Genomic DNA, 57,671 nt, shown 5'->3' with positions numbered 1-57,671 from the left:
AACAACTCTTGTTCTCCCTGCTCTTCAGCAAAAGCATAGGCATCCTTGATCTCATTATACACTTCACAGTCAGCCACATCAAACCCCTGTTGTCGGGTAAGAATAACATTTGTTCGATGGGGTAATGGTTTAAACTTAGGAGGTAATGAATCAAAATTTTTGCGCCCCATGATTACCACATGTCCCTTTGTAGTCTCCATAAAATACTTCATGTCGTTTGGCAAATGCCATGGCAAATCATTATTAATTCCAATGACCCGGTTTTTAGTCATAGCCGCTATCAATGATATCTTCATTTCAGTCAAATTTAAACCCTCTTAATAAATCATCCACTGGCATGCGTTTTTTTCCTTCCATTTGAAGATCAATCAAATCTAGCCATCCATCATTTGTTTTCACCGACACGTAAGTTTTATTATCCGTTTCAAACTCACCCACCGCTTTATTACGCTCTCTATCAGAAGACTGTACTTTATACACTTTGAATTTCTTCCCTCCTAGTGTAGTCCATGCGGCTGGATAGGGAGACAATCCTCGAACAAAATTCCTGATCTTTTCACTTTCTTTGGCCCAGTTTATTTCACAAGTTTCTTTATGAATTTTTGGCGCTGACTTCAAATCATCTGACTCGATTTGCGGCTTCAACTGAACGTCTCCTGCTTCTATTGTCTTTACTGTTTTAAGCACCAAATCAGCCCCTTTATGCATCAATCTATCGTAAACATCTCCAACAGTATCTTCCGAACCAATGGTTTCTTTTTCTTGAAGGATGATACTACCCGTATCAATTTCGTGCTTGAGGAAGAAGGTGGTAACACCTGTCTCTTTTTCACCATTCATGATGGCCCAGTTGATTGGTGCTGCACCACGGTACTGTGGAAGAAGAGATCCATGCAAGTTGAAAGTTCCGCCTATTGGCATATTCCAAACTACCTCTGGAAGCATTCTGAACGCTACAACTACCTGTAGGTCAGCCTTCAATGCTCGCAATTCAGATAGAAAATCTTCAGACTTAAGATTGGTAGGCTGCAGCACTTGCAGTCCTACATTTTCCGCATACTCTTTGACAGGTGTACCTTGAAGTTTTTTACCTCGACCTTTTGGTTTATCTGGAGCGGTAATTACTCCGACAATGTCGCAGCCATTTTCATGTAAAATCTGAAGACTAGGCACCGCAAACTCAGGAGTACCCATAAAAACTATACGCATATACTCTCGCTTAATTGTTGGTTCGAAATTACGTGGATTAGCGGAGAGATTCTATTTTCAGCTGTACTAAATACTATTGTTTCTTTTGATCCGACTGCTTAGACCAATTTTTGGATTGGTGATGAACTGAACAATCACATTGACCCATGATTTGTGAACAAAAAGATTGTCGTAAAAGCTTGGTGCTGTTTCTTTTAGTTTCGGTAAGCGTGTACCCGGAATATTGGGGAAATCATGGTGCTCATTGTGATACCCTACGTTCAGCGCAAACACATTCAACCAACCATAATAGCTATAAGTCTCCTGCCCTTCTTTAAACACATAATGCTCGGCAATAAAATGAGCCGCCAAAGGGTGTAAACTTCCAGCAAGAAAAATAGAAAGCAACAAGTACACTATGGCTCCAGTCCCAACGAAATAACCATAAATTCCTATAGCACCCAGCTGAAAAATGATATTATAAATGTGCCACTTTTCCAATTTGATCGGGTGAACGAACATTGGACGAAAAGCATAAAACAATATCTGATTGGTAGCCCAAAGAATTTTACCCAAGAAGCCTCTAAACACTTTGGCTTCTATCTGTGTAGGTAAGTCAGTATCGTTGTGTTCATCTCCCTGTTCCCAATGATGCTTCAAGTGATAAGTTTTAAATGAAATAGCATAGGGAACAACAATCGGAATATTCGCAATTAATGCCAACCAATTGTTTAGCACTTTCTTTTTGAATGCCAAATCATGACTCAATTCATGTATGGCTAAAAATATCGTATGGCTCACAGAAGCGCCAAATACATAAGCGATAGGTAGATACCAGTACCAAGCGAGTTCGGCAATAAATGGCGCAGAAACCAACTGAAAAATGACCAATCCAAGAATTTTAAACTTCAATCCTTTGTCGATTCCATAGAGCTCTTTCACCTCAGGATGCTGAGCAAGAATTTCCTTTCTTCTTTTGAAGTGTGGCTCTCTTTCGTCCGACCAGTAAAATCCTTTTTTCTTTTCCAATGTGCTACGGTTTAATGAACTGCAAAGATAAGGTTGTTTTTACTTCTTAAAAATAAAGACCTTCTAATATTCATGATAATGGTCATGGAACGGGGTCATAACCACTAGACCCCCAAGGATGGCACTTCGCTATTCTTTTTATTCCAAGAATTAATCCTTTTCCTACTCCATGTTTTTCTATAGCTTCTTTGGCATACTGAGAACACGTAGGTGAAAATCTACAAGAAGATGGGAAAAGCGGAGATATGCTATATTGGTAGATCCAGATGGGGAAAAGAAAAAGCTTTTTAAAAATAGTTTTCATATCAACCTTCCTGACGATTGTATATATCGTTGAGTTTGATGAGATCTTCTTCCGGTATATCTCGACGATTTAATGCGGAAAATAAATCACTCCGGGAGTTAATTTCATATTTGGCAAGTACATCATCGTTTTTCCATTTCTTTTTCAAATTTCTTGAATAAAGAAATATACCAACCTGCAAGGCCGCAGCTACTAACAACAAAATAATAATTAAAGTCATACCAATTTCTTTTGGTATTATACTGATTTAGTCCACGCCGAGTTCCGGGTGCTTACCTGGAATCCCAACAAACTTCCTTCTCATCATCTCCACTTCTTCTTCCATTTTATTAGTGGGATAAAAAGGCTCCATAAACTCAACCTCTCTTTTTTGGAAATTAAAACTGCAAGGCACTATCGGAACGTTGGCAGCCATAGCAATGCGGTGAAATCCAGTTTTCCAATCTTTCACTTTGGATCGTGTGCCTTCAGGCGTAATAGCCAATCTCATCACTTCTCGCTCGTTAAAAATCTTAACTACCTGATCGATTAAACTATTCGCTCTTCTTCCTCTATCTACTGGTATCCCGCCCATGCTTGTAAGCAACCAGCCCAAGGGAGGAAATTTGTACAATTCCTTTTTGACCAAAAAAGAAGACCGTAAATTTTTAATAGGACGAACCACCACACCAATGAAGAAATCCCAATTGCTCGTATGTGGTGCAATAGCGATCACACATTTTTTTATGTTAGTTGGAATATCACCTACGATTTTCCAACCAAGGATCTTAATAAAAATGAGTGTAAATAATAGTTTCAGCATCAAAGAGAATTATGAGGCTACCACTCCCATTTTACCAAATTTGTCAATTCGCTGACTAATTCTATCTTCCGGAGATATTTTCTCTAATTCATTTAAGCTGGATATAAGCGTTTTTTTAAGCTCTTTAGCAGCAGTTGTAGTGTCTATGTGTGCTCCTCCAACTGGCTCTTTTATAACTCCATCTACCATGCCATTGGCAAGCATGTCTTTAGCTGTAGGCTTAAGAGCCTCAGCCGCTTGTTCCTTATAATCCCAACTTCTCCAAAGAATTGTAGAACAGTTTTCAGGTGAGATCACTGAATACCATGCATTTTCCATCATCAATACCCTATCTCCAATGCCAATTCCAAGTGCTCCACCAGAAGCACCTTCACCAATAATCACGCAGATAACAGGTACTTTAAGCATAAACATCTCTTTGAGATTTCTTGCGATGGCTTCTCCCTGTCCTCTCTCTTCCGCTTCCAGTCCAGGAAACGCACCAGGCGTATCGATAAGGCAAACAATCGGCTTGTTGAATTTTTCAGCCATCTTCATCAGACGTAATGCCTTTCTATAGCCCTCAGGGTTTGCCATACCAAAGTTTCTAATTTGACGCTGTTTGGTATTTCTTCCTTTCTGTTGACCTATGATCATTACGGTCTGCCCATCCAAAGAAGCAAATCCACCGACCATGGCTTTATCATCTTTAACAGTTCTATCACCATGAATTTCAATAAACTCATCAGTTATTTCATAAATGTAATCAAGCGTGTATGGCCTTTCAGGATGACGAGACAACTGAACGCGCTGCCAACGAGTGAGATTCTCGAAGGTGTCTTTTTTCAGTTTTTTAATTTTCTTTTCTAAAGTTTTAACTGCTTCATTTACATCTACATCGTTATTTGATGCGAGCATCTTCATATCAGCCAACTTTTCTTCAAGCTCAGCTATGGGCTTTTCAAATTCTAATAGCATAGATTAATGATGAAATTTGAGACGCAAACCTAAAAATAAATTCCTAATTGAAGGCCAGGAAAAAATACTTTATATCTGCAGATTCTAAAACAAATGTGTGAGAATCACATCAATGATACCAAAGCGAATGCCTTCTTCTTATGTGTTTTCTGAAATTCATAACAAAAGCCAACATCAGATATACTAATACTGGCGACCCAAAGGTGAGGAAAGAGGTATATATAAAGAATAACCTAATACTAGAGGATGGAATTCTTAGCTTCTCTCCTAGTCTTGTACAAACCCCAAAAGCATATTTCTCAAAAAAATCCTGTATTCCTTTCATAACCCTGCAAAATTAACGTAAAACGTCGAATTTATTTGTCTTCTATTAGTTTAGGATATATTTATTTTTTCCGTATTATTGCAATTATTCCGAAAATAAGTACAAAAAGTTATATCAATTTTAATAAAACAATTATTCAAATGAGAAAATCGAATATTGTAATAGCCTTTTTCGTAGGCTTAACAATGTTATCAGGCTGTAGTGCTCTGAACAACATGGTAAAGCTTGCTGCCACCCAGCAAGTAGATGTAGTACCTAGTCCACTTGAATTACATGGCGACTCTGTGAATTTTGAGATGTCTGTGGTATTACCAGCAAAAATGCTCCCACAAAATTATGTATACAATCTAACTACTTACTACAAGTCTGGAGATAGCGAAGTTGAAGTAGGCAAAATGGTATTTGATGCAGCGGACTTCCCTGACAGCAAGACTACTACTTCAAGACAAAGTGCTTCTTATGGTTTTCTTTACGACCCAGCGACTAGCCAAGGAACTTTAGAAGTACAAGGAGTAGCTGTAGACAAAAACGCAAAAACAAAAGAAGCTGCAAGAATTGAAGTAGCTAAAGGAATCATCACTACCTCTCAATTGGTTGAGGATGAGTTCTATAGCGCGTATGCTTTCCACGGTTATAATGACCAAGAAGAGCTAGAGCCAACAAATGTTGATCTATTCTTCGATCAAGGAAGCTCAGTATTGAGAAGCTCTGAGACTAGAAGTGCAAAAGGCAAAGAATTTTCTGCCTTCATCGCAGACAAAAACGTGACTAAAACAGTTACAATTACTGGTACTCACTCTCCTGAAGGTACTGAAACTATCAACTCTGGATTGTCTGAAGCAAGAGCTAAGTCTATCGAAAGATACTACAGACAGCAAATGAGAAGATACGACTATAAGGACATGGCTGATTCTATCAACTTCATCCTTAAGCCTGTAGTTGAAGATTGGACAGCATTCAAAGATGCTTTGAGCGCATACGAAGGCGTTTCAGATGCACAGAAGTCTGAAATCTTGAAAGTTGTAAATGGATCAGGAGTTTTTGAAGACAAAGAAAAAGCTTTACAGAAGTTAGATTCATATAAAGCAATCTTTAAAGATATCTATCCTGGATTGAGAGCTGCAAAGACTGAAGTTCTTACTGTAAAAGAAAAGAAAACAAATGCTGAAATTGCTGTATTGGCAAAGCAAGTAGCTGAAGGTACTGCTAGTGCAGATACTCTTTCAAGTGAAGAATTGATGTTTGCGGCAACTTTGACTCCTTCTTTGACTGAAAGAGAAGCGATTTTCAAAGCATCTACTAAGAAAGATGGTAGCTGGCAATCACACAACAACTTAGGAGCTGTGTACCTAGAAATGGCAATTGCTGCTGAAGGTGACGAAAGAACTTCTAAAGTTGAAATGGCTATTACTCAATTGGAAATTGCTGCTAACAAAAATAACGCTGCTGAAGTACTAGCAAACATGGCTACTGCTTATGCTCTACAAGGAGACAAAGCTCAAGCTTACGACGCTGTAGTGGCAGGATTAGAAAAAGGTCCATCTGCTGATCATGCTGCCGGCATGAATGCAGTTAAAGGTTCTTTGGAAATCAAAAGAGGCGAGTATGATGCTGCTTTCGAATCATTGAAAACAGCTAACGAATCTACTACAGTAGCTTTCAACAGAGGCTTAGCTCTACTGCTAAACAAAGATTTTGAAAATGCTGTAACAGGTTTTGGTAATGCTTCTGAGCAAGATGCTGAATTCGCTAAAGCTTACTATGCATCTGCAATTGCTTCTGCAAGACTTAGAAACGATGCTGACATGCTAGCTAGCTTGAAAATGGCTATCGAAAAAGATCCTGAATTGAAAGAAAAGGCATTGAACGACCTTGAATTTTCAAACTATGCTTCTCAAGTAGCTGAAGCATTGCAATAGAAAATAGAATCATTTGAATGGAAAGTCTCACTTCTTCAATGAAGTGAGACTTTTTTTTTGTTTTATCCCTACCCTATTTATCGCTGTTTGATTGCGTTATTGAGGCCGTTGTAATAATTTAGCGGTCTTGAAATTCTTTAGATAGATTTTCTATACTTGTTCAAGAACGACGCACCCAAGCTATAAAACGTTAAATTTAATTTCCGATGAAAGAATTACAATTCAGAGAAGCCCTTAGAGAGGCCATGAGTGAAGAAATGCGAAGAGACGAATCCGTATATCTCATGGGAGAAGAAGTTGCAGAGTATAACGGTGCGTATAAAGTAAGTCAAGGCATGCTTGATGAGTTTGGAGCTAAAAGAGTAATTGACACTCCTATTGCTGAACTCGGCTTTGCTGGCATTGGTGTTGGGTCTGCAATGAACGGACTTCGCCCTATCGTTGAGTTTATGACCTTCAACTTCTCTTTGGTGGCTATCGATCAGGTTATCAATGGTGCTGCCAAGATGATGTCTATGTCAGGTGGTCAATTCAATGTCCCTATCGTGTTTAGAGGACCAACTGGAAACGCTGGTATGCTTAGCTCTCAGCATTCTCAAAACTTCGAAAACTGGTACGCAAACTGCCCAGGTTTGAAAGTAGTTATACCTTCTAATCCCGCAGATGCTAAGGGACTATTAAAATCTTCGATAAGAGACAACGACCCAGTCATATTCATGGAGTCTGAATTAATGTATGGTGACAAGGGTCAAGTTCCTGAAGGGGAATACTTAACTCCTATTGGCGTAGCTGAAGTGGTTAAACAAGGTACTGATGTTACCATTGTATCATTTGGTAAATTCATGAAAGTGGCTCATGCTTCGGCTGAAGAACTTGCCAAAGAAGGAATAAATGCTGAGGTTATTGACTTGAAAACAGTAAGACCTATCGATTATGATACGATCATTGAGTCTGTAAAGAAAACTAATCGATTAGTAATTGTAGAAGAAGCGTGGCCACTAGCTTCATTGTCTTCAGAGATTAGCCACATTGTACAAAAAAGAGCTTTTGATCACTTGGATGCTCCTGTACACAGAATCACCAATAGAGATGTGCCGCTTCCTTACGCACCTACATTAATTGAAGAAATCCTTCCTAATGTAGAAAGAACTGTGAAGGCTGTAAAAGAAATCATGTACGTGCAGCAATAACTATTGCTGCACTTCTTTGATTAACTTCTTTAGTATGTCTGTAGCGGCGTCAGAAATTTTGGTACCAGGACCAAAAACACCTGAAACTCCGGCTTCATATAAAAAATCGTAATCTTTAGGAGGTATTACACCTCCTGCGATTACCATTATATCTTCTCTTTCAAGTCTTTTTAATTCTGCTATCAACGCTGGCACAAGTGTTTTATGACCAGCAGCTAAACTCGACGCTCCAATGATGTGTACATCATTTTCAGTGGCTTGTTTGGCTACCTCTTCCGGTGTTTGAAACAGTGGTCCAATGTCTACGTCAAATCCCAAATCCGCGAAACTTGTAGCTATCACCTTAGCTCCGCGATCGTGACCATCTTGCCCCATTTTGGCTACCATGATTCTTGGCCTTCGGCCGTCCAGTTCTTCAAATTGACCCACCAGGTCTAAGACCTTTTTTATTTCTTGATTGTCTTTCACTTCTTTTGCAAATACACCTGAAACGGCAGAAGTTTTCGGAACATGCCTTCCGAATGCTTTTTCCATGGCGAACGAAATTTCTCCTAAAGTAGCTCGCGCCCTGGCCGCTTTCACAGACAAGTCTAACAAGTTTCCTTCCCCAGTTTCTGCGCTTTTGGTAAGATCTTCCAATGCCCGATCTACAGCAGATTGATCTCTTTCCGCCTTGAGTTTATTTAATCTTTGGATCTGAGACTTCCTTACAGCTTCATTATCCACCTCAAGTAACTCAATATCCGTTTCTTCTTCAGTAAGATATTTATTTACGCCAACAATGATTTCCTGCTTGGTATCAATTCTTGCTTGTTTTCTAGCAGCTGCCTCCTCTATCTTCAATTTAGGCATTCCGGTCTCAATGGCTTTGGCCATCCCTCCCATCTCTTCAATTTCATTGATCGTATCCCAAGCCTTTCTAGCCAGTTGATCTGTCAAATATTCCACATAATAGGAACCCGCCCAAGGATCTACAACCTTAGTAATATCCGTTTCTTCTTGAAGATAAATTTGAGTGTTACGGGCAATTCTTGCTGAAAAGTCTGTGGGCAGCGCAATGGCCTCATCCAAGGCATTAGTATGCAGTGATTGTGTATGACCAAAGGCTGCTGCCATCGCCTCAATACAAGTTCTTGCAATATTATTATATGGGTCCTGGGCTGTCAAACTCCACCCTGAGGTCTGACTATGCGTCCGAAGTGCCATCGACTTTGGATTTTTAGGATTGAAGGTCTTCACCATTTTTGCCCATAAGATTCGAGCTGCACGCATTTTAGCAATTTCCATGAAATGATTCATGCCTATAGCCCAAAAGAAGGATAACCTTGGTGCCAATACGTCTACATCAATACCAGCTTCCACTCCAGTCCTCAAGTATTCCAAACCATCCGCTAGTGTAAAAGCCAACTCCAAATCAGCTGTAGCCCCTGCCTCTTGCATATGGTATCCACTAATACTGATAGAATTGAATTTAGGCATATACTCAGAAGTATATTTGAATATATCTGAGATGATTCGCATAGAGGGTTTTGGTGGATATACAAAGGTATTTCTCACCATAAACTCCTTTAGGATATCATTTTGAATGGTCCCACTCAATTTTGATTTGTCTACGCCTTGCTCCTCAGCTGCCACAATGTAAAAAGCCATAATAGGGAGTACAGCTCCATTCATGGTCATAGATACCGACATTTGATCCAAAGGAATTTGATCAAACAAAATTTCCATATCTAAAATGGAATCAACTGCAACACCAGCCTTCCCCACATCTCCAGTCACACGTTCGTGATCAGAATCATATCCTCGATGTGTAGCCAAATCAAATGCTATGGACAGTCCTTTTTGTCCTGAGGCTAAATTTCTCCTGTAGAAGGCATTAGATTCTTCTGCGGTAGAGAAACCAGCATATTGTCTAATTGTCCATGGTCTGGAAGCATACATGGCCGAATAAGGCCCTCTTAAGAACGGTGGTAAACCGGCTGAAAAACCTAAATGCTTGGCCTCTGTATTGTCATCGGGAGTATAGATTTCCTTTACAGAAATATCCTCAGGAGTCATGAACGGCTCAGTACTTTTTGATTTTGTTTTTGTATCCCAATCTAATTGGTCAAAACTAAGCGCTGAAAAATCTGGTTTGATCATGACGATGATAAGTTTTTAGTGATGCCCATTTGATTCAATACGTCTAGTACTGTTTGTAATCGATTGGACTTAGCATTTACCCAATTTGAAATTATTGATGAAGTAGCCTCAATACTTTTGCCTGCGGCCCATACATGTTTTAACTTATCAATGCCATTTAATTTCTGTATTTCATCCTGTCTGTAATCCTCATCCGTTCCACAACAGACGACGATGCTGTAGTCGCTAACGTCCTCAAGATTTTCCATTTTGGTTACTCTAAACCCTGCCCAATTAAAGAAATTGGTCACAAATGTATAACGAGCATTTATCATTCTGGCATTAACACCCGCTGCCACTAAACAAACCGTAGGTCTGTTCTCTTCTCCTCTTTCAGACACAAAGTCTTCAACTATTTTCCTCACAGTTTCAAAGTCAGCAGCCAGTGATACTGATGCTACTGACTGTTCACCTCGTAAGACCTTCTCATCAGCATTACCGAAATCATTTACACCTACCACTTTACGTCTTCCAGAAGCGATCCTGTTTTTTTGAAATTCTAAATCTTTGTCAATTTCAGATTGAAATACCTCTTCTTTGATTGCAGAACTAAAACCGCCTTTACATTCTATATTTTGAAATTTTCTCCATGACTCTTTAGCTATTTTTTTTGATAGGTCTTCCATGTAATAAGATCCTGCTGCCGGGTCCATGGTCTTAGACATATAAGATTCGTCTTTCAGCAAATTGGAAATGTTTCTGGCAATTCTATCAGATGATGTCAAAGAGTGTCTAGGATCAATACTTAAATAATCAACCCCGCCCAAAACTGCCGACATCGCCTCAGATGTACACCTCAAAAAGTTCGTATTAGAATCTAAAACGGATTTTGTAAATGGAGACGTAGAAGCATGTATTGGAATATTTATATCCTCTTCACCGTATTGCTTTAGCATCTGCGCCAGCAACATTTTCATTACCCTCACCTTGGTGAGCTCTAAAAAGTAACTTGATCCAATGTTTGTACTTACAAAAAGCCTACTCACTATCTTATCCAGGGAATGTCCTTGATCCATCAAATAATTGATGTAGAATACACTCTGAGAAAGCATAAAAGACAACTCGGCAGTAACTCCTCCTCCACTTCTTTGAATAAGACCACAGTCAATATTGATGACTCTATGTCCACGGGTACTTGCAGTGAGTAAACCCTCAATTAGTGCCACATGTTTTTGGCTTATTGTCGTTTCCACCTCTTTCAAGGATTGAAACAGCAGCACTTCACCCTCTCCTTCGGCAGGGTGATGATCTTGCCACCAAACCATAAACTTCCGATAATCTTCCAAACTAGAAGTCTGTAAAGCGAGAGTACAATACTCAGGAGACACTTTATTCAGCAGCTTCTCCAAATCATTAATTTGAGAACTTTCAAAAGTCAACCCGTCAGCGCCATTCATTAATGCATCCAGTACCTTGTCATTCGTTGCATCGATTCCGATCGGTTGAAGGTATTTCCAATCCAGGCTATTCTTTAAAGGAATGTGTAGTTTGTCCTCCGCGTCTTCTTTGTTGTAGTAAGCGGAAAGAGACAATGCTCTTTCGCATTTCCAATTAGAAATACGCTGTGCAGTATCAGCACCAAGATCTTGAATGAGTTTGTCGGTCCACTCCTTTTTTGAAGCTTTATCAAACTCGTCAAAATTGTATTCTTTTATCATAATTTTTGGGTAGAAATCGCAATTTAAGGCGTTAAGGACGAAGAAGGAAAATTTGAGAATTAATTATTGAAAATCCTGCTAACAAGCTCCTGAGGCCAATAAAACCACATTTTTAAAAAATTGCATTTTTCGAAGAAAATTCAAAAAAAAGAAGGGACTATAGATAATAGAACAATTTTCCAAAAAGTCAATACACAATTGATTTTTTTGTTAATTATTTTTTCTTCAAATTTGATGTCCGCTTTAGAGAGAGATGTTGAAAATAATCAGTTTTTAACCACCAACAATTTTAAACGAATGCATCTAAAAATATGGGATAAGTGCTTGGAGTTCATTGGGTCAAAAATACCCGAACAAAGCTTTAAAACTTGGTTTGAACCCATTATTCCCATAAAATTCACCCATCCTGTACTTACTATTCAGGTTCCTTCACAATTCTTTTACGAATGGCTTGAAGACAATTACGTACAAGTACTTAAAGCAGCAATTCAAGCAGAAATTGGCGAGGAAGGGAAATTAGAATATTCAGTAATTGTAGATAAGGGAAATTCGTCAAATCAGCCGTACACCGTCAATTTGGCCCAAAAAAACGGAATTTCTAAATTTGGACAAATCAAGGGGGACCAAAATCAGCGTTTCGCGAGTCCTTTTGCCCTTCAAGCAGTAGATGGCTGTTACCAAAAATCCAACCTAAATCCAGAAAACACATTCGAAACCTATATTGAAGGCGATTGTAACCGCTTAGCAAGATCAGCTGGTTTTGCTGTAGCTACGAAACCTGGTGTCACCTCATTTAATCCGTTGATGATTTATGGCGGCGTTGGACTTGGTAAAACCCATTTGGTTCAAGCCATCGGAAATAAAATTAAGGAGGAGTCTCCAGAAAACTTTGTTCTGTATGTAGCTTCTGAAAAATTTGCCAATCAATTCATTGAGGCTTTAAAGAACAACAACCTTCAGGATTTCACTAATTACTATCTTAACGTGGATACGTTGATTATTGATGATGTGCAGTTCTTCAAGGATAAAGTAAAGACACAGGAAATCTTCTTCCATATCTTTAACCACTTGCACCAAAACGGTAAGCAAATCGTCATGTCTAGTGACAGACCTCCTACCGAATTGCAAGGCTTACAAGAAAGATTGGTTTCAAGATTCAAATGGGGATTAACTGCAGACTTGCAAAATCCTGATTTTGAAACGAGACTAGCGATCATCCAGAAGAAACTTCAAGATGATGGATTGATCATTGATGATAAAGTACTCGAATATTTGGCGTATAGTGTAGACACAAACATCAGAGAGTTAGAAGGTGTACTGATCTCATTAGTAGCACACTCTTCGCTCAACAAAACTGATATTGATCTGGAGCTAGCCAAGCAGACACTCAAGTCTATTGTTAAAAATATTGAGTCAGAAGTTGGGATTGATTATATCCAGAAGACAGTTTCTGAATACTTCAACGTATCGTCTGACGACCTTAAAGCTAAGACTCGAAAAAAGGAAATAGTAATTGCCAGACAATTGGCCATGTACTTCTCAAAGGACTACACCAATCATTCACTTAAGAGTATTGGAAGTCACTTTGGAGGACGAGATCATAGTACTGTAATTCACGCGCTACAGTCTGTCAACGATATGCTCGACACTGATGCACGATTCAGGTCATCGTTCTCAGAGTTGAAAAAGAAATTTAAAATGAAAGCCATATAGGCTTTCATTTTTTTATTCTCCTCACTCCTACTTTCTAGAATAGAAACGGATAGTAAACTTTTCTACCTGAAGTGGTAATTCCTGAAACGATCACCTTACCCCTGATTTTGTTCAAAATATTTTCTAACTCCTGAGGAGATTCTATGTTGCTGTGATTGATCTCAGTAATGATAAACCCTTCTGGAATATCCAGCTTTCTAAAGAATCCATTACCTACTTCCACCACCCTAATTCCAGACTTAACTCCTAGCAAGTCCCTTTCAGCTTTTGATATTGCTTCGAATGATGCCTGCATGGATTGAGACTTATAAATGTCTCTCTGGAGCACTTCTGCCGTTCCTTCACGATTCGTAAATTCTAAAGTTTTCTCGATATTCCTATTTCCTCGTTTTAATGTCAGCTGAATCAAATCACCCGGATACTTGTAACCAATCATTTCTTCCAGTTGTGCTTTGTCATACAGTGGCTCACCGTTGACCGCCACAATCACATCTCCTTTTTCCAAATCCGCTTTATCTGCTGCCCATCCTTTTTGCACATGTGTAATAATGACACCATTCATAGTATTGATGTTCAATTCCTCGGCCAGTTCATTGTCGATATCCGCGAATTCAGCACCAAAAAATGCTTTCTGTACTTCGCCATACTGTACAATATCATTAAACACTTTCTTCACGATATCTACAGGCACTGCGAATCCATAACCGGCATAAGAACCAGTCATGGATAAAATAGCTGTATTGATTCCAATCAACTCGCCATTTCTATTCACCAAAGCTCCTCCGCTATTTCCGGGATTAATAGCGGCATCAGTCTGAATAAACGATTCTATAGGGAATTTGTCCTTAAGTATGTGGATGTTTCGTCCCTTAGCAGAAACAATGCCTGCCGTCACTGTTGAGGTCAAATTGAAGGGGTTGCCTACGGCCAATACCCATTCCCCTACCTTAACCTCACTAGAATTTCCTACTGCTATGGCAGGAAAGTCCTTTACATCAATCTTAATTACAGCCAGGTCTGTGGATGGATCTGTACCTACAATATGACCTTTGTAACTTCTTTTCTTATGAACCACTTCGATCTCATCTGCATCTTCGATCACATGGTTGTTGGTCACGATATATCCATCTTCTGAAAAAATCACTCCAGAACCTGTACTGATTCGTTGTGAAGTCCTGGGCTCAAAAAACCAGTCCATCCAGTGGCCCGTCCGGTAATTGATTACACTCAAATTTTTAATAAACACTACACTGTTTGTTGAATGCTCCGATGCATCTACAAAATCTTCAACTGGTAGCAGGTTTGAATGAGCTGCAGAGTTATTTGATATGAAATTGGACCTTTCCTGCGAACTTGATAAGCTTTGCACTTTGTTTGATTCCTGCCTCAACCCAGAGAATTCTGAATACTCCAGAGTAAACCAAACACCCATTCCTGCTGACAAAAATGCCACTAAACCTGTTTTGAAATATTTCGACATGTTCATTAAAACGTTTTTCCAATTGAAAAATACGAAGTAATGAGTGAGAAGTTGAAAAGGAGTGTGTTAAAGATTGTTAAGCCTATTTGCTCTTTAACCAATCGAATGCTTCTTCAACATCCTGAAAGAACTTATTGTGTGAAGCCTCCGGTATCTTGATAGTGTTTTGAATATCATCCACTGAAAATTTAGCAAATACATCCAATGGTGAAACAGTTGCAGAATATTCAATACCCACTTTGATCATCTCTTTGGTGAAATCTCCAGCTATGTATTTCTGTGATTCTTCGTCGAGCACCTCGATCTCACGTGCGTCGTAAAGCACCTTTCTTGCGCCTTCAAATGTGACCGCATCAATGATGCGTTGTGCCACCGCCTTAATTTCATCAAACGTACAAAACCCTATCCAACGACTCGTTAGGATTTTATTGATTGGACTCCAAAACACCTGTACGTAAGGTTTATTGAGATAAACCTTAGAATCCTTAGGTATTTCAATGGATGCGTTCATTTTCTTTTGGGGTCAACTACTAGTTCCTAACAAAGTTAAAATCATTTTGAAAAAAAAATATCATATTCAATTGACATTTTTCCAACTAAAAATGCTTCCAACCCTGCGCTTGTAGCGACACCGTGTTGTTGTTCTTGGTTACCATTTTCAAGCCATTGGCTTTTTTGTCTACATAACCTATAGTAGCAATATCAGGATGGTTCTTGATTTTTTCAAAATCATTTTGTCCAATGGTAAATAACAATTCGTAATCCTCCCCTCCATTCAACGCACAGGTCATCGGATCCATGTTGAATTCCACGGCTGTGTCATAAGCCATCTTAGCAATTGGAAGTTTGTCTTCGTAAATGGTTACCCCTACTTCAGAGTTCTTGGCAATGTGAAACAATTCAGAAGCCAGTCCATCTGATATATCAATCATAGAGGTGGGAACCAAGCCTAGATCACCTAACTCATGAATCACATCCATTCTAGCAGAAGGTTTCAACTGCCGCTTGACGATATAATCGTATTTTTCAAGATCTGGCTGCATCTCTGGGTTTTCCTTGAATACCGCCTTTTCTCTTTCTAATATTTGAAGACCCAGGAATGCTCCCCCTAAATCACCTGTTACACAGATGATGTCATTTTCTTCGGCGTTTTTACGGTACACCACCTTATCCTTCGACACCTCACCTATCACAGAAACAGATATCACCAAACCTGTGGGAGACGAAGTAGTATCTCCGCCTACTAAATCAACCTTATAATCCTCACAGGCAAATTGAATGCCCTTGTACAATTCCTCAACTGCTTCTACAGAGAACCGATTGCTCAATCCCAAACTCACAGTAATCTGTTTTGGAATTCCATTCATAGCTGCAATGTCAGAAACATTCACTGCCACGGCTTTATATCCCAAATGCTGCAAGGGCATGTAGGACAAATCGAAATGTACCCCTTCCAGCAGCATATCCGTAGAGATGAGTTGCAACAAGCCTCCTGAGCCAAAAACAGCTGCATCATCTCCAATGCCTTTTAGGGTAGAACTGTTTTTATTATTAAACTTCGAACTGATTTGATCAATCAATCCAAACTCACCTATTTCGCCTATTTCTGTTCTTTTTTCCGACATTATCCTTTTATTTCCTGACACAGTTCAACTAGTACACCATTGCTCGACTTGGGGTGAAGGAAACAAACCAATTTATTATCAGCTCCCTTCTTAGGTTCCTTATTTATCAATTGAAAACCCTCTTCTTCCAATCGCTTCATCTCGGCATAAATATCCTCCACTTCAAAAGCCAAATGATGGATGCCTTCACCTTTCTTCTCAATAAACTTAGCGATGGCACTATCCTCTTCGGTAGCTTCCAGCAATTCAACTTTGGATTCACCCACCTGAAAAAATGATGTGGAGACATTTTCTGAATCTACTGTCTCTACTTTATAGCTCGGCTGACCAAAAATTTGTTCGAAAAGTTGATCCGAATCCTTCAGGTTCTTCACTGCGATACCAATGTGTTCTAGTTTCATTTTTGGAGATTAATTATTCAAAACGATTCTAAATAAATCGTTAGATTTGCAAAAAAAGTGAAACTTTTCTGTACAACGAAGGGTTTTCTACTTTTAAAAGTTAGACATTCAAATAGGTATTCAAAATACCCTTAGATATAAGAAAATATGTTGACCGTATCCGAAAAAGCGCAAAACAGAATAATAGAATTAAAGAAGGCAGAAGGCCACACCGATCAGCACAACCTTAGGGTTTCTGTAAAAGGTGGCGGTTGCTCTGGATTGATGTATGATCTGTCCTTCGATGATCAGATCACTGACAAAGACGATGTATTTGAAGGCGCCAATGGCGTGAAAGTGATTGTAGACAAGAAAAGCCTTTTCTATCTGCTAGACACTACGCTAGACTTCTCCGATGGCCTGAATGGCAAAGGTTTCCAATTCGTAAATCCCAATGCCACCAGAACTTGTGGCTGCGGCGAGAGTTTCGCTGTTTAGCCTTTAGTTCAACCAAAATATTTGAAAGCCGAGGGTTTAATTCTCGGCTTCTTTGTTTCAGTTCATTTGCTGTTCTAAGTGTTCCGAAGGGTCACTTAGAATATTTCATCAAATCAAGTCTCCAGACTTGATTCTTGATTTGCTCTTTCAAGTCTCGCTTCGCTAAGACTTAAAAGAGCTGGGTGTGAATAAATACGATCGAGTAGAACCGAACTCACCTCATTTCTGCTGTTTTCACGAGATCGTTGCAACCATAATCTAATCTATACTGTTTTTGTTCGCCACTACTCACAACCGTCATATTTAAGGTACCTTGTTTTTTCACAATTCGATCTCCAACATTCAATTCAAAAAATATGCCTGAACGCTCTATTAAGAATAAATCACTCCTAACAATTCCCTCCCCTTCATTATACTCAACAATTCTATGCAAATGACTACTTGAATCAACGTAAACATCTGACAATACAGCATCAAATTTTCTATCGATAATTTCTTCTGAAAATTCACACTTTTTCTCTCTGTGCGAATTCAAGCCACAACTTTCGAAAACAAAAATCAAAACAATCAATTTAAAATGTCAGCCTTTCATGCATGAGTGGTTTAAAACACAAATAACTTTATAGCTCCTTCATTTCTTAATCTCAGGAAAACTATCATTCCCAATCAAACCTGTAGATTCAAAACGATTGTCATCCGAGCGATTTTCTAAGTTCAATACGCCTCTAGGACATACCGCAGAGCAAACCCCGCAGCCTACACAGGAAGAACGGACAATATTTTCTCCCCGTTGCGCGTACCAGCGTACGTCGATGCCCATTTCACAATAAGTAGAGCAATTGCCACATGAAATGCACTGGCCGCCATTGGTGGTGATTCTGAAACGGGACTTGAACCGCTGCACCAATCCGAGGTAAGCCGCCAATGGACAGCCAAACCTACACCATACCCTATTTCCCATCAAAGGGTAAAAACCTGTACCTACCACACCTGCGAATCCGGCGCCAATCCATCCGCCATAAATTGATCGTAATTGATAAGAACTTACTCCAAGCAATTCACTCTCGCCGGTCCAATAGGTGTACAACACGCCGATAGTCATTACAATGGCGAAAACCAGCACCGCATGAATCGATAGACGTTCAAACTTCCAAGCCTTTAGCGATTTGTCAGACAACTGACGAAAAGGGTCCCCAGCGGTTTCGGCAAGACCTCCACAACCGCAAACCCAGGAACAATACCAGCGCTTGCCGAAGAAATACACCATCACAGGTACGCCAATCAGCGTGAGGCCAATACCCCAGCCTAGCATGAATAATCCAATACCACCATGATTAATGAGCGTATTTAACTCATTGTCAAAGAAGAAGTCATAATCTAATGGCCAGATGTTTTTGAAATCGAAATACGGTTGATTCAAACGAATCAATATTTCTGGTATCAGGAAGGCAAAGGCCAACTGAAAAAACATCACCGAAGTGGTCCGCCAAAGCTGGTATTTGCTGTGACGGTATTTGATCATCATACGTACACCCATTACTATAATGGCCAGCGTATAAATAAAGCCATAAAGAAAAAACCGTCCTGCATCCGATCCTTTGAGCCATTGACTCACCGGGTCGACCATCAGAATCCAAGAGGTCATGTATTCAGGATAGAAATACAACACGATATAAAAAAGAATCAAAAAGGTCCCAATTAGAATTCCAATCCAGCCAATGTTTTTCGCCTTACTATGAAATGTGCCATCATTTTTGATACCGGGAGGGCCAAGAATTTTCTTGTTGGGTAGAATGTAAAGTAAGGCACCCAAAATCATCAATGAGTAAATCAGCACAAATGAGAACTCCTTATTTTGCGATACCCACCCTTCAGATGAAGCTTTCGTGAAAGCATATTTTAAATCTTTGATTTCATATTCATTAAAGCCTTTTTGATTGATAACTCCATACTTAGCAATGTTGTCCTGAACTATCTTGAGTGAATTGCGCATTTCCTCTTCGCTGCTAAAATTCCGTCCATCTAGCCATCCACCATTGGACTGAAATGCCTCCCATTGATAGCCAGTCACGGCATCCTTTGTTCTAAAAGCTTGCTGAGCCTTATCCATGGTAAAAGCACCATCGGAATTGGCATCAACGATATCATCAATTCTCTGATCACTGATACCGAATCGCTCTAGCTGGAAAGAGTTAGCTTTATTGAACGCTTTATCTAAAGCTGAATTGAAGCTAAACGACTGGCTAAACGTCTGACCCAACTCATTTTTAGCAAACGACTTGAACAACTCAGATTTAGCATCATCGCTTATCTGCTCATCAATGATTTCTCCTGTCAGCTTGTAGTTTTCACTAACAAAAGAGCCCACAAACAAGGCAAAACCGACCAAAAAGGCAAGGAGCCCAATATTTTGAATCATTTTATAATTCATGTAAATAATCTTTTTAGTAAAGACAGTTTGGTATTTTGGACGGTCATAAAATCAAATTCTTGATTGAACTTTTCTCGAATACTGTATTCATAAGTTTTATAAAACTCAGGGTCAAAATTGGCTTGCTCCAGATGTCCCATCACAAAGTTGATTTTTCGCTTTTGGCCAATCCAGTCATCCCAGACCTCATGCCGCATTCTTATTCCTAATACATTAACACCTAAAACCGCCATAGTTTTTTCATCAAAAACTACTCTCAGTAGTTTCTTCTTGTCTTCAGACTGCCAAACAAACTGTTCTTGTCCGACTTCCAATTCAGGTTTTACCTGACCATAGGTTTGATATTCAATATTGAAAAACTTGGCAGAATTGAACCATATTCCTGGTTTGTAGGTCGTCTTCACTCCTGTGATAGTACGTGCCACCGTCTCTCCCATCATCCGACCCGTATACCAAACTTGCTCCACCGGACGACGTCCCTTTTGCGGATTTTGATGCTCAGCACAATCGCCAATAGCGTACACCTCAGGAATATTAGTTTCCAGATATTCATTGACGACAATCCCCCGGCCTATTTCTAGTTTGGTATCTTTCAGCCAGCTAACATTTGGAGAAACTCCTACCGTGAGACCCACGAATTGACATTCGATTTCTTCTCCATTTTTGGTGATCACAGAAACAACATTATTATTGTCATCAGTTTGAATCTGATCGAGCTCAGTTGCCAGTCGCAAATCAATATGATGTTCAATAATTTCTTGATTGATCATTTCAGCCTCTTCTTCAGGCAATACAATATCCCAGAAATTCTTCTCCCTGACCAAAAAAGTCACTCCCACTCCTTTGGAATGAAACATTTCGGCTAATTCAATCCCAATTAGCCCTCCGCCCACAATTATCGCATGTTTGGTAGATTTCGTTCGTTGCGTTATATACTCCAAATCTTGTTTGCTATACAATCCACTCACACCATTTGCGTCCTGACCAGGCCAACCAAACTTATTGGATGTTGAGCCGGTCGCAATTATCAACCGATCATATGTCAGTTGTTCTCCACTATCCAGTTCTATAGATTTTGAATCAAAATCAACACCTGTGACCCAAGCTTTAAGAAGATCAATTTTATTTTTCTTCCAAAACCAGTTCTCATATGGCTGTGTATGTTCAAACTCCATATGACCCATGTACACATACATGAGGGCAGTTCTAGAATAGAAATAGTCAGTTTCCCCTGAAATCACTGTTATTCGGCAATCAGCACGCTTTCTAATATGCCGCGCCGCGGTTATACCAGCGACGCCATTCCCAATTATAACAATGTGTGTGTTTTCTTGCATATAGCCTTGATAATGATCAGCACTACTTAATTCTCATCTAAAATACAACTATCAGAAAGAAAGTTCCCTCCATATAGGTAATTCCCCTAAGAGATAGTAGATACCCGTAATTTTCATATTTTTTCTAAGAATAGTTTTGTGTGTTGGTACAGCTTATTATCTTTGTATCACAATTTCGAAAGAAAGAAAAATATTTCGAATTGCTACATCTTTCTGGCACGATTATCGTATATTAAGGGTAGCATTCAATTACAACATTTAAGGTTGTTGAGGTAAGTTTAGGTTAGGTTGGTTTAGGGGTTGCACGTCAAAAGGCAGCCCCTTCCTTTTTTATAACCCTTTACTTTTCTAAATCAGAGCGGTCAAATCCGCAATCTCGCCTTCGTACTTTTTACAACTCACTCCAAATTTCTCAAGAAAGTCTATTCCCTCATCTGAGGTCAATCCTTTGTATTCCGCATAAGATTTTAGATAAACCACCTCTGAAATACCCATAGAAAAAATAATTCTTGCACAGGAAAGACAAGGAGAGAGTGTTACGTACAATTTAGAACCTTCCACTGAGGCATTATTCTTTACAGCATAAAGAATAGCATTTTGCTCAGCATGAATAGCCAGTGTACAACTTCCTTTAGAATCTCTATCACAACCTGTTTCAGGAAATTCTTCGTCGCAGTTGTGCGTATGAGCTGGAGGCCCATTGTATCCTATGGATATAATCCTTGTTTCTTTTACCAGCACAGCTCCTACATGCCTTTTGATACAATGTGAACGTTTGGCCAGGTTTACAGCCAATTCCATGTAGATATCATCAAAATCAGGTCTCTTCATAGTTCTAAATCTTAGGCAAGCAATTTACCGAATACCTTAATTCTCCTACACAGTTTTTCCAATAATTAAGTTCATCATTCAATTACTTATAATTGTATAACACTAAACCCAAGAATAAATGAAAATTAGCGCTCTAATTTTAACTCCTATCTTATTTCTCAGCTATTGCACTTCCCCTCAACCAGAAAAAAGAAATCAGGGTACGTTGAGCAAAAATGCAATGGTCGTCTCCGCCCACATCCTTGCTTCAGAGGCCGGTAAGGAAGTCATGAAAACTGGTGGTAATGCTTTTGATGCAGCTGTAGCGACACATTTCGTACTGGCAGTAGTTTATCCTCAGGCCGGTAATATCGGCGGTGGTGGCTTTGCAGTCTTTCGGCTAAGCAATGGGGAAAATGGCTCTCTTGATTTTAGAGAAAAAGCACCTATGGCCTCCAGTGAAAACATGTACTTGGATGAAAACGGCGAGGTCATCAAGGATAGCAGCCTGGTCGGTCATCTTGCAGTGGGTGTACCTGGATCTGTAGATGGCTTGTACAAATTACATCAAAAATACGGCAAACTTTCTTGGTCCACTCTGATACAGCCTGCTATTGATTTGGCAAAAAATGGTCATGCTATTAATCAAACATTGGCAGAAGAACTCAACCATTTTAAGACAATTTTTCTTGACATCAATCAAAGAAATATTCCGTATACTAAAAGTGAAATTTGGAAAAAGGGAGATACTCTAACCATCAATGATTTGGCAAAAACTCTCACCGCAATTCAAGATAAAGGAAGGGATGGATTTTACGCTGGATGGGTAGCGGAAAAGCTTATTGAGGAAAGCAAAAAAGGCAACGGCTTGATTGGGATAGATGATCTAAATAATTACGAATCCAAGTGGCGCAAACCACTCATCGGCAATTATAAAAACAGACAGATTATCACCATGGCTCCGCCCTCAGCTGGTGGCGTAACCCTCCTCCAAATGCTTCAAGGATCAGCGCAATTTGACCTAGAAAAATCCGGTCACAATACAGCATCAACCATACACAAAATGATCGAGATTGAAAGACGAGGATATGCCGATCGTGCCACCTATTTGGGCGACCCAGATTTCGTAGATATCCCATTGACCAAATTGCTAAGTTCGTCTTACAACAAACGAAAATTTTCAGACATCAATCCATCCAAAGCCACACCATCCAATCTGATAAAGGAAGGTCAGGTGGACGTAATCGAAAGCATGGAAACGACGCATTTTTCTATCCTTGACAAGGAAGGAAATGCGGTGGCCATTACTACTACTTTAAACAGTTATTTTGGCTCCAAAGTGCTCGTAGAGGGAGCAGGTTTTTTTCTTAATAATGAGATGGATGATTTCAGTATGAAACCAGGTGTTCCCAATCAATTTGGATTGATCAGTACCGAAGTAAATTCGATCGCACCGGAGAAGAGAATGTTGAGTTCCATGACACCAACCATTGTCGAAAAAAATGGCAGAGCCGAAATGATTTTAGGCACACCTGGAGGCTCCACAATTATCACTTCAGTATATCAAACAATACTCAATGTTGTTGACCACCATATGACCATGCAGGAAGCGGTAGATGCGTCAAAATTTCACAGTCAGTGGTTACCAGATAAAGTCTATTTTGAAGAAGGAAAATTTAATCAACTTGTACTGGATTCATTAAAACAATTTGGACATCACATTGAATTCAGACGTGCACTTGGCAAACTCGAATGCATATTGATCTATGATGATGGCACCATTGAAGGAGCACCTGATATTACCAGAAATGAAAGTGCGGCAGCAGGCTATTAAGATCTAATTCATTCAATGATTTAGATCAAGCTGTAATAAACCAACTATTCCCATTCAGTAAAACTATCAATACTTTATAATGAAACCTATCATTTAAATAAAAGCATTTAAACACCTGATTAATAAAATATTAAATATCATTCATAGATTTTGTCTATTAGCTTTCAAGTACACATTTTACTCTTTCATTTATTCTATTTTTAGCGAACAAATCGGGAATTATATTTAATTTGGCCCTTAGAATTTATGCTTAATACAATATGGCCACAGATAAAATCGAACTCCCTTTAGATCTCTCCTACCTTTATGAGATCAGTGATCATGACCGAGAATTCATTTATGAAATGATTATGACAATTGTAAAGAATACACCAGAAATGTTAAGTGATATAGAACGTGAAGGGAAAGCAGAAAATTGGGAGCAAGTGGGTCGACTTATGCATAAACTCAAACCTTCCCTATTACTACTAAATATAGATAATCTATCTGCTCATATCAGAGAGCTTGAAGGCAACGCGAAGGCACCAAGAAATATGGAGTTGATACCAAAACAAATCGCAGAGCTACGTGAACTCTGCGATATCATTTTGAAAGAATTAAATGACCTGATCAAGTCAGATCAATTCTAGAATCTTACTCCCATTCAATGGTTGCAGGTGGCTTCGAACTGATGTCATAAACCACTCGATTTACACCCTTTACTTTATTGATTATTTGATTGGAAATATCTGCCAAAAAATCGTAAGGCAAATGACACCAATCGGCCGTCATGCCATCCACACTTGAGACGGCTCTTAGCGCCACCACTCGCTCGTAGGTTCTCTCGTCTCCCATCACTCCTACAGACTGAATTGGAAGCAGCATCGCACCCGCTTGCCACACATCATCATAGTGACCTTTGTCCTTCAATCCATTGATGAAAATATGATCTACTTCTTGTAAGATTTGAACCTTCTCCGCAGTGATATCCCCAAGTATTCTGATCCCTAAACCAGGTCCTGGAAATGGGTGACGACCTAATATTTTTTCATCAATATCCAGCGATCTCCCTACTCTTCTTACTTCATCTTTGAAGAGTGTATTGAGTGGCTCTACCACCTTCAAATTCATTTTGGCCGGAAGGCCTCCAACATTGTGGTGAGACTTGATAGTGACCGACGGTCCATTGACGGAAACTGATTCAATGACATCCGGATAAATGGTGCCTTGACCCAACCATTTTACGTTCTTTATTTTCTTGGCCTCGGCATCAAATACTTCGATAAACACGCGGCCAATTGCCTTACGTTTTTCTTCTGGATCGGTCAAACCTTCTAGTGCTTTATAGAACTCTTTCGAAGCATTTACTCCCTTTACATTTAACCCCATACCTTCGTAAGATTTTAGCACATCGCTAAACTCATTTTTTCGAAGAAGTCCATTATCTACAAAAATGCAATGTAGGTTTTTTCCAATCGCATGATGGATAAGCATCGCCGCTACCGACGAGTCCACCCCACCGGATAAACCAAGTACGACCTGATCATCTCCTAGCTGATCTTTTAGCTCTGATACCGTAGCATCTACAAAAATATCTGGTGTCCAATCCTGGCTACACTTACAGATATGTACTACAAAATTTCTAAGTATAATTTTTCCTTGCGTAGAGTGTGTCACTTCAGGATGAAACTGAATACACCAAACCGGATGGGTAGTACTGTGAAAAGCTGCCACTTCCACTTGAGGCGTACTTGCTATAATTTCAAAATGGTCTGGAATACTTTTGATGGTATCACTATGCGACATCCATACTTGTGAATCAATGTTCACTTCTTTTAGCAGCTCGTTAGTGGTATCTACTTTGGATAGATTCGCTCTGCCATATTCGCGAATTTTAGAAGGAGTGATTTCTCCCCCTGATTTATGTGCAATCAATTGAGCACCATAACAAACACCTAAAATCGGTACTTCACCAATTAGAGCACCTAAATTGAGATCTGGATGATCTTCTTGTCTTACCGAACAAGGACTTCCAGAAAGGATCAAACCTTTGACTGAATCATCTAATTCTGGTATCTTACTAAAAGGGTGAATTTCACAATAAACATTCAGCTCTCTGACGCGACGTGCGATCAATTGTGTGTATTGAGAACCGAAATCGAGGATGATAATCTTTTCTGCCATGCGCAAAATTAACACAGCCTTTCTGACCTGCAAGTGGTCTGAGGAATTAAGTTTAGATTTATTTCAGACTTTGTGAAGAGTCGAACAAAACAGCCTCTAAAAGCGCTGTAGAGCGTATTTAAGATAGAGATTTACAGCAGGTATGGTTTTGTCAAATGTTCGACCGTACCCAGGAATCGTGTACACATCTAAAGGCTCCTGTTTATCATACTTATCCATAATACGCAATCGCAAATGAAACCCAGCATAAAGTCCCTTCCAGAGCTTTGTCTCAGAACTCATCACTACTTCAAACCACTGAGCGGAAAGGTTGTCCCGAACGAAAGGCTGCAGTAAATTATCATATAAACCAGAGGCGCTCGTAATATTCAGTGTGCCTTTATCCTTGAAGCCAGCTCTCGCATATCTAGCGGAAAAGTATAAATTGTTCTTAGCTTTAAAGTCAATTTTATACCCAAGTCCGATTCTATAATAGTTTCCTTCAGACGTGTATTCTGTATTTTGGTAGGCACCATGGGGCGTTAAGGTCGAAAAGCCATACTCTCCTATCACGACAATTCGATCCTTGAACTCCAATTGACCTCCAAATTCAAACTTTGATTCTGTTTTTAAGAATTGAGCTGCCAATTTTCCATAATCCACCGAAACAGCTATAGAAGAGAGAAAAGGTTTAGATAGAACTTCGTCGACTTTTTCATCTACCACCTGTAGTGAGTCTTGTCCCTTACTTTGAAATGAGACAATTGCCAATACGAACAATAAACATCTAAAATTCGACATAAATAGTTGTTTGTGAAGCTTCGCAGCCATTACATGACAAATACGGGTTATTGAAATCCGTGCCTAATATTTCAATATCAGAGGCACTAATGATTACCTTATTTTTTTCATCAGCTGCCGTAGCTCGGCTATATCTAATCATTAGATTATAAACACTATCCGCTATGGCAATATCTAAGTCCACGTCATCAGCTTGCATATCCAATGGCAGTTTCCATACTGTACTGCTGTCTTCATAAGCGATACGTTGTCCATTTTTATTATTGGTGATGGATGACACCTTTACAGAACCTGAATTAATAGTTGATGCCGTACTCAGCCAGCTAGCGTATGCAACATTTACTGCTGAATCTTCTTTTTCGATAACAGAAAGGTTCAGATTAAGTAATACTATATTCTCTGCAACTGTTGCACTATCCTCCTTTAAATCACCTCCATTGGCAATTGAATCTGTTAATGTAATCAGACTATCCACTAATAAATCCGCACTATCTCCGAGCGTCATAATGATAGAATCATAAATTCCTAATTCCTCATCTAAAGAATCGGTGATGAAGTTAACAACATCCAAACTGTCTTTATTGAGAAAGAATATACCTACCGTTGGATCGCTTACCGTTGGATCCACTTTTTCTTCACATGCCCAAATCGCAGCAAATACCCCAATATAAAGGATGAGCAACCTCATGATCTTAGGATTTCCAAACGAGCTCTTTCTCTCCATCACGCAAATCTAAACGATAACAGATATTTTAAATGCATTAAATTTCACTTCTTATACTTAAAAATGAACTCGTGTTCACTTCTTGTACACCTAACTTTTTTCTAACCAGCCAGCTCAAATCATAAATTTGCTAAAAACAATTCAAAAATCTATGACACCTCTAAAACCACTTAAACTTACCATCTTCTTGACCCTCGCTCTTTTTGCCTGTAATCCAGCAAAAAAGGCACCTGATTTTCAGGCTCCTCTGTTTGACCGGCTTGGTAACAACCACTTTAAGATTACTACAGCTAATGAATGGAGTCAAAAATTTTTCGACCAAGGATTGACATTAACCTATGGCCTCAACCATGCCGAAGCCATGCGTTCTTTTAAAGAAGCCGCTCGACTGGATGAAGAATGCGCCATGTGTTATTGGGGAATGGCCTACGTTCTGGGCCCCAATATCAACGCTGCCATGGATTCATCTTTGGTAGTAGAAGCCAATGGATACATCGATCAGGCCAAACAATATCTAGACAAGTTGACCCCGCTTGAAAAACAATTGATTGAATCGATAGACCTCAGATACCCTAAAGACAAAACACAAACACTTGCAGTTTGTTATAAGTCATTTGCCGATGCGATGAGAATTACTTATAACAATTTCAAAGAAAATGATGATGTGGCCACTTTATGTGCAGAAGCACTTATGGACTTACATCCCTGGGATTATTGGAATACGGAGACTGGTGAACCTCAGGCGTGGACTGGCGAAATACTAGATATGCTGGAAGCAACTCTAGCATCCAATCCAAAACATCCAGGAGCCAACCATTATTATATCCATGCCACCGAAGCCTCCAGGAATCCAGGGCGAGCGATTGAAGCAGCTAATACTTTAACTGATTTGGTTCCTGCTGCTGGTCATCTGGTCCACATGCCAGCTCATATTTACATCAGAACAGGCAACTACCATGAAGGCAGTGTAGCTGGAGAATTATCAGTGATCGCTGACAGCCTTTATATCACTAATTGCAAAGCTCAAGGCATATATCCTCTAGCATACTACCCTCACAACTATCATTTCTTAGCTGCTACAGCTACACTAGAAGGCAGAGGTCGTCTCGCCATAGAATCCGCCTTTAAAGTAGCACAAAATGCGGATGCACAACTCATGTATCAGCCAGAATGGGCTACGCTCCAACATTATTTCATCATTCCTTATTACATATTGGTCAAGTTTGGTCAATGGGATAAAATACTGGAATTGTCAAAACCAGATTTATTATATCCAAAAGCCATTTGGCATTATGCGCGAGGGATGGCCTTCCTTGGAACCAATCAAATTGAACAAGCTCAAAACGAATTGAAGTCACTCCAAAGAATTAATGGCAAAGAAGAACTCCAGCAAATTTCTATATGGGAATTAAATACGGTAGATCATTTGGTCCGAATTGCTGCCTTGATTCTGGAAGCCGAATTAAATAATAAGCAGGGCAACTTCGAAGATGCGATTTCTAAGCTCAGTCAAGCCGTAGCCATTGAGGATCAGCTAAACTATAACGAGCCACCAGATTGGTTTTTTTCAGTGAGACATATCCTCGGTGCCATTTATTTAGAGAATGGTGCACATGAATTGGCTGAAAAAACCTATTTGGAAGATTTGTCTATCTACCCAAGGAATGGATGGGCGCTCAAAGGATTGCTTTTGAGTCAAGTGGCACAAGGCAAAACTGAGGATGCAGATTTAACTTCTGACAAACTAACAGAGGCCTGGAAGCATGCAGATTTCGAATTACCTTCATCAAGAATTCTCCATCACTCTATTCCTGTTTTTGATGGGTTGGAAATCAAAACATTGACCGAACAACTCACCAACGTACCGGAACTACCAGTATGCGGAACTAAGACAAGGTCATAAAATGTTCTGAAATATACATGCTCAAATATTGAAAATCGCTTTGAGCGTGTATATTGCATTATGGTCAAAAATGGATTTTTGGTAGGAATATGTTGGCTCTCCATGTATTTCTCTGGGCAAGCCCAAAACATGGTACTCAATCCTGGTTTTGAAGAAAACTGGGACTGTCCATTCACCATGAATCAACTCAAATTCACCAAATCATGGTTTCCGTTTGGAACCGCAGACCCATCTCCCGACTTCTTTCATAGTTGCAATACAAAAAATATCATGGGTGTCCCCACAAATGTCTTTGGAGAGCAAGAAGCACATAGCGGAGAAGCCTATATTGGGGTTATTTCCTACTTAACATCCAAAAGCGGACGTGGCTGGCGCGTACCCGAAAATCATCGTGAATTTGCTATGGTCCAACTGACCAAACCACTTGTTGCAGGCCATCAGTATTATGCAGAAATGTGGGTTAACCTGGCTGACAATTGCGAATTCGCCATCAACAGTCTTGGTATGTATTTCACCAGAGATATGCCTAATTTCGACTGGCAGATTATGAATTTCAATCACTATAAGCCTCAGGTGTCTAATCCAAAAGATCGAATATTAGAAGACCATGAAAATTGGACTAAAATCTCCGGAACATTTACTGCCAAAGGAGATGAGTTGGCTTTATCTATCGGGACTTTTGCACCGGATTCCGCCTTGAAAACAAAGAAGACAAAACGTAAATTTTCTCACATTCGAGATAAAAGAACACCTAAGCACCTACAGCCCCAAATCTCCTACTATTTAATTGATGATGTATTGGTAAGGCCAGTGGATCCCAATGAGTCGATTTACCCAGATCCAGCTATTACAAAAGTAGAACCAGAAGACGAATATTTTGGTCCGGCTGAAATAGGCAAGAAATTTACTTTACAAAATATCTATTTTGAATTTGACAAGGCCACCCTTTTAAGGACCTCCTATTTGGAACTGAATAAACTACTGGCCTACCTGGAAAAACATAGACGGGTGAAAATTGAGATAGAAGGACACACTGACAATGTTGGTTCCAGAGAGTACAATCAAAAACTATCAGAGGCCAGAGCCAAAGCCGTAGTAGAATATTTAGTCGCCAAAGGGCTCAACGAATTCAGATTGGAATACAAAGGCTACGGCAGTAGTCAGCCCATTGTACCCAATGACACCCCTCAAAACCAAGCCCTAAATAGAAGGGTCGAGTTTGTTATTCTAGAAAACTAAAAAGTAACGACCAGTTTGCCCATCTGATCACCAGCATGCATTTCGTCAAAAGCTGAGATAACTTGATCAAAGGCTCTCACTGAGGAAATGATTGGTTTGATGTTGTTCTCAGAAACAAATTTCACCATTTCTCTAAATTCTTTATCCGACCCCATAGTACTGCCATGAATGCTAGCTTGACTCCAAAACAATCTAAACATATCTAAATTTTTTGGTGCTCCGGTAGTTGAACCATAATGTACCAATCTACCTCCAGGTTTGATCAACCTTAAGTAATCATTCATGCTATTGCCTCCGGCACTATCGATAATTACATCAAAACCTCCCGTAGTTTTTAATGCATATTTAGACCAGCTGTCTTCTTTATAATTGAAACCGCCGACTGCACCTTTTTCAACAACTTGAGCTAGCTTGTCTTTACTTCCAGATGTCACATACACTTCTGCTCCAACTGACTGGGCAAATTGAAAAGCAAACTGTGCCACTCCTCCTCCTATACCTGAAATCAGTACTTTTTGTCCCTCGCTTACCTGTCCTTTTGTGAATGTTGCCCGAAAAGCAGTTAATCCTCCCAGTGGTAAGGCTGCAGCCTCAGTGAAATTCAAATGCATAGGTTTTTCACTCAAGCGATCTGTACTAACCACCACATATTCAGCAAAGGTGCCGTTTGTTGGCATACCAAGTATGTGATAGTCAGCAGACTGTGCTGCTTCATTATTTCCCCAGTTGATATTGGGATTGATAATTACTCCTTTATTTAACCAACTACTATCAACACCCTCTCCAATTTCCGCAACAACACCAGCGCCATCAGAGCCCAAAACTGTGTCGTATTGAATGTTTGGATACATGCCAATCCTACACCATTGATCCCGATGATTTAAGGCTGCAGCTTTCACTTGAATGAGTACCTCTCCTTTCTTTGGTGAAGGTTTTTCAATTTCACGGATAGCAATTTTATCCTGACTTTCGTCAACTAGTATTAAGGCTTTCATGTTGTTTTGGGTTGTTTAAAATGGTGCATCACCAGAAGGAGATTCTTCTCCTTCATTGGCTTTTGACGGGAATGTCATTGTATTGGGTGAACTATCAAATTCAGCTGGGATACCAGCCGATGGGAAGCCTCCACCGCTGTAGTCACCTCCCATGATTGACCCATCCAAATCGGCAAACTTGGTAAACCGTCCGATAAACTTAAGTTTAACATTTTCCAAAGAGCCATTTCTGTGCTTGGCAATGATCACTTCACCAGTCCCTGCCGTTGGCAAACCATCTTCATCTTCAGTAATATCATAGTACTCCGGACGATAAAGGAACATTACCATATCGGCATCCTGCTCAATTGACCCCGATTCCCTCAAATCCGAAAGTTGAGGTCGCTTGTCTCCTCCCCTAGTCTCCACGGCTCTACTCAACTGAGACAGTGCAATCACTGGAACGTTCAACTCTTTAGCAATTCCTTTCAGGGCCCTTGAAATCGAAGCGATCTCTTGTTCCCTATTTCCAGCGCCGCCACCTGACTTTGACGAATCACCAGACATCAGCTGCAAGTAATCAATGATAATCATTTTGATATCATGCTGAGCTTTCAATCTTCGACATTTAGCTCTTAATTCGAGAATACTCAAACCTGGAGTGTCATCAATGAATATGGGCGCCTCAGTCAATCTAGCTGTCTTATGAACCAATTGCTCCCACTCATGATCAGCCAAGTTTCCTTTTTTAATCTTGTCACTCTCTAGTTCAGCTTCTGCTGAAATCAATCGATTGACCAACTGAATAGACGACATCTCTAGAGAGAAAATTGCCACAGCTTCTCCAAACTCTACAGCAGCATTTCTCATGGCAGACACTACAAATGCCGTTTTTCCCATTGCGGGACGAGCAGCGATAATTACTAAATCGGATGCTTGCCATCCAGCAGTCACACGATCAAGTTCAGTAAATCCACTTGGAACTCCAGTCAGTCCATCCTTATGCTCTTTTCGAGCTTCGATCTCCATAATAGCCTCATGCATCAATTGCTGCATGCCGGCATAGTTCTTTTTAATGTTGGATTCAGATATTTCAAATAGTGCTTGCTCCGTTCTGTCAAGCAATTCAAACACATCTTCAGTATCCTCGAAGGCATCCTCCTGAATTTTTGCTGAAATACGGATTAAATCTCGTTTTATCGCCTGCTCAGTAATGATACGAGCATGATACTCAATATTGGCAGCAGAGTTCACCCTAGTGGTAAGGTTAGCGATATGATACGCCCCTCCTGCGATCTCTAATGTTCCGTTTTTCCGTAATTGAGCAGTGACAGTCATAATGTCTACTGGCTCTGACTTATTAAATAGCTGAACAATCGCCTCATAAATTTTGGCGTGACGGTCATCATAAAAACTTTGAGGTTTTAGAATGTCAATGACCGTAGTCAATGCATCCTTTTCCAGCATTAATGCACCCAGTACGGTCTCTTCGATATCAACGGCCTGCGGCTGCATTTTACCCAGCGGCACCAAAGCAGTCTTGGATGGGCTCTTCCTACCACCTATTTTATTTTTGACATTTCCTTGATCGGGAGAATCTATATTGGCCATAATTTTAATAAAGAAAAACCTAGAATTACATCTATTTCAAATTCGAAAACAAACATATAAAAATGGGCGGTGTATTCTTTCTAAAATTCGATTGGCTTATAGACAACATTTCCACATTGAAATGAAGGCTTAAGAGTGCTCATATATGTAAACGTATACTTATAAGATTATTGTTGTTCAAATTATAAGAGTAGGTTTAATTTGCACACCTTACTAATTGTCTTATTTTTGAAAAAATTCAATTCCCGCATGAGTCAAGAAAATCAAAAAATCTACATTATCGCCATTGGAGGTGCTGTAATGAGCAGTTTAGCCATTGCCCTTAAGAAGAAAGGAATGACTGTATCTGGCTCTGACGATAAGATTTATGACCCTGCGGCGAGTTTATTGAAATCTCATGGATTACTACCCGATGAAATGGGTTGGGATGCGAATAGAATTGACAATTCTATAGACGCAGTCATAGTAGGGATGCATGCTAAAGCAGACAATCCAGAATTGCTGAAAGCACAAGAATTAGGTATTAAAATCTGGTCATATCCAGAATTTATCCGAGCCCAGTCTGACAACAAACAAAGAATCGTAATCACAGGCAGTCATGGAAAAACAACCATCACTGGAACCATTATTCATGTGTTGAATTATTGGAATCGGAATTTCGATTATGTGATCGGGGCTAAGATCAATGGTATCGATGAGACTATAAAACTATCAGACGCTCCTATAATCATTATAGAAGGTGACGAATACTTCACTTCACCGCTAGACCCTGAACCCAAATTTCTAAAATACGATCATCACATTGCACTTATCAGCGGAACGGCTTGGGATCATATCAATGTTTACCCTACTGAAAAAAGCTATTTGGAGCAATTCGAAAAGCTTGCTGATCGAACTCCTAAGGCAGGTACCTTGGTTTATTGCACAGATGACAAACAAGCAAAAAAAATAGGAAATGAGGATCGAAATGATGTACGGAAAGAGCCCTATGAAACGCCTAAATACAAGGTTAAGAATGGTGCTTTTGTAATCAACGGAGACACGTCAGTCAAACTCTTTGGCAAGCACAATATGCAAAATATTGAAGGGGCTAAAACAATTCTCAAGAGAATCGGAATTACTGATGAGCAGTTCTATGAAGCAGTAGCATCTTTTGAAGGAGCATTCAAAAGGAATAATCTCCTAGCTGAGAATAATAACACCTCAGTGTACACCGATTTTGCTCATGCACCTTCGAAGCTGGCAGCTACTGCTGCAGCGCTTAAGGAATTACATCCTAAAAGGAAATTAGTGGCATGTTATGAGTTACATACCTTTAGTAGTTTAAACAAAGATTTTTTAGCCAACTACAAGGGAACCTACAAGGCTCCAGATGAGGCCATCGTCTTCTATGATAAAAACGTAGTTCAGGAAAAAAATTATGAATCGATAGCAGAAGACGAAATCAAAGCTGCCTTTGGCAGAAAGGACCTCGTATTATTTACAGATACTGAAAAACTGCAGTCCTACCTTCAAACCAAATCCTGGGAAGATCAAGACTTGCTGTTCATGAGTTCTGGAACATTTGGGGGGATGGATTTAGCTGCTTTCGCCAATAAAATTGTTTAATAATCGAGTAACTGATTAATCACTTGAAACAACATTAATGCAATTAAATTTAAAAAATCCGCTAGCAGTTTTCGATCTGGAAACTACTGGGACCAATATATCAACTGATCGCATTGTTGAGATCTCAGTGGTTAAAATCATGCCTGATGGAGAGGAAATAGTAAAAACGATGAAAATCAATCCTACTATTCCTATTCCTATAGAAACGAGTATGATCCATGGCATCTACGACAAAGACGTCAAGGATGCCCCTACTTTTAAGTCTATTGCCAAAAGTCTTGCAGAATTCCTAAATGGATGTGACTTGGGTGGATTCAACTGTCTGAAGTTTGATATTCCTTTATTGGTTGAAGAATTTGCAAGAGTAGATGTGGAATTTGATATCTCCAACAGGAAATTCGTGGATGCGCAGAAAATTTTCCACATGATGGAAAAAAGAACCTTGACGGCTGCCTATAAATTCTACTGTGACAAATCTCTCGATGGCGCCCATAGTGCAGAGGCCGATACATTGGCTACGGCCGAAGTAATTAAAGCACAGGTTGAAAAATACGATGGGCAAGAAGTAGTAAACCCAATGGGTAAAGTTGTTGGCACTATGGCCAACGATATGAAAAATCTGCATGAGGTTTCGGCCGCAAATATGGTGGACCTAGCCGGTAGGTTTGTAACTAATGATGATGGCGTGGAAGTATTCAACTTTGGCAAGCACAGACACAAACCTGTAGAAGATGTACTGAAAGCTGAACCAGGCTATTACGACTGGATGATGAAAGGAGACTTTCCGCAGGACACGAAGAGAAAATTAACTCAAATCAAGCTTAGAGGATTTAATGCGCGATAGATTAATTAACGCTCTTTTCTTTAAGCTCTAACATTTTATCCAGGTTCTGAATATACTTGTTTGGTCCTCCAGCTGCATAGCCCGTTTTTCCGTAAGCCTGAATCTGAAATCTTTTTCCATCAGGTCTGTCCAAATCAAACATCCAGATAGTAGGAAACCCAGTAACTCTAAAAGCTTGTTGCAACTCTGCATTCTGTTTTTTTTGCGCTTCTGGCAAACTCGTTCTTCTTGGGTAGTCCAACTCCAACAAAACCACGTTTTCTGCAGCCCATTCTTTAAATTCTGGCTTATTGAAAACTTCCGCCTTCAACCTTTTACACCAACCACACCAGTCACTACCTGTGAAATTGGCTAAAATTGGCTTGTTTGTTTTCTCTGACAATTGATATGCCTCTTCGACATTCACTATCCATCCATCGTTTTCCGACGAACGAAACCCATTCTTCACATCCTGAGCCATCGATTGATCCGCAATCAACAAACTCACCACCAAAACACAAGTACTTAAAACAGAGGCCTTATTCATCATTCTTAGACTTTATTTAAAAAATTACAATTCAAAGGTACATTTTTTTGAAGTGCACTCATACTCTAATACTACATATAACCACTTTAGGTTTATTTTATTACTTAATATTATGTAAAGAGTGATATTCTCTTCAAACTATAAATGCCTAGTTTCTAATATTTATTATATTTAGATAAAGAAGATGAAATATGCACAATTGCAATAAATGCGAGAAAAGAGCCACATTACACTGCAGGTCATGTGGTAGGTATTGGTGTGTTAAATGCCAGGAAGAACATGGAAAACCAGGTTTATTCGCTGGTAAATGTGCGGTGTGCGATGGAATTGTGGTTAGATTAGAACACCAAATCAATTAGCCTCCTACTATTTCTTTAAGATCATGAATTAGGCTTTCCCAAAGCTCCTCCAACTCTTGTTCATCATCCATTTCAGAATAATCAGTTACTCTAATAAAAACTGACTGCGTCATCTCATTCATGTCAATTTTGAACTCCACATAGTTGGGATCTTCATCCTCCGAGATAAATTCAAACTTCACTTGTGAATTGGTCCGATGAGACACCATCTTGGCTTGGCTTTCTTCTCCATCCCAAATAACAGTAAATATTTTATCTTCATTGATGTTGACATCATCGGCAAACCATTGGGCTAGCCCACTTGCCGTAGACAAGTAAGGATACAGCATTTTTTTTGATGCCCTGATCTCATATTCCCCTACATATTTGTACTTGCTCATATCCTTTAAAATCGATTTGCTATTTACTCAATGTATGAATTTTCTACGAATGTATCAAAAGTTTTTATAAAGACTTGTGAATAAACAAACAATGGCTAGATTTGCACCTCGAAAAATCACACGGCGAGGTAGCTCAGTTGGTTAGAGCGCAGGATTCATAACCCTGAGGTCACGGGTTCAACTCCCGTCTTCGCTACTAGATTCAAAAGGCAGTTCCTATTTTTTAGGCAACTGCCTTTTTCTTTTATTGAATTTTGGGGAGCTGTACAAACATTGACCATTAGCCCATTTTACAACTCCTTTAATCTAACCAATTAATTCAATAATACTATTAATTTTGCGCACTTATATCAAATAGTACCAACGAACAAATGGCATCATACGACTACCAATCGATCGAAAAAAAATGGCAACAATACTGGCAAGAACAGCAGTCCTTTAAGGCTGATGTGAATCAGAATAAACCAAAATTTTATGCCTTAGATATGTTTCCTTATCCATCGGGTGCTGGATTGCATGTAGGCCACCCTCTAGGATACATCGCATCGGATATTGTATGTAGGTTCAAAAGAACGAAAGGGTTTAATGTATTGCATCCTATGGGCTTTGATGCTTTTGGATTGCCTGCAGAGCAGTACGCCATCCAAACTGGCCAACATCCCGCTGTCACTACAGAGCAAAACATCGCCAGGTATAAGGAACAATTGAAAAATATTGGATTCTCATTCGACTGGAGCAAAGAGGTTCAAACCTGCGATCCCAATTATTACAAATGGACACAGTGGATTTTTATCCAATTATTCAATAGCTGGTACGATCATGACACCAACAAAGCTAGAGATATTAAGGAGTTAGTGGCTGAGTTCGAAAAAGAAGGAAACACAAAAATTAATGCGGCTTGTGATGAAGATGCCACTGAATTTTCTGCAGTGGATTGGAATGCTTTCAACGAAGCCAAACAACAAGAAATTCTACTACAATACAGACTCACTTATTTATCAGAGACCACAGTAAACTGGTGCCCTGAAATGGGAACTGTACTATCTAATGACGAAGTGAAAGATGGTTTCTCCGAAAGAGGTGGCTTTCCTGTAGTAAGAAAAAACATGAAGCAATGGAGCATGAGAATCACTGCTTATGCTGAGCGCCTATTGGAAGGTCTGGATACCATCAACTGGCCGGAACCACTCAAAGAAATGCAGCGTAACTGGATCGGAAAATCCAAGGGCGCAGAGATGGATTATGCTATCGAAGGCCACGATGATAAAATCACCGTATTCACCACACGAATAGACACTGTATGTGGTGTTACTTTCCTGGTACTTGCACCAGAACTAGAGCTGATCAATAAAATAACAACAGAAGCTCAGCGCAAAGAAGTAGAAGCCTACGTAGAAGTAGCCAAAAATAAATCGGAGCGTGATCGAATGACCAACGTGAAGACGGTTTCAGGTGCTTTCACTGGTGCCTACGCGATCAATCCATTCAACCAAGAACGTATTCCAATCTGGATTGCTGACTATGTGCTGGCTGGCTATGGCACGGGGGCTGTGATGGCCGTACCAGGTGGTGATCAAAGGGACTTTGATTTTGCCAAACACTTTGACTTGCCCATTTTGCCCATCTATGAAGGTATGGATATAAGTACAGAGGCAGATGCTACCAAAGAAGGAAAGATCATCAACGATGGCATATTAAAAGGTTTGACGTTTCAGGAAGCTACCGACAAGGCCATTGTCTTTCTGGAAGAAAATGGGATTGGAAGTGGTAAAATAAATTACCGAATCAGAGACGCTATTTTTGCTCGTCAGAGATACTGGGGCGAACCTGTGCCGATCTACTTCAAGGATGGCATCCCTTATCCAGTAGCGCAAGAGGACTTGCCAATTGTACTACCGGAGATAGACAAATATCTACCTACCGCAGATGGTGATCCGCCGTTGGCCAGAGCAGAAGGGTTTACTTACACCCCTAAGGGTTCTAATGAATCTTACCCACTAGAACTAAGTACGATGCCTGGATGGGCCGGATCTAGCTGGTACTGGTATCGATACATGGACGCCAGCAATGATGGAGCTTTTGTTTCGACTGAGGCGCAAAATTACTGGAAAGATGTGGATCTGTACATCGGAGGTACAGAGCATGCTACTGGTCACCTTCTCTATTCCAGATTCTGGAATAAGTTCCTTTGCGATCGTGGGTTTGCCAAGGAGGAAGAGCCATTCAAGAAATTGGTAAATCAGGGAATGATTCAGGGACGATCTAATTTTGTTTATAGAGTAAAAGGAACAAATCAATTTGTTTCATTGAATCTTAAAGACCAACACGAAACTACACCAATGCACGTAGATGTAAGTCTGGTAAACAATGATGTGCTAGATACAGAAGCTTTCAAAGCCTGGAGACCAGACTTGAAGGATGCCGAATTCGTTCTCGAAGATGATAAATACATCTGTGGCTACGAAGTAGAAAAGATGTCTAAGTCGAAGTACAACGTGGTCAATCCAGATGATATCATTGAAAAATACGGCGCAGATACACTCCGAATGTATGAGATGTTCTTGGGGCCATTGGAACAATTCAAACCTTGGAATACACATGGTATAGATGGAGTATTCAAATTCTTGAGAAAGTTCTGGCGACTGTTCCATAGTGGTGAAGAGAATTTTGAAGTTTCTGAAGAAAAGCCAACAAACGAAGAACAGAAAATCATTCATCGTACGATCAAAAAAGTAGAAGAAGACATCAACAACCTGTCTTTGAATACTTCGGTCAGTACATTGATGATTGCTGTGAATGAATTGACGGCTCTGAAATGCAATAAACGTGAGGTATTAGAGAAACTAACCATTGCTTTATCTCCTTTCGCCCCTCATTTGGCGGAAGAACTTTGGGAGCAATTGGGACACGAGGGTGGAGTGAGCTTGGCTCAATTCCCTGCCTTCGATGAGAGTTTCTTGACAGAAAGCACGCATGAATATCCTATTTCAATCAACGGTAAGGTAAGAGCTAAAATCGCTTTTGCTATTGACAAACCTAAGGACGAAATAGAAACCGAAGTATTGGCTCATGAAGCGGTTCAGAAATGGACAGAAGGCAAACCACCTAAAAAGGTTATCATCGTTCCTAAGCGAATTATCAATGTGGTAGTTTAATTACCAACTGCATTTGTTTGAAGAAGGCTTCCAGTTGGTTCATTCCAATTGGAAGCCTTTTTTTTGCCTTCTTGAATGATTATATTGAATGAATAAACGCGCTTAATTATGAAGTACACAGTTGATATCATTATCGACCTACCCAGACCGAAAGTCATCTCGCTATTTGATAATCCCGACAATATGCACAAGTGGCAACCCGACTTAGTGAGCTTCGATCACCTCAGCGGTGATCCAGGCCAACCTGGGGCAAAATCCAAATTGCATTACAAAATGGGCAAAAGGGAAATGGAGATGATAGAAACGGTAACCAAAAATGACTTACCGAATGAAATGTGTGGAACATACGAAACAAAAGGCGTTTTCAATATCATTTCAAATCGATTTGAAGAGGTTAGTGAAAAGCAAACCCGATGGGTTTCAGAAAATGAATTTCAATTTTCAGGCTACATGAAACTTTTGGGCATATTCATGAAAGGAGCCTTTCCTAAACAAACCCTCAAATTCATGAATCAGTTTAAAACTTTTGCGGAAAACGAGACTAGCTAAGCTAGTACTTCTGTTACTTTCTGAAGCATATCGTCTGTAAAATTGAGGTGCGTAACCAGTCTAATATCATTTGGACCAAAAGGGACGGCTAGCAAGCCTTTTTTCTTCCAGTCGTTTAGTAAATCACTCACTGATTTGTCTTTTGCTATAGACACAATGACAATATTGGTACCTGCCGATATGATGTTTTCCACATACATTTTATCCTCAAACATATTAGCCAATTGATTGGCTCTTCTGTGGTCATCTTTTAGGCGTTGAACATTATTTTCCAAGGCATAGATACAAGCGGCCGCCAGATATCCTGCCTGTCGCATACCACCACCAAATACTTTCCTTACTCTTCTGGCTCGGGCAATAGCTTCTTTTGATCCTAGCAAGGCTGATCCCACAGGAGCTCCCAATCCTTTGGAAAAGCAAACAGAGAGAGTATGAAAACATTTGCCATGGTCGACAGGATTTTCTCCAGTTTTCACAAGTGCATTAAAAATCCGCGCACCATCTAAGTGCATTTTTAGCTTATTTTCCACTGCCACTTTGGTAATATCCTTTATCACATCCAGTGGAAAAACACTCCCTCCTCCTTTGTTTACCGTATTCTCTAAAGCGACCATTGATGTCCGTGCATAATGGATATCATCCGGGTTGATGTTTTCTTTTACATCATTCGCAGTAAAACGACCCAAATCGCCATGCAACAACTTCATTGAAACCATCGAGTTATAAGCTGCACCTCCTCCTTCATAATTATAGATATGTGATGTTCGGTCGCACAATACCTCATCCTGGGGCTGAGTATTAATTCTTACCGCAATTTGATTGGTCATAGTTCCTGATGGACAAAAAAGTGCTGCCTCTTTCCCGAAATATTTGGCCACCTTATTCTCTAGCATCAAAATAGAAGGATCCTCACCAAAGACGTCATCTCCGACTTCTGCGGTCATCATGGCTTGCAGCATCTCATCAGTCGGTTTTGTAATCGTATCGCTTCTCAAATCAATTGTCATGGTATGAAATTTTCAGTAATGAAATTAGACAGGCTTCAACAAGGTATTAAATTTAACAATCTAAATCTGCTTTCCTAAAAGAATCAAGCATTCAATCGATACAACTCTTGTTGAATGATTTCCTTTACATCCTCTTGAAAATTCCTGATTGTATTCATTGTGTATTTTTTAGGGTCTATCGGCTCATGTATTACTATTCTACACCTTCTTCTACGAAAGTAAAATTTACTGTCATCTGGGAAAATATGCCAGTTGTCGGCTAGTGTCACAGGCACCAAAGGTGAACCTGTCTCAAGGGCCATTCTAAAAGGGCCTTCTTTAAATGATTCTAATGCCGGCGGCTGATTACTTCTAATTCCCCCTTCAGGAAATATGGTTAATGAGCAACCATTCTTCAAAGCATCCACGCTTTTTTTATAAGTAGCATAACGATCTCTTAGTTTTGCACGGTCAACCGTAATATGAAATCTTCTGAAAATTTGTCCCATCAGCGGGACCTTAGCGATAGACACCTTTCCCACAAATTTAAATGGAATAGGCACAAAAGGCATGGTAGCAATATCCAAGAATGAAAAATGATTAGGACAGAAAATATAAGATGCTTTTTTGTCCAATGCACCTAGCTTAATCACTTCAACTCTCACACCAACTAAAAAGAAAAACACGTAAGCCCAATAATGATTAACAATCAAGGCTAGTCTATCATATTTGAAAAACAAGGCCAACAGAACCGCCGGAGTACCCAGGATAAATGTGATGGTAAACATAAGCGCTGCATAGACCATATAAATCCTGAGCGCAATAATTTGAATCAGATTAGTGGGTAGGTTTTTTGAATTCATTGTGAGTTTTTCAATAGCTGGTAAAACTATTTGATCTTTGAAGAGAACTAAAGGATTATTTATCCTTTGTATCCAAATTTTTTAAGCAAGCTATCTTTCTTTCTCCAGTCACTAGCCACCTTCACAAAGGTCTCTAAGAACACCTTCTTTCCGAAGAACTTTTCCAATTGCAACCGAGCTTCAGTTCCTACCTTTTTGATCGCCTCACCACCTTTCCCAATAATTATCCCTTTTTGCGATTTTCTCTCCACGAAAATTTCTGCACGAAGCCGAATAATCTCTTCATCTTCTTTGAATGATTCTATCTCAACTTCGGTGCTGTAAGGCACTTCTTGCTTGTAATTCTTAAAAATTTGCTCTCGAATAATCTCAGATGCAAAAAACTTTTCTGGTTTGTCAGTCAATGTATCACCTGGAAAATAAGCAGGATGCTCCGGCATGAGTTCGAGGATCTTTGCAAAGAGCACGTCAACATTTTCTTTAGTAAGTGCAGACACCGTCATAATCTCAACTTCTGGATATAATAAACTCCAGTAGTCAATTTTATCTGTCAACCGCGATCCTTTGTTTAGATCCGTCTTGTTAATCACGAAAATCACAGGTCTGCCACTAGCTATAATTCTTTCGAGTGTTTCCTCATCTTCTTGTTTCTCCATGAGTTCCACGACATAGAGCACCAAGTCAGCGTCCTCTAGCGAGGCACTGACAAATTTCATCATTGATTCTTGTAGTGTGTACTGAGGCTTCAGTAAGCCCGGTGTATCAGAATATACGATTTGAAAATTGTCACCAGTCAACACTCCCATGATACGATGACGAGTCGTCTGCGCCTTGGATGTGATTATTGAGAGATTGTCTCCTACAAGGGCATTCATCAATGTAGATTTTCCGACATTCGGCTTGCCTACAATGCTCACAAAGCCCGATTTGAAATTAGTTTCGCTCATAAAAAAAATAAAGTCCAAAGGTACTTGTTTTTTAAACAACGGGCTTCTACTTTTGCATCGCAATTGAGGGAAAAACAAAGGATTTTATGAGCCTTTCGTCTCAAAAAGCATAGTAAAATATATCGCGGGATGGAGCAGTTGGTAGCTCGTCGGGCTCATAACCCGAAGGTCGCAGGTTCGAGTCCTGCTCCCGCTACTACACAAAGGCTAACATGAAAATGTTGGCCTTTTTTTATGTGTAAAATACAGAAATGTAGTCTCCGAAGTTCAAAGATTCGATAATTCCATTGTGGCAATTCCATTGTGGCAATTCCATTGTGGGTCTATTCCCGCCACTACACAATGGCTAACATGAAAAAGTTGGCATAAAAAAAGCCAGATCAACGTTATGAACTGGCCAAAGAATAATGAAGCAAATTTGTTTGCTAGGTTAACCACAAAAAAAGGTTAGGCTGGTTATCTCCTTCATCAATATTACTAATTATTGATAGTTCAAAAGTAACTGGTCATGGGTAGGTTTAAAATAGGTATTGATACCACAATTTCTACTAGGTACTAGTACCTAGTAGAAATTTCAAATGGAATTGGCTATATTCCTTACAGCTTTAAAAAGAGCGAATTATGATCAACAAACAGACCTCAATCTACTCGATTCTAATAGCGCTTTTGTTATTGGGATTTTTAGCATTTCAAATTCCAAATCTGCAATTCGATTATGAACTGGAAAATTTCTTTCCAACCGACGACCCAGATCTGACTTATTATGAAAAGTTTACCGAAACATTCAGTTATGATAATGATTATCTACTCTTAGGGTTTGAAGCAACAAATGGCATATTCGATTCAACCTTTCTTAGTCAAATTGATAGTGGCTTGACTTTAACAGAAAAACTACCCTCTTCAATGCAGGTTTACTCACCAACTTCCTTAAAATATTTGGCAAAAACACCGATGGGTTTCATCCCAATCCCATTATTGCATATTTCCTCTCCTTCCAAACTCAGTCGGGATAGTAGCAAATTGTACTTTCACCCATTGTATAGAGAAATGTTTGTCTCCAAATCTGGAAAAAGCATGAAAGCAATTGTTGTTCATGAAAGATTTGCTACTAAAGAGGAGGCAGACGAATATGTACATCAAATTCAGGAAATCTTCAAATACTACGCACCTAGGGTTCGGATTGCAGGAAAAGCTGTAGCTCAAACTGCTTTTGTGGATGCTGTAAAAAACGATTTTGCCACATATATCCTGATAGCACTTGTTCTAATATTCCTATGGCTTATTGTTTTTATGAGACAGATTGTACTGATCCTCACTTCACTCTTCATATCCGGACTATCTGTAGTTGCTACTATTGGGTTAATGGCATTGGCAGATAAAAAAATTGATGTCCTTTCCTCTCTTATTCCGACTATTCTACTTGTAGTATCGATGTCAAACATCGTGCACCTTTTTTCACATATTCGTCAGGAATATCTCAAAACACATAAATTAGACATTGCGCTAAATCTGGCCATTCGCCAAGTGGGTGTTGCTACTTGCCTGACTTCTTTTACAACTGCCATAGGATTCCTTACGCTTATTACGATTAATGTAGAGCCTATCATAGACTTAGGGTTGTATGCTGCTGGAGGAATAATATTAGCTCTCATAATCACTTATTTACTTTATCCATCAATAGTCGCATTAATTAACCCAAAGATCAAAGAGACTAGCAAGAGTAAAACGTTTTTTTCACCTTTAGAAAAACTCTACAATACCGTAAATAAGAAATCGAGTCTCATTCTTACTATATCTACCGGATTATTTGTAGTGAGTCTATACGGTTTAAGCAAACTGGAAATTGATGCCTATTTAGTCAACGATTTACCAGAAGATGATATCGTAAAGTCTGATTTCATCTTTTTCGACAAGGAGTATTCGGGGTCCAAACCTTTCACACTTAGTCTATGGACTAAAACAGCAAACCACCCCATATACAGCCAAAAAATAATCAAAGAATTGGATAAAATTGAGCAGGTAGTAAAAGAGCATACACAAGCTGGTGACTTGATCTCGCCAGTTTCTATGGTCAAAATTGCCAATCAAAATCTCCACAGAGCATCTCCGTCCTACTACAAACTCCCAGAAACAACTAAGCAATGGCAAAAGGCATTTCACCATATTCAAAAAACGCATATGGAGGAAAGATCCACCAAAGTCAGTACAAAATCACTGGCACAAATCACAGGCTACTTTCAAGACTTGGGTTCAAAAGATGCCACATTGAAACATGCTGAACTAATGAAAGCTTTAGATAATCAAATAAACCATGAAATTATTGGATATCGCTTGACAGGCACCACACTATTAATTGACAAAAGCCATGAATTGCTTTCTAAAAACCTAATAAAAGGGCTCGGTATTGCCATATGCATTGTGGGAATCATTGCCGGCTTACTTTTTAAGTCGTGGCGAATAGTTGTCATTACGCTCATTCCTAATCTATTTCCAATAATTATCGTGGCTGCAATTATGGGTTATTTTTCTATTCCACTCAATTTAAGCACATCGGTGATTTTTGCGATTTCCTTTGGGATAGTGGTTGATGATACGATTCATTTTCTCAGTCAGTTTAAATATGAATATCGCAATGGCAAAAACAAAGAAGCAGCTACAAAAGCAGCCATACTCAAAACAGGCAGACCTATTTTGATGACAACAATTATTTTAAGTTCAGGATTTTTGGTCTTTTGCTTTTCTAGTTTTAGTGCTGTTTACTATATGGGACTTTTCGTATGCATATCTTTTTTAACAGCTCTTTTAGCAGATTTGTATCTATTGCCAGTACTCATACTTAAATGGTTGCCTCACCACAAAAAATGAGAACTTATCTAATCTTATTGACTTGCATGCTTTCATGTGGCGCTATCAAGCCGGGCGATAAAGATAAAATTAACGGGTTATGCCTGGTTGCTCCTTCCTTCGAATTGAAACTTGAATATTATCAACCTATTCAAAATACAGGAGCCAATTGGGTAGCCATTATACCCTATGCGTTTTGCAGCCCTGTTCAGCCAAATGTCACTTTTGACCATCCCAACCAATGGATTGGAGAAACCTCGTCTGGCATTACAGAGGCCATACGAATGGCTCATCAAGCGGGACTAAAAGTTATGCTCAAACCACATATCTGGGTAATTGGTCAAGGCTGGGCTGGAGATTTAAATTACAATTCACCCGAACAACTGGAAAATTGGAAGTCAAGTTATAAGACCTATATTTTGAATTATGCAAAAATTGCAAATGATCTGAATGTAGAACTAATTTCCATCGGCACGGAAATTCGACAATTAGCAAAAACAAATGATTCCTATTGGATAGACCTCATAGCGCAGGTGAGAGAAATTTATGCCGGACCTCTGACCTACTCGGCTAACTGGGACAATTATCAAAACATTCCTTTTTGGGATCAACTGGACTACATTGGTATTGATGCCTATTTTCCAATAAGTGAATCAAAAACTCCAACCATAGATGAGCTCTTAGATAAGGGTTCAAAAACTAAGGAAATTTTAAAAAAATTCTCCGACTTACATCTTAAAAAAGTGCTATTCACAGAATATGGTTTCAAAAGTCAGGACTATTGCACTTCTGGACATTGGAAAATTCATGACAATAATCATAATATTAATATTACTGGCCAAGCCAATGCTTACAAAGCTCTCTTCAAACTATATTGGAATGAACACTGGATGGCAGGAGGATTTGCATGGAAATGGCATTATAAACACAATGAAGCAGGTGGAAATACAAACCGAGATTTTACACCTCAAAATAAATCAGCTGAAAAAATACTTAAAAACGAGTATTCTAAAAATCAAAACTAGTACGTATATTTCCGCTATGTAAATCGTTGATTGTCGAATTTAAAAATACACGCTCATCACTTGATTTTTATAAAAAAAATGCAATATTGCATAGTCATAAATTGACCTGGAATTGATCTCAATGATTCTGGTAAAACTTTAATTCTAAAAACTATAATTATGAAAACTAAATTACTCGCATTAGCCTTAATTGGTTTATTCACTTTTAATGGTGCTATGGCACAAGAGCAAGGAGATTTCAGAGCCGGTCTTGGCCTAGTATTAGGTACAAAAGCAGGCGTCGACAATAATGGGTCTTCAAAAATGGGATTCGGTCTATCTCCTTCTATTGAATACTTAATTACTGATGTAATAAGTGGAACAGCCTCTTATGATTGGTATTTCAAATCTGACGTTGGAGGAACAGATGTTTCTATTAGCTCTTTCAACATTGAGGGTAGATATTATTTTATGACCGATGACACTCAAGTATATGGAGTTATTGGTGCTGGCATAGTAAGATCCAAAATAGGTAGCTTTTCAGACTCTGAAACTGGATTAAACATAGGCGCTGGTGCAAATTTTCCACTTAGCGATGTACTAGGACTAAATACCGAGTTAAAGTATCAAACTGCAGGAGATGGTCAATTAGCAATAAAAGCTGGAGTTTTTTATACTTTCGGAAACTAATCAGGTTTCTTAAAAACTTTAAAGCCCCACTCACCTGGGGCTTTTTTTATGTCTTTTTTTGCGTTATCTCATAACCTTTCTGGGTTTAAAAAAACTCTGCATCAAATAAATAGTTCAGTTTTTTTCTATAAATTCAATGCAATAACAACAAAACATAATAATTATTAAACCTAAATTTTCTATTATGAAAACTAAATTACTCGCTTTAGCCTTTGTAGGCTTATTTACAATTAACGGTGCATTCGCACAGGAACAAGGTGATTTCAGGTTGAATGCTGGAATGCCTATGATATTTTCACCTTATGGTAGTGATTTCCGAGTAGGGTTTGGATTTGGTGCTGAGTATTTAATCGCCGATGCTTTTTCAGTAGCTCCTTCTTACTGGTTAACCAACAAAGACAACGCTAAAGTAAACCTATTCAACATTGATGGTCGATACTATTTCATGACAGACGCCACTCAAGTGTATGGCGTAGCTGGTGTTTCATTTGTTGGTGGTGATGTGAGTTCTTATACTGGATTTGCCCTCGGTGCCGGTGCCATTTTTGGCATTTCCGATGCTATTGGGATCAATGCAGAATTGAAATACCACTTAGGTAAACCTAGTGGTGCAAACGATCCACTAGGAATGGGAGCTTATCTTGGTCTTGTTTATACCTTTGGAAACTAATTTGATTTCAATCAAGAATTTCAAGCCCCGACTTCTCGGGGCTTTTTTTATGTTTTAGGTTTTATTATTTGAATCAACAGACCAATCAAAATCACTCCTACACAGCCTATTACATTAAACCATAGATAGCCAATCTCTGTGGTTGAAAACAAACCAATAACCAAACTCTGTGAAAGAATGGCTCCCCAAAACACTGCAGTGCCTCGCACATACTTAAAGAAAAAGGCCACGAGGAAGATACCTAGAATATTGCCATAGAAAAGTGACCCCAAAATATTCACCATCTCGATCAAATTTTCGGATTGATGTGCCATGAATGCAAAGCAAATAGCCAGAATACCCCAAGCTGCAGTTAGTAGCTTAGAAACAAGCATATATTGCTTTTCCGTGCCATTCGGGTTGACCAAGTTTTTATAAAAGTCAATCACTGTCGTGGATGCCAAGGCATTTAATTCACCCGAGGTGGATGACATAGCCGCTGAAAAAATCACTGCTATCAATAACCCAATTATTCCTTGTGGTAAATAATTGAGGATGAAGGTCAAAAACACATAATCCGAATCTTTCAGCTTGATCGTATCATCTGTCGAGGCGATCAGATTCTTCATTTCTGCTCTGGAACTATTCACTTGCTCTGCTGTGAATTGTAAAAGTTGCTGGGCTTCCTCCTGGTCTACTTTTGAACCAGAATTCAAGGCATCCTTATATACCATTGCTGAAGCCTTTCTCTTGCTTACCCAATAGTCGTGGTCTTCTGTAATCAGTTCAATGTTTTCTGTACCCACTTGCTGCTCAATAATCGTCAAACTCTGCTGATTGAAATGAACTGGCGGCTGATAGAAAATGTAGAACACATACAAAAGCGCGCCCGTGAGCAAGATGAAAAATTGCATAGGAACCTTCATCACTGCATTGAACATTAAGCCCATTCTACTTTCGGCGGTGTTTTTACCACCTAGGTATCTTTGAACTTGAGACTGATCAGTGCCAAAGTATGACAAAGCCAAAAACAAGCCTCCGAGTATTCCTGACCAAACAGTATATCGTTTTTCAAAGTCAAAAGAGAAATCAACGACATTCAGCTTATCCAGACTCCCCGCAATGTGTAAGGCTTCTGGAAACGTCACATAATCAGACAAATAATGTATGATATATCCAAAAGCAATCGCCATTCCAATCAAAATCACAGTCATTTGATGTTTTTGAGTGAGACTCACTGCCTTCGTGCCTCCGCTTACCGTATAGATAATCACCAACACCCCCACCAGTAGAATCGTCCATGATAGACTCCAACCGAGTATGGTAGATAAAATTATAGCTGGGGCATAGATTGTAATTCCTGCGGCCAACCCACGCTGCACTAAAAACAAAAAGGCTCCCAGTAAACGTGTCTTTTTATCAAATCGATTCTCCAGATATTCGTAGGCCGTATAAACCTTGAGCTTGTAATAGATTGGAATAAACACCAAAGCCACGATGATAAGCGCTATGGGCAGGCCAAAGTAGTTTTGTACGAAAGCCATCCCACTTTCATAACCTTGTCCAGGTGTAGAAATAAAGGTAATCGCACTAGCCTGTGTCGCCATCACTGACAACCCTATAGTGCCCCATTTCATACTACTGCCTCCACGCAAGTAACCATCTATATCTTTGGTTCCTAGCGTTTTATACACACCATAACCTACAATGAGACCTAGAGTGCCAAAAAGTACAATTAAGTCTATAGTGCTCATCGAAAAGAAATGCTAAACCAGTACAACAATAAAATAACGACTACCAGATTACCAAATACAAATAAATACATGGCTTTCCAGGTTTTGAAAAAAGGAGGTTTGTCCGATGAATCCAAATGAGTGATGTTTAGATGATTATTTCTTTCCGATCGAGATCATGTTGGTGAATATTCGATAAGCTCCGGGAACACCTGCCGGCAGTTCTCTAAACCAGGAATAGCCTGAATATATGTAATAGCCTTTGCCGTATTTGGTGACCAGCAATCCACCATCTCTAGGATCTTCACCTGGGTCATTGGATGACAAAATCGCTTCGTATTGCTCGTCCCATTCATTGGGAAAATAAAGCCCTCTCTCCTGCACCCATCCCTCAAAGTCGGCATCTGTAATCTTGTTAGGAAAATTAAGTACTTGGTGTTCGGGTTTCAAAATTCTTACCTCTGCCCCCTCCACAGTCACTCTATCTCGTGACAGTTGCAATGGATATGGACCTAATTCTTTCGTGACTAAAGCGTGAGCTGTGTTATACTGCACAATCATGGTACCTCCATTCTTCACATATTCCATAAGCTCTTTCTGATAAAACTTCAGTCGGTCATTTGTATTGTAGGCTCGAATACCAAGAATCACAGCATCATATTTTTTCATTTTTTCTGCTGTTATATCTCCATTGCTTAGCTCAGTTACCTGGTAGCCCACTTGAGCCAAACTAGCAGGGATTTCATCACCTGAACCTACAATATAACCGACGTTCGTTCCGCGCTTTTCTAATTCTACCTTGACTACTTTCGCCTTGGATTTAGGAAATAGAGCTTGCACTGGGATATGATCATATTCGATACGCACCAGACTTTTATTATAGGCTTTACTTCCAACTTTGGCTATAGCACTTATCTCACCACTACTCGCATTGGAAGGCGGAAATAACTCAAATGTAAATGTAGCTTCAGCACCTTTATCCTTCAATTCGAAGGCATAACTATCAGGCTCTACCTTCCAACCTTCAGGAATATCCAACGTAACATCGCCTTGTAAATCTGACTTTCCAGCCAATACTTGCACATCGACTTTCTTTGATGCTCCGTTTCCAAAGACATATACCTTTTCTGAAATATTCAGAAATACGGGTGGCGTTACCTCTAATGGCCGATAAGTCTCTCCATCCACAGGTGAATTTTCTTTGTAAATCACCGGCAACTCGTAATCTAGCAAAGTACCGTCAATTTCAATCGTAGCAATCCAGGAAAGCGCCGGAGCATTTTCAGGTGTGCTAATCAAGTTTTGATCAGCCACTTTGTACATTCCCAAAGTACCCTCTTCTCTCAACCAATAAGGATCTGAGTAAACCGCATTGGTATTCAACAGATACTTTCTATCCATATTGAATGGCCGGTTATTAAACATTTGCTGATTTACATTGAAACTTTGCAAATTGCCCAATTTGATGGAAGCCAATTTTATATCAACATTTGATCTATTAATTGACTCTACGCTCAACGTCATAGAATCCCCAGGCGTGTAAGCAAATTGATCAGCTTTCACTTCCATATATAGTCCCGTACAAGCCTTGATCAAATCTTTAATCTCTTGTTGTTTGACACGTTTCCAATAAGGATCTTTTACTTTTTTCAATTCATTGTATGCCTGAATCAAATCAGGAACTATGATAGCTGGATTTGTTGGATCAAAATTCATGATGGCATTGTCCACATGGTAGCCAACTTTCTCCCCCCCTTTTACTCTTCTCCAGCTCGTGTCTATTCCATCAAACATATCGGATGATTTATCACCGGCTGTATGATCAAAATATTCGATTTGTGTACCTCTGGAACCGGTAGAGCCAAAGCCCTGACTTTTTGTGCATACTCCTACTCAATGAGGCGATCTCAGGATAAGATTTTCCAAGTAACGAATTATAGGCACCAAGATCCAGTGTCATTAATGATGCCGTGTCCATTTCAATCCCTGCCCTTCTATAGAAAAAAGGATGAGTATTAAACAATAATCTTTTCGGCTGCCACACGCCAAACTTCTCTGCGGATGCCGGGTAGCTCTTTTTATCAGCAGCCAATTCGAAGGCTTCTTTCGCCAAAATAGCTGAGGCCGTATGATGCCCATGTCCGCCTAGTCCAGTTCCAGGAAATCTTGTGATGATTATGTCTGGACGATGCTTCCTATAAACCCGAACAAAGTCTGCAAGCACCTGATCCTTATCCCAAATCTCAAAAGTTTCCTCTGGATTTTTCGAATATCCAAAATCATTGGCTCTGCTGAAATACTGATGTCCTCCATCTGTTCTTCTCGCTGCCAATAGCTCTTGTGTCCTTATCAATCCGAGCAATTCTCTAATCTCAGACCCAATTAAATTTTGCCCTCCGTCGCCTCTCGTCGCAGACAGATAAGCGGTATTAAACTTCTTTTCGTTAGCCATGTAAGCAATGACCCTGGTATTCTCATCGTCTGGATGTGCAGCCACATATAAAACAGAGCCCAATACATTGAGCTTTTGCAGCATCAATTGAATTTCAGAAGCATTTGGTTTTTTGGGCTGCTGTGCCTGAATAGTAACAGAAATAGAAAGTGATAATAAAATTAAGAATAGTCGAATTGATCGCATATTAGAATTATAAAATTTCCAACAATAATAGCTGGCCAGCTATTAATAAAAAAACAATAAGTGCTAAACGGTAATTTCAGTTTTGAGTTATGCCACATTTAAAACACAAGAGGCCTACCCTTGGGCAGACCTCTTTCCTACTTTAACCTAAACTTATTACCTCAACTGTTTCTTCTTCTAAATCTTCTTTTTCGTCTTTGTTTTGGGTCGACTTCTACTTCTGTAGAAACTCCGTCTTGTGTGATAGTCACCAGATTGTCACATGTACCATCTCCAAAGTCAATGATTTTTTCGCTTTCACCCTCTATATTGATAGACAATATACCCAGAAACCGGAGCATATGTTCCCTCCTCTCTACAGGCGCTCAAGGTCAATATCGGAGTAGTCTCATCTACTGTATTTAAATAGGTCAGGCCTTCTCGATTGATACCTTCAGCTGAACCAAAAACGCTCTACCTGAACTTTCTCTCCATCCACATCAAAGGTGGCGATTCTTGTTCTTGTCGACTCTCGGGTGGCTTCCGTATTATCAGGAAATGAGAGTTTCCCTCCAGTTAAACTTACATTGTATTCTTTTTCAATGTCAGTACCAGAAACGTAAGTCAGCACTCGAGTTCCTTCTACCCCTATAGTGTCTACTGAAAAGTTTTCTAGAGTAATTGTACGTTTGAATCCAGGCACATCTCTTTCACCCTCATGGGTAATGATAATTTTCCCAGTTCTCACACGACCATCGCGCCCTACACATCCATCTTCACCAAAGTCAATAATTTTGGTATTAGTTGCTGCATCTTCTGTGACTGTCACACAATCCCCCGAATCGTTTGCCACCAAAGCCTGGTTCGCCAAGTAATCTTCCTTCTGAAGATTCAAATGAGCTTGTTGCAAAATCTGCAGCCTCATCAATTTCTTCCATCAACTCACTAGAAGTGGTTTCTAAACTAGCATCTTCAATAGCGATGTCTGTATTCCCACTATCACTGACATTTTCCACGTCATCAGAACATGAATAAAAAGTCAAAGCAGCGGTCGAGATAAAAATTCCAATTAATCTTTTCATGGTTTTAAATATTTAATAATTGTCTTTTTCAATTTGTTTGGCTCTTTGACCACTAATAGCCATTAAGGTTTAATCAGCTCTTAGATTTTTTTAAAAAAAATGACAGATAGACCTAAAAAGCTTATGTTTGATACAAATAAGCAGATATGACAAAAAGGACAATAGCGTTATTTTCATTCATCTTGATCCTCACAAACAGTGAAGCGCAGATTTCCCTAGACTATTATTTACCTGAGAATATCAACTACAATCCAGCGATTCCTACACCTCAATCTGTAATTGGCCATGAAGTCGGAGAATGGCACGTAAGTCATGACAAGCTTGTTCAATACTTGTATGCATTAGCAGATGCCTCTGACCGTGTAGAAATTGAAGAGTATGCCAGAAGTCATGAAAATCGACCATTGCTTACACTAAAAATTTCTTCTCCAGAGAACATTCAGAATCTTGCAAACATCCGAACAGAACACTTGAAACTTTCAGATTACAATCAATCCAAAGCACTTGATCTTTCCAAAATGCCTTTGGTCGCTTATCTCGGCTATAGTATTCATGGAAATGAAGCCAGTGGAAGTAATGCTGCACTATTAGTCGCCTATTATCTGGCTGCTGCGCAAGGCGATGAAATAGAAAAATGGTTGGAAAACATGGTCATTTTACTCGACCCAAGCTATAACCCGGATGGTTTGAATCGCTTTGCCTCATGGGTCAATAGCAAAAAAGGCATGAACGTCGTATCTGACCCAAACAATATAGAGCAAAACGAACCATGGCCAGGTTCGAGAACCAATCATTATTGGTTTGACCTCAACCGAGACTGGCTGCCAATACAACATCCTGAGTCTAAAGGAAGAATTCGACAGTATCATAAATGGAAACCCAATGTATTGACCGATCATCATGAAATGGGTACTAATGGTACTTACTTCTTTCAGCCAGGCATTCCCAGTAGAAACAATCCTTTGGTTCCTTCCAAAACTTACGAGCTCACTCAAAAAATTGCTGACTACCATGCCAATGCACTGGATGAGATTGGCACTTTATATTATTCCAAAGAATCATTCGATGATTTTTATATGGGAAAAAGGCTCCAGTTATCCGGATTTGAATGGTGCGGTCGGCATTCTCTTCGAACAAGCAAGTGCCAGAGGACATGCTCAGCAGAGTGTTAACGGACTATTAACTTTTCCATTCGCAATTAGAAATCATTTGACTACTTCACTCTCCTCCTTAAAGGCTTCTAATGACCTAAAAGAAGAAATACTCGAGCATCAGCGAAAATTCTTTGCTGATATTCCTTCCTTGAAGGCGCAGGATGATATCAAAGGTTACCTATTTAATACAGGTAACGACAAAAATAAATTAAGCGCGTTTCTCTCCATCCTGGACACCCACCAAATTGAAGTTTATCATTTGAATAAAAAATACGGAGCGTTTAATAAGAACAACTCCTACATCATTCCCATGGATCAAAACCAATATCGATTGATAAAGGGAATGTTTGAACAACGTATTGAGTTTCAAGACAGCCTATTTTACGACGTATCTGCTTGGACCTTGCCGTTGGCCTTTGACCTCAATTGGCAACCTCTCAAAGGAAAGGCCTACTCAAACAGTCTCTTGGGTGAACAATTCAATGCAAAGCAACAATTAACAGTAGTCAATTTGTTTGAAGCTAGTAGCTATGCTTATGCTATGCACTGGGAGGACAGTCAGTCACCCGCCTTACTGTATGACATTCAAAAATCTGGACTGCGTGCAAAAGTCTCAACAGAGCCATGGACGAGTAGTAATGGTCAGTTATTTGAAAGAGGCACTATTGTTGTCCCTATACAAAACCAGAACATGGGGGCTTCTAAAATCCATCAAACCCTGAGTGTATTAAGTCAAAAGCATCAAATACCTGTTACAACTTTGGCTTCAGGGAATACAAGTGGTTTTCAACTGGGTAGCCCAAAATTCAAGCCACTTACTACTCCCAAACCACTTTTGCTAATTGGCGATGGTGTAAATGCCTACGAAGCAGGTGAAGTGTGGCATCTGCTGGATCAACGAATGGGAGTGGCACTACCTATGATTACAATTGATAAATTCAATAATATTGATCTGAGCTCGTACAACACGATTATTATGGTAAATGGTAACTATGGCAGTATAACCCAAGCTAAGCTCAAAACCTGGGTGCAAAATGGAGGAAATATCATCACCACGAGATCGGCAGGCAAATGGGCATCCGAAGCTGGACTATCCAAAATCAAGTACAAAAAAAATGCTAAGGACTCCACCCAAAAGTACCTAACCTATAATACTCGATCCAAAACACAAGGTGCGCAGAGAATCGGAGGAGCAATATTTGAGACTAAGATCGACTTGACACACCCGCTTGGTTTTGGCTTCTCAGATGACAAACTACCCATATTTTAAAAAGGGAGTACAATTCATGGAACTATCAAAGAACCCTTATGCTCAGCCAGTTCATTACACTTCAAATCCATTATTAGCCGGATACGTCTCAAAAGAAAATCTCAATCAAATACCAGATAGTCCGGCTGTTGGGCTTTCAGCGTTTGGCAAGGGTTTAATCATATCATTTAATGACAATCCTAACTTCAGAGCCTATTGGTACGGGACAAATAGATTGTTCTTGAATGCACTATTCTTTGGTGAGATTATAGAGGCTGGGTCTGCTCGATAGCAATAGATAGCATATTAAATTGCATAATTTTCAACAAAATGACAAATATTTAAGAATACACTAATAATTCATCTCATTGATTGTAATCAAGCATTGTCTTTTGTCAATTCAATGATATTTTCATACAAATACATATCTTTGCCAGCCTTAATAATCACATTTATTTTAATCGGAAGTTTCGCGAATTACCACGACTTCAGATCACTAAAAACACACTAAGAAATGAAATTCAAATCAGGGGTTCTCACTGGAGACGAAGTAACCGAATTGTTGAACTATGCGAATGAGAATCAGTTCGCGCTACCAGCTGCCAACGTTATTGGATCTAGTTCTATCAATTCAGTATTAGAGACAGCAAAAGAATTGAACTCTCCAGTAATGGTGCAGTTCTCAAATGGAGGTGCAGCCTTCAACGCAGGTAAAGGATTGTCTAACGATGGACAAAAAGCTGCTATTGCTGGTGCTGTATCGGGTGCGCATCACGTACACATGATGGCTGAAGCTTATGGTGTTCCAGTAATATTGAACACAGACCACTGTGCTAAGAAGTTGTTGCCTTGGATCGACGGTATGTTGGACGCTGGCGAGGAGTTTTTCGCAAGAACTGGAAAATCTCTTTTCTCTTCTCACATGATCGATTTGTCCGAAGAGCCAATCGAGGGAAAACATCGAGATTTGTAAAAAATACTTAGAGCGTATGTCCAAAATGGGGAATGACGCTTGAAATCGAATTAGGTATCACAGGTGGTGAAGAAGATGGTGTTGACAACTCAGACGTGGATGAGTCAAGACTATATACTCAACCTGAAGAAGTAGCTTATGCTTACGAAGAGTTAGGTAAGATTAGTGACAAGTTCACTATCGCTGCAGCATTTGGAAATGTACACGGTGTATACAAGCCAGGTAATGTAAAATTGACTCCGAAAATTTTGAAAAACTCTCAAGATTACATCCAGGAGAAATTTGGTACTGGTCACAACCCAGTGAACTTTGTATTCCATGGTGGATCAGGGTCAACTAGAGAAGAAATCAGAGAAGCTATTTCTTACGGTGCGATCAAAATGAACATCGATACCGACTTGCAA

General features: G+C 39.5%; 54 protein-coding genes, 2 tRNA genes and 1 pseudogene (1 of these 57 running past the window's edge). 23 read left to right on the top strand and 34 right to left on the bottom strand.

Translation table 11 applies throughout. The features are described 5' to 3' along the window. The 8 genes from ACOQO5_RS08060 to ACOQO5_RS08025 form a co-directional block, all read right to left on the bottom strand. On the bottom strand, positions 1–296 hold the 5' portion of the coding sequence (locus ACOQO5_RS08060; protein WP_420581178.1) for a dihydrofolate reductase. 211 nt of this gene lie to the left of the window's left edge; 296 of the gene's 507 nt are visible here — the first part of the coding sequence; its start codon is at positions 294–296; its stop codon lies beyond the left edge, outside the window. Position 297: 1 nt separating this feature from the next. After that, positions 298–1,209, bottom strand: a complete 912-nt coding sequence (gene fmt, locus ACOQO5_RS08055) for a methionyl-tRNA formyltransferase (RefSeq protein ID WP_420581177.1) — start codon at positions 1,207–1,209, stop codon at positions 298–300. Positions 1,210–1,275: 66 nt separating this feature from the next. Next, a complete protein-coding gene (locus tag ACOQO5_RS08050; RefSeq protein WP_420581176.1) occupies positions 1,276–2,217 on the bottom strand; it encodes a fatty acid desaturase in 942 nt (313 codons plus the stop codon). Positions 2,218–2,299: 82 nt separating this feature from the next. Beyond that, positions 2,300–2,521, bottom strand: coding sequence for a membrane protein insertion efficiency factor YidD (gene yidD / locus ACOQO5_RS08045; protein WP_420581175.1), 222 nt, complete (start codon positions 2,519–2,521; stop codon positions 2,300–2,302). 1 nt (position 2,522) lies between these two features. Further along, positions 2,523–2,741 carry a hypothetical protein gene (locus tag ACOQO5_RS08040; protein ID WP_420581174.1) on the bottom strand — a complete coding sequence of 73 codons (219 nt, stop codon included), beginning with the start codon at positions 2,739–2,741 and terminating at the stop codon, positions 2,523–2,525. A gap of 27 nt (positions 2,742–2,768) precedes the next feature. Next, entirely contained in the window at positions 2,769–3,323 is a 555-nt protein-coding gene (locus ACOQO5_RS08035; RefSeq protein WP_420581173.1) for a 1-acyl-sn-glycerol-3-phosphate acyltransferase, read from the bottom strand. A 9-nt stretch (positions 3,324–3,332) separates the two neighbouring features. Further along, positions 3,333–4,280 (bottom strand): acetyl-CoA carboxylase carboxyltransferase subunit alpha, encoded by a 948-nt coding sequence (locus ACOQO5_RS08030; RefSeq protein WP_420581172.1) that lies wholly within the window; start codon positions 4,278–4,280, stop codon positions 3,333–3,335. Between the two features lie 109 nt (positions 4,281–4,389). Next, positions 4,390–4,605 (bottom strand): PspC domain-containing protein, encoded by a 216-nt coding sequence (locus ACOQO5_RS08025; protein WP_420581171.1) that lies wholly within the window; start codon positions 4,603–4,605, stop codon positions 4,390–4,392. 140 nt (positions 4,606–4,745) lie between these two features. Here ACOQO5_RS08025 and ACOQO5_RS08020 point away from each other — a divergent pair, with 140 nt between their 5' ends. Then, positions 4,746–6,524, top strand: a complete 1,779-nt coding sequence (locus tag ACOQO5_RS08020; RefSeq protein WP_420581170.1) for a hypothetical protein — start codon at positions 4,746–4,748, stop codon at positions 6,522–6,524. Positions 6,525–6,730: 206 nt separating this feature from the next. Next, entirely contained in the window at positions 6,731–7,714 is a 984-nt protein-coding gene (locus ACOQO5_RS08015; protein WP_420581169.1) for a pyruvate dehydrogenase complex E1 component subunit beta, read from the top strand. Here ACOQO5_RS08015 and scpA read toward each other — a convergent pair whose 3' ends face one another. Next, positions 7,715–9,856 carry a methylmalonyl-CoA mutase gene (gene scpA / locus ACOQO5_RS08010; protein ID WP_420581168.1) on the bottom strand — a complete coding sequence of 714 codons (2,142 nt, stop codon included), beginning with the start codon at positions 9,854–9,856 and terminating at the stop codon, positions 7,715–7,717. Further along, complete coding sequence (locus tag ACOQO5_RS08005; RefSeq protein ID WP_420581167.1) at positions 9,853–11,553, bottom strand: methylmalonyl-CoA mutase family protein; 1,701 nt, start codon at positions 11,551–11,553, stop codon at positions 9,853–9,855. The genes scpA and ACOQO5_RS08005 overlap by 4 nt, the downstream gene beginning before the upstream one ends. A 297-nt stretch (positions 11,554–11,850) precedes the next feature. On the opposite strand from ACOQO5_RS08005, the gene dnaA reads away from it, so the two are divergent. Beyond that, entirely contained in the window at positions 11,851–13,266 is a 1,416-nt protein-coding gene (gene dnaA / locus ACOQO5_RS08000) for a chromosomal replication initiator protein DnaA (RefSeq protein WP_420581166.1), read from the top strand. 34 nt (positions 13,267–13,300) lie between these two features. Here dnaA and ACOQO5_RS07995 read toward each other — a convergent pair whose 3' ends face one another. From ACOQO5_RS07995 to mce, 4 genes are all read right to left on the bottom strand, one after another. Continuing rightward, the gene (locus ACOQO5_RS07995) at positions 13,301–14,746 is read right to left on the bottom strand and encodes a S1C family serine protease (RefSeq protein WP_420581165.1); all 1,446 of its coding nucleotides are present in this window, start codon (positions 14,744–14,746) and stop codon (positions 13,301–13,303) included. Between the two features lie 82 nt (positions 14,747–14,828). Next, positions 14,829–15,257 carry a hypothetical protein gene (locus tag ACOQO5_RS07990; protein WP_420581164.1) on the bottom strand — a complete coding sequence of 143 codons (429 nt, stop codon included), beginning with the start codon at positions 15,255–15,257 and terminating at the stop codon, positions 14,829–14,831. A gap of 85 nt (positions 15,258–15,342) precedes the next feature. After that, the gene (gene thiL, locus ACOQO5_RS07985) at positions 15,343–16,371 is read right to left on the bottom strand and encodes a thiamine-phosphate kinase (RefSeq protein ID WP_420581163.1); all 1,029 of its coding nucleotides are present in this window, start codon (positions 16,369–16,371) and stop codon (positions 15,343–15,345) included. After that, the gene (gene mce / locus ACOQO5_RS07980) at positions 16,371–16,772 is read right to left on the bottom strand and encodes a methylmalonyl-CoA epimerase (protein ID WP_420581162.1); all 402 of its coding nucleotides are present in this window, start codon (positions 16,770–16,772) and stop codon (positions 16,371–16,373) included. Before mce ends, thiL begins: the two co-directional genes overlap by 1 nt. Before the next feature lie 147 nt (positions 16,773–16,919). Here mce and ACOQO5_RS07975 point away from each other — a divergent pair, with 147 nt between their 5' ends. After that, positions 16,920–17,249 carry a HesB/IscA family protein gene (locus tag ACOQO5_RS07975; protein WP_420581161.1) on the top strand — a complete coding sequence of 110 codons (330 nt, stop codon included), beginning with the start codon at positions 16,920–16,922 and terminating at the stop codon, positions 17,247–17,249. 214 nt (positions 17,250–17,463) lie between these two features. On the opposite strand, the gene ACOQO5_RS07970 is transcribed toward ACOQO5_RS07975, so the two are convergent. The 4 genes from ACOQO5_RS07970 to ACOQO5_RS07955 all read right to left on the bottom strand — a co-directional run bounded on the left by ACOQO5_RS07970 (position 17,464) and on the right by ACOQO5_RS07955 (position 21,848). Continuing rightward, positions 17,464–17,784, bottom strand: a complete 321-nt coding sequence (locus ACOQO5_RS07970) for a hypothetical protein (protein WP_420581160.1) — start codon at positions 17,782–17,784, stop codon at positions 17,464–17,466. A gap of 96 nt (positions 17,785–17,880) precedes the next feature. Beyond that, on the bottom strand, positions 17,881–19,680 hold the full coding sequence (locus tag ACOQO5_RS07965; RefSeq protein WP_420581159.1) for a 4Fe-4S binding protein: 1,800 nt from the start codon (positions 19,678–19,680) through the stop codon (positions 17,881–17,883). Next, the gene (locus ACOQO5_RS07960; RefSeq protein ID WP_420581158.1) at positions 19,677–21,017 is read right to left on the bottom strand and encodes an NAD(P)/FAD-dependent oxidoreductase; all 1,341 of its coding nucleotides are present in this window, start codon (positions 21,015–21,017) and stop codon (positions 19,677–19,679) included. Before ACOQO5_RS07960 ends, ACOQO5_RS07965 begins: the two co-directional genes overlap by 4 nt. A gap of 348 nt (positions 21,018–21,365) precedes the next feature. Beyond that, positions 21,366–21,848: a dCMP deaminase family protein gene (locus ACOQO5_RS07955; protein ID WP_348434621.1), complete on the bottom strand. Its 483-nt coding sequence runs from the start codon at positions 21,846–21,848 to the stop codon at positions 21,366–21,368. Between the two features lie 118 nt (positions 21,849–21,966). Here ACOQO5_RS07955 and ggt point away from each other — a divergent pair, with 118 nt between their 5' ends. Both ggt and ACOQO5_RS07945 read left to right on the top strand, forming a co-directional pair. Continuing rightward, on the top strand, positions 21,967–23,661 hold the full coding sequence (gene ggt / locus ACOQO5_RS07950) for a gamma-glutamyltransferase (RefSeq protein WP_420581157.1): 1,695 nt from the start codon (positions 21,967–21,969) through the stop codon (positions 23,659–23,661). Between the two features lie 260 nt (positions 23,662–23,921). Continuing rightward, on the top strand, positions 23,922–24,290 hold the full coding sequence (locus ACOQO5_RS07945) for an Hpt domain-containing protein (protein WP_420581156.1): 369 nt from the start codon (positions 23,922–23,924) through the stop codon (positions 24,288–24,290). A gap of 4 nt (positions 24,291–24,294) precedes the next feature. Here the strand turns inward: ACOQO5_RS07945 and guaA are convergent, their stop codons facing one another. The 3 genes from guaA to ACOQO5_RS07930 form a co-directional block, all read right to left on the bottom strand. After that, positions 24,295–25,824, bottom strand: a complete 1,530-nt coding sequence (guaA, locus tag ACOQO5_RS07940) for a glutamine-hydrolyzing GMP synthase (protein WP_420581155.1) — start codon at positions 25,822–25,824, stop codon at positions 24,295–24,297. Positions 25,825–25,920: 96 nt separating this feature from the next. Further along, positions 25,921–26,604 carry a DUF6048 family protein gene (locus ACOQO5_RS07935; RefSeq protein ID WP_420581154.1) on the bottom strand — a complete coding sequence of 228 codons (684 nt, stop codon included), beginning with the start codon at positions 26,602–26,604 and terminating at the stop codon, positions 25,921–25,923. Continuing rightward, positions 26,591–27,328, bottom strand: coding sequence for a hypothetical protein (locus ACOQO5_RS07930; RefSeq protein WP_420581153.1), 738 nt, complete (start codon positions 27,326–27,328; stop codon positions 26,591–26,593). Before ACOQO5_RS07930 ends, ACOQO5_RS07935 begins: the two co-directional genes overlap by 14 nt. Before the next feature lie 151 nt (positions 27,329–27,479). Between ACOQO5_RS07930 and ACOQO5_RS07925 the strand changes: the two genes are divergently transcribed. Both ACOQO5_RS07925 and ACOQO5_RS07920 read left to right on the top strand, forming a co-directional pair. After that, the gene (locus tag ACOQO5_RS07925; RefSeq protein ID WP_420581152.1) at positions 27,480–29,231 is read left to right on the top strand and encodes a tetratricopeptide repeat protein; all 1,752 of its coding nucleotides are present in this window, start codon (positions 27,480–27,482) and stop codon (positions 29,229–29,231) included. Positions 29,232–29,309: 78 nt separating this feature from the next. Further along, positions 29,310–30,470: an OmpA family protein gene (locus tag ACOQO5_RS07920; protein ID WP_420581151.1), complete on the top strand. Its 1,161-nt coding sequence runs from the start codon at positions 29,310–29,312 to the stop codon at positions 30,468–30,470. Here ACOQO5_RS07920 and ACOQO5_RS07915 read toward each other — a convergent pair. Continuing rightward, on the bottom strand, positions 30,467–31,465 hold the full coding sequence (locus tag ACOQO5_RS07915; RefSeq protein ID WP_420581150.1) for a zinc-binding dehydrogenase: 999 nt from the start codon (positions 31,463–31,465) through the stop codon (positions 30,467–30,469). The genes ACOQO5_RS07920 and ACOQO5_RS07915 overlap by 4 nt on opposite strands. Before the next feature lie 15 nt (positions 31,466–31,480). Next, the gene (gene dnaB / locus ACOQO5_RS07910; RefSeq protein WP_420581149.1) at positions 31,481–33,055 is read right to left on the bottom strand and encodes a replicative DNA helicase; all 1,575 of its coding nucleotides are present in this window, start codon (positions 33,053–33,055) and stop codon (positions 31,481–31,483) included. Positions 33,056–33,304: 249 nt separating this feature from the next. Here dnaB and ACOQO5_RS07905 point away from each other — a divergent pair, with 249 nt between their 5' ends. Together ACOQO5_RS07905 and ACOQO5_RS07900 are read left to right on the top strand one after the other, a co-directional pair. Continuing rightward, positions 33,305–34,663: a UDP-N-acetylmuramate--L-alanine ligase gene (locus ACOQO5_RS07905; protein ID WP_420581148.1), complete on the top strand. Its 1,359-nt coding sequence runs from the start codon at positions 33,305–33,307 to the stop codon at positions 34,661–34,663. A 37-nt stretch (positions 34,664–34,700) separates the two neighbouring features. Further along, positions 34,701–35,507 (top strand): exonuclease domain-containing protein, encoded by an 807-nt coding sequence (locus ACOQO5_RS07900; protein WP_420581147.1) that lies wholly within the window; start codon positions 34,701–34,703, stop codon positions 35,505–35,507. 1 nt (position 35,508) lies between these two features. On the opposite strand, the gene ACOQO5_RS07895 is transcribed toward ACOQO5_RS07900, so the two are convergent. Then, a complete protein-coding gene (locus tag ACOQO5_RS07895) occupies positions 35,509–36,036 on the bottom strand; it encodes a thioredoxin family protein (protein ID WP_420581146.1) in 528 nt (175 codons plus the stop codon). 188 nt (positions 36,037–36,224) lie between these two features. Here ACOQO5_RS07895 and ACOQO5_RS07890 point away from each other — a divergent pair, with 188 nt between their 5' ends. Further along, the gene (locus tag ACOQO5_RS07890) at positions 36,225–36,392 is read left to right on the top strand and encodes a B-box zinc finger protein (protein WP_412071650.1); all 168 of its coding nucleotides are present in this window, start codon (positions 36,225–36,227) and stop codon (positions 36,390–36,392) included. Here ACOQO5_RS07890 and ACOQO5_RS07885 read toward each other — a convergent pair. Then, positions 36,389–36,772 carry an START-like domain-containing protein gene (locus ACOQO5_RS07885; RefSeq protein ID WP_420581145.1) on the bottom strand — a complete coding sequence of 128 codons (384 nt, stop codon included), beginning with the start codon at positions 36,770–36,772 and terminating at the stop codon, positions 36,389–36,391. The two genes, ACOQO5_RS07890 and ACOQO5_RS07885, sit on opposite strands and share 4 nt — an antisense overlap. 122 nt (positions 36,773–36,894) lie before the next feature. On the opposite strand from ACOQO5_RS07885, the gene ACOQO5_RS07880 reads away from it, so the two are divergent. The 3 genes from ACOQO5_RS07880 to ACOQO5_RS07870 all read left to right on the top strand — a co-directional run bounded on the left by ACOQO5_RS07880 (position 36,895) and on the right by ACOQO5_RS07870 (position 40,476). Then, a tRNA-Met gene (locus tag ACOQO5_RS07880) sits at positions 36,895–36,968 on the top strand. Between the two features lie 175 nt (positions 36,969–37,143). Next, positions 37,144–39,927, top strand: a complete 2,784-nt coding sequence (leuS, locus tag ACOQO5_RS07875) for a leucine--tRNA ligase (protein WP_420581144.1) — start codon at positions 37,144–37,146, stop codon at positions 39,925–39,927. A gap of 108 nt (positions 39,928–40,035) precedes the next feature. Further along, positions 40,036–40,476, top strand: a complete 441-nt coding sequence (locus ACOQO5_RS07870; RefSeq protein WP_420581143.1) for an SRPBCC family protein — start codon at positions 40,036–40,038, stop codon at positions 40,474–40,476. On the opposite strand, the gene ACOQO5_RS07865 is transcribed toward ACOQO5_RS07870, so the two are convergent. The 3 genes from ACOQO5_RS07865 to era form a co-directional block, all read right to left on the bottom strand. Next, on the bottom strand, positions 40,473–41,483 hold the full coding sequence (locus ACOQO5_RS07865; RefSeq protein WP_420581142.1) for a threonine aldolase family protein: 1,011 nt from the start codon (positions 41,481–41,483) through the stop codon (positions 40,473–40,475). The genes ACOQO5_RS07870 and ACOQO5_RS07865 overlap by 4 nt on opposite strands. An 83-nt stretch (positions 41,484–41,566) precedes the next feature. Continuing rightward, positions 41,567–42,325, bottom strand: coding sequence for a lysophospholipid acyltransferase family protein (locus tag ACOQO5_RS07860; protein ID WP_420581141.1), 759 nt, complete (start codon positions 42,323–42,325; stop codon positions 41,567–41,569). 59 nt (positions 42,326–42,384) lie between these two features. Further along, positions 42,385–43,272, bottom strand: a complete 888-nt coding sequence (gene era, locus ACOQO5_RS07855) for a GTPase Era (protein ID WP_420581140.1) — start codon at positions 43,270–43,272, stop codon at positions 42,385–42,387. Between the two features lie 123 nt (positions 43,273–43,395). Between era and ACOQO5_RS07850 the strand changes: the two genes are divergently transcribed. The 5 genes from ACOQO5_RS07850 to ACOQO5_RS07830 all read left to right on the top strand — a co-directional run bounded on the left by ACOQO5_RS07850 (position 43,396) and on the right by ACOQO5_RS07830 (position 48,480). Continuing rightward, a tRNA-Met gene (locus ACOQO5_RS07850) sits at positions 43,396–43,468 on the top strand. Between the two features lie 425 nt (positions 43,469–43,893). Next, a complete protein-coding gene (locus ACOQO5_RS07845; RefSeq protein WP_420581139.1) occupies positions 43,894–46,137 on the top strand; it encodes an efflux RND transporter permease subunit in 2,244 nt (747 codons plus the stop codon). Further along, the gene (locus ACOQO5_RS07840) at positions 46,134–47,141 is read left to right on the top strand and encodes a glycoside hydrolase family 113 (RefSeq protein ID WP_420581138.1); all 1,008 of its coding nucleotides are present in this window, start codon (positions 46,134–46,136) and stop codon (positions 47,139–47,141) included. The genes ACOQO5_RS07845 and ACOQO5_RS07840 overlap by 4 nt, the downstream gene beginning before the upstream one ends. 159 nt (positions 47,142–47,300) lie before the next feature. Next, on the top strand, positions 47,301–47,810 hold the full coding sequence (locus ACOQO5_RS07835) for an outer membrane beta-barrel protein (RefSeq protein ID WP_420581137.1): 510 nt from the start codon (positions 47,301–47,303) through the stop codon (positions 47,808–47,810). A gap of 184 nt (positions 47,811–47,994) precedes the next feature. Beyond that, positions 47,995–48,480, top strand: a complete 486-nt coding sequence (locus ACOQO5_RS07830; RefSeq protein ID WP_420581136.1) for an outer membrane beta-barrel protein — start codon at positions 47,995–47,997, stop codon at positions 48,478–48,480. 47 nt (positions 48,481–48,527) lie between these two features. Here ACOQO5_RS07830 and ACOQO5_RS07825 read toward each other — a convergent pair whose 3' ends face one another. The 6 genes from ACOQO5_RS07825 to ACOQO5_RS07800 form a co-directional block, all read right to left on the bottom strand. Then, a complete protein-coding gene (locus ACOQO5_RS07825; RefSeq protein ID WP_420581135.1) occupies positions 48,528–50,213 on the bottom strand; it encodes a sodium:solute symporter in 1,686 nt (561 codons plus the stop codon). A 135-nt stretch (positions 50,214–50,348) separates the two neighbouring features. Beyond that, the gene (locus ACOQO5_RS07820) at positions 50,349–51,986 is read right to left on the bottom strand and encodes an LmbE family protein (RefSeq protein WP_420581134.1); all 1,638 of its coding nucleotides are present in this window, start codon (positions 51,984–51,986) and stop codon (positions 50,349–50,351) included. Between the two features lie 28 nt (positions 51,987–52,014). Further along, positions 52,015–52,830, bottom strand: coding sequence for a PIG-L family deacetylase (locus ACOQO5_RS07815; RefSeq protein WP_420581133.1), 816 nt, complete (start codon positions 52,828–52,830; stop codon positions 52,015–52,017). A gap of 161 nt (positions 52,831–52,991) precedes the next feature. Beyond that, the gene (locus tag ACOQO5_RS07810; protein ID WP_420581132.1) at positions 52,992–53,171 is read right to left on the bottom strand and encodes a hypothetical protein; all 180 of its coding nucleotides are present in this window, start codon (positions 53,169–53,171) and stop codon (positions 52,992–52,994) included. A gap of 92 nt (positions 53,172–53,263) precedes the next feature. Beyond that, positions 53,264–53,662: a hypothetical protein gene (locus ACOQO5_RS07805; protein ID WP_420581131.1), complete on the bottom strand. Its 399-nt coding sequence runs from the start codon at positions 53,660–53,662 to the stop codon at positions 53,264–53,266. Continuing rightward, positions 53,610–53,891, bottom strand: a complete 282-nt coding sequence (locus ACOQO5_RS07800) for a hypothetical protein (RefSeq protein WP_420581130.1) — start codon at positions 53,889–53,891, stop codon at positions 53,610–53,612. The genes ACOQO5_RS07805 and ACOQO5_RS07800 overlap by 53 nt, the downstream gene beginning before the upstream one ends. 146 nt (positions 53,892–54,037) lie before the next feature. Between ACOQO5_RS07800 and ACOQO5_RS07795 the strand changes: the two genes are divergently transcribed. The 4 genes and pseudogenes from ACOQO5_RS07795 to fbaA all read left to right on the top strand — a co-directional run. Next, positions 54,038–55,063, top strand: coding sequence for a M14 family zinc carboxypeptidase (locus ACOQO5_RS07795; protein WP_420581129.1), 1,026 nt, complete (start codon positions 54,038–54,040; stop codon positions 55,061–55,063). Further along, positions 54,957–56,315 carry a hypothetical protein gene (locus ACOQO5_RS07790; RefSeq protein WP_420581128.1) on the top strand — a complete coding sequence of 453 codons (1,359 nt, stop codon included), beginning with the start codon at positions 54,957–54,959 and terminating at the stop codon, positions 56,313–56,315. The genes ACOQO5_RS07795 and ACOQO5_RS07790 overlap by 107 nt, the downstream gene beginning before the upstream one ends. 16 nt (positions 56,316–56,331) lie before the next feature. Then, complete coding sequence (locus tag ACOQO5_RS07785) at positions 56,332–56,586, top strand: hypothetical protein (protein ID WP_420581127.1); 255 nt, start codon at positions 56,332–56,334, stop codon at positions 56,584–56,586. A gap of 222 nt (positions 56,587–56,808) precedes the next feature. Continuing rightward, positions 56,809–57,671: pseudogene (gene fbaA / locus ACOQO5_RS07780) on the top strand (class II fructose-bisphosphate aldolase); the annotation flags it as partial.

It is taken from the genome of Reichenbachiella sp. (assembly GCF_965223055.1).
Taxonomy (GTDB): domain Bacteria; phylum Bacteroidota; class Bacteroidia; order Cytophagales; family Cyclobacteriaceae; genus Reichenbachiella.
This window is presented reverse-complemented; position numbering and strand designations above follow the sequence as displayed.

Excerpts from the sequence above, each read along its gene's own strand:
- ACOQO5_RS07990 (WP_420581164.1), bottom strand. The coding sequence starts at position 15,257 with ATGAACGCATCCATTGAAATACCTAAGGATTCTAAGGTTTATCTCAAT.
- thiL (WP_420581163.1), bottom strand. The coding sequence starts at position 16,371 with ATGTCGGAAAAAAGAACAGAAATAGGCGAAATAGGTGAGTTTGGATTG.
- ACOQO5_RS08030 (WP_420581172.1), bottom strand. The coding sequence starts at position 4,280 with ATGCTATTAGAATTTGAAAAGCCCATAGCTGAGCTTGAAGAAAAGTTG.
- ACOQO5_RS07845 (WP_420581139.1), top strand. The coding sequence starts at position 43,894 with ATGATCAACAAACAGACCTCAATCTACTCGATTCTAATAGCGCTTTTG.
- yidD (WP_420581175.1), bottom strand. The coding sequence starts at position 2,521 with ATGAAAACTATTTTTAAAAAGCTTTTTCTTTTCCCCATCTGGATCTAC.
- ACOQO5_RS07965 (WP_420581159.1), bottom strand. The coding sequence starts at position 19,680 with ATGAATTATAAAATGATTCAAAATATTGGGCTCCTTGCCTTTTTGGTC.
- ACOQO5_RS07820 (WP_420581134.1), bottom strand. The coding sequence starts at position 51,986 with ATGTTTGATGGAATAGACACGAGCTGGAGAAGAGTAAAAGGGGGGGAG.
- dnaB (WP_420581149.1), bottom strand. The coding sequence starts at position 33,055 with ATGGCCAATATAGATTCTCCCGATCAAGGAAATGTCAAAAATAAAATA.
- ACOQO5_RS08005 (WP_420581167.1), bottom strand. The coding sequence starts at position 11,553 with ATGATAAAAGAATACAATTTTGACGAGTTTGATAAAGCTTCAAAAAAG.
- ACOQO5_RS07790 (WP_420581128.1), top strand. The coding sequence starts at position 54,957 with ATGATTTTTATATGGGAAAAAGGCTCCAGTTATCCGGATTTGAATGGT.
- ACOQO5_RS07905 (WP_420581148.1), top strand. The coding sequence starts at position 33,305 with ATGAGTCAAGAAAATCAAAAAATCTACATTATCGCCATTGGAGGTGCT.
- ACOQO5_RS07925 (WP_420581152.1), top strand. The coding sequence starts at position 27,480 with ATGACACCTCTAAAACCACTTAAACTTACCATCTTCTTGACCCTCGCT.
- ggt (WP_420581157.1), top strand. The coding sequence starts at position 21,967 with ATGAAAATTAGCGCTCTAATTTTAACTCCTATCTTATTTCTCAGCTAT.
- ACOQO5_RS07830 (WP_420581136.1), top strand. The coding sequence starts at position 47,995 with ATGAAAACTAAATTACTCGCTTTAGCCTTTGTAGGCTTATTTACAATT.
- ACOQO5_RS07840 (WP_420581138.1), top strand. The coding sequence starts at position 46,134 with ATGAGAACTTATCTAATCTTATTGACTTGCATGCTTTCATGTGGCGCT.
- ACOQO5_RS08020 (WP_420581170.1), top strand. The coding sequence starts at position 4,746 with ATGAGAAAATCGAATATTGTAATAGCCTTTTTCGTAGGCTTAACAATG.
- fmt (WP_420581177.1), bottom strand. The coding sequence starts at position 1,209 with ATGCGTATAGTTTTTATGGGTACTCCTGAGTTTGCGGTGCCTAGTCTT.
- ACOQO5_RS07900 (WP_420581147.1), top strand. The coding sequence starts at position 34,701 with ATGCAATTAAATTTAAAAAATCCGCTAGCAGTTTTCGATCTGGAAACT.
- ACOQO5_RS07810 (WP_420581132.1), bottom strand. The coding sequence starts at position 53,171 with ATGCTCCGGTTTCTGGGTATATTGTCTATCAATATAGAGGGTGAAAGC.
- ACOQO5_RS07945 (WP_420581156.1), top strand. The coding sequence starts at position 23,922 with ATGGCCACAGATAAAATCGAACTCCCTTTAGATCTCTCCTACCTTTAT.
- ACOQO5_RS07930 (WP_420581153.1), bottom strand. The coding sequence starts at position 27,328 with ATGGAGAGAAAGAGCTCGTTTGGAAATCCTAAGATCATGAGGTTGCTC.
- ACOQO5_RS07915 (WP_420581150.1), bottom strand. The coding sequence starts at position 31,465 with ATGAAAGCCTTAATACTAGTTGACGAAAGTCAGGATAAAATTGCTATC.
- ACOQO5_RS07870 (WP_420581143.1), top strand. The coding sequence starts at position 40,036 with ATGAAGTACACAGTTGATATCATTATCGACCTACCCAGACCGAAAGTC.
- ACOQO5_RS07885 (WP_420581145.1), bottom strand. The coding sequence starts at position 36,772 with ATGAGCAAGTACAAATATGTAGGGGAATATGAGATCAGGGCATCAAAA.
- dnaA (WP_420581166.1), top strand. The coding sequence starts at position 11,851 with ATGCATCTAAAAATATGGGATAAGTGCTTGGAGTTCATTGGGTCAAAA.
- ACOQO5_RS08040 (WP_420581174.1), bottom strand. The coding sequence starts at position 2,741 with ATGACTTTAATTATTATTTTGTTGTTAGTAGCTGCGGCCTTGCAGGTT.
- ACOQO5_RS07815 (WP_420581133.1), bottom strand. The coding sequence starts at position 52,830 with ATGCGATCAATTCGACTATTCTTAATTTTATTATCACTTTCTATTTCT.
- ACOQO5_RS07890 (WP_412071650.1), top strand. The coding sequence starts at position 36,225 with ATGCACAATTGCAATAAATGCGAGAAAAGAGCCACATTACACTGCAGG.
- ACOQO5_RS07795 (WP_420581129.1), top strand. The coding sequence starts at position 54,038 with ATGACAAAAAGGACAATAGCGTTATTTTCATTCATCTTGATCCTCACA.
- guaA (WP_420581155.1), bottom strand. The coding sequence starts at position 25,824 with ATGGCAGAAAAGATTATCATCCTCGATTTCGGTTCTCAATACACACAA.
- ACOQO5_RS08015 (WP_420581169.1), top strand. The coding sequence starts at position 6,731 with ATGAAAGAATTACAATTCAGAGAAGCCCTTAGAGAGGCCATGAGTGAA.
- ACOQO5_RS08035 (WP_420581173.1), bottom strand. The coding sequence starts at position 3,323 with ATGCTGAAACTATTATTTACACTCATTTTTATTAAGATCCTTGGTTGG.
- ACOQO5_RS07955 (WP_348434621.1), bottom strand. The coding sequence starts at position 21,848 with ATGAAGAGACCTGATTTTGATGATATCTACATGGAATTGGCTGTAAAC.
- ACOQO5_RS07935 (WP_420581154.1), bottom strand. The coding sequence starts at position 26,604 with ATGTCGAATTTTAGATGTTTATTGTTCGTATTGGCAATTGTCTCATTT.
- ACOQO5_RS08025 (WP_420581171.1), bottom strand. The coding sequence starts at position 4,605 with ATGAAAGGAATACAGGATTTTTTTGAGAAATATGCTTTTGGGGTTTGT.
- ACOQO5_RS07865 (WP_420581142.1), bottom strand. The coding sequence starts at position 41,483 with ATGACAATTGATTTGAGAAGCGATACGATTACAAAACCGACTGATGAG.
- ACOQO5_RS07825 (WP_420581135.1), bottom strand. The coding sequence starts at position 50,213 with ATGAGCACTATAGACTTAATTGTACTTTTTGGCACTCTAGGTCTCATT.
- ACOQO5_RS07835 (WP_420581137.1), top strand. The coding sequence starts at position 47,301 with ATGAAAACTAAATTACTCGCATTAGCCTTAATTGGTTTATTCACTTTT.
- ACOQO5_RS07975 (WP_420581161.1), top strand. The coding sequence starts at position 16,920 with ATGTTGACCGTATCCGAAAAAGCGCAAAACAGAATAATAGAATTAAAG.
- ACOQO5_RS07995 (WP_420581165.1), bottom strand. The coding sequence starts at position 14,746 with ATGTCGAAATATTTCAAAACAGGTTTAGTGGCATTTTTGTCAGCAGGA.
- ACOQO5_RS07785 (WP_420581127.1), top strand. The coding sequence starts at position 56,332 with ATGGAACTATCAAAGAACCCTTATGCTCAGCCAGTTCATTACACTTCA.
- leuS (WP_420581144.1), top strand. The coding sequence starts at position 37,144 with ATGGCATCATACGACTACCAATCGATCGAAAAAAAATGGCAACAATAC.
- ACOQO5_RS07895 (WP_420581146.1), bottom strand. The coding sequence starts at position 36,036 with ATGATGAATAAGGCCTCTGTTTTAAGTACTTGTGTTTTGGTGGTGAGT.
- ACOQO5_RS07800 (WP_420581130.1), bottom strand. The coding sequence starts at position 53,891 with ATGAAAAGATTAATTGGAATTTTTATCTCGACCGCTGCTTTGACTTTT.
- mce (WP_420581162.1), bottom strand. The coding sequence starts at position 16,772 with ATGAAACTAGAACACATTGGTATCGCAGTGAAGAACCTGAAGGATTCG.
- ACOQO5_RS07960 (WP_420581158.1), bottom strand. The coding sequence starts at position 21,017 with ATGCAAGAAAACACACACATTGTTATAATTGGGAATGGCGTCGCTGGT.
- ACOQO5_RS07860 (WP_420581141.1), bottom strand. The coding sequence starts at position 42,325 with ATGAATTCAAAAAACCTACCCACTAATCTGATTCAAATTATTGCGCTC.
- era (WP_420581140.1), bottom strand. The coding sequence starts at position 43,272 with ATGAGCGAAACTAATTTCAAATCGGGCTTTGTGAGCATTGTAGGCAAG.
- scpA (WP_420581168.1), bottom strand. The coding sequence starts at position 9,856 with ATGATCAAACCAGATTTTTCAGCGCTTAGTTTTGACCAATTAGATTGG.